Below are 43,386 nucleotides of genomic sequence, written 5' to 3' on the forward strand. Positions count from 1 at the left end.
CCTAATCCAGACTATTTCGGCTTAGCCAAAGGGAAAAATGTGATTTATCTCCACTTGGAGAGTTTCCAACAGTTCCTGCTGGACTATAAACTCAACATAGATGGAACTGAGCATGAAGTCACTCCCTTCCTCAACTCCCTCTACCATTCGCAATCAACCCTAGCCTTTTCGAATATCTTTAACCAAGTCAAGGCTGGTAAGACCTCAGATGCAGAAACCATGCTGGAGACTGGTTTGTTTGGACTTGACCAAGGTTCCTTTATGGTCAACTATGGAGGTACCAATACCCAGCAAGCTGCGCCTTTTATCCTATCAAAAAATGGCTACCAATCCAGTGCTGTCTTTCACGGCAATATTGGGACCTTCTGGAACCGAAATACGACCTACAAACAATGGGGCTATCAATACTTCTTTGATGCATCCTACTTCACCAAGCAAGACAGTAGCAATTCTTTCCAATATGGTTTAAATGATAAAATCATGATGAAAGATTCTATTCAGTATCTGGAGCATTTGCAGCAGCCTTTTTATGCCAAGTATATCACGGTGTCCAATCACTATCCCTATGCTAGCAATCTGACTGGCGATGAGCTTGGTTTCCCACTGGCTAAAACCAAAGATGAAACAATCAATGGCTACTTCCAAACAGCCAACTATCTGGACAGTGCCATTAAAGCCTTCTTTGACTATCTCAAAGAAAGTGGCCTCTATGAAAAATCCATCATCGTCATTTACGGAGACCATTATGGTATTTCCAACTCCCGCAATCCTGAGCTGGCACCCTTGATTGGAAAGACTTCTGATAACTGGTCGAATTACGACAATGCCATGTTGCAACGGGTGCCTTTTATGGTGGTCATGCCTGGCTATGAAAAAGGACAAATCATCAATACCTACGGTGGACAAATCGATATCTTACCGACTCTCGAACACCTCCTTGGTATTGAGTCCAATTCCTTCCTTCAAGTCGGCCAAGACCTTCTGTCTCCAGATCATCAAGAAATCGTTGCCTTTCGAACTGCCAATTCCTTCGTCACACCAAAATACACCAGCTACGACGGACGAACCTACTATACTGAGAGCGGTCTTGAAATCAGCAATCTTGATGAACAAGCTCAAACTGAACTAGAAAGCGTTCGGCAGGCAGCCAGCCAACAGCTAAAAATCAGCGACCAGATTCAAACTGGTGATTTGATACGTTTCTACCAAGCAGATCATCTTGGAAAAGTTGATACTGAAAGTATTTCTTACCTCAATTCCTTGCCAATTCTGCAAAAGATTGAACAGGAAAAAGGTAGTCAGTCAACCAGCCTCTTTAGCCAACGACAAGGCAAAACTAGTACTGACCTTTTCAAGGCACCAAGTTACCAAGAACTCCACCCAGAGTCGGCTGAAACCGAATCAAAATCACAATAAAAAATGCTCTTCCGTCTTGGAGGAGCATTTCTTTTTATCAACAAAAATCAAAGAGCAAACTAGGAAGCGATCTGCAGGCTGCTCAAAGCANNACGAAGTCAGTAACCATATCTACGGCAAGGCAAAGCTGACGTGGTTTGAAGAGATTTTCGAAGAGTATTAACTTTGAGATTGTAGCTGGAGAGGCTGTACCTGCAATATGTGTCTGTCAAGTTTAGTGACGTAGATAGTAGAATAAAGATGAGAAGGCATAGAGAGAAGATAAATCAGCCTCAGCAGGTATCTGGAAAATTTGATTCTATAGAGAAGACTTTTGTTACAAACTCAATATACTATCAATAAATAATATCATAGAAGCAACAATAATTAAAATTTCACCTATTTGCATCATTCTATTTCGAACTTTAAATATATGTTCTATCAAAAATACTTGGATCACACACATTATAGGAATGAAAGTTTTTGAAATTGAAAAATATCCCAATAAATAAACTATAAACAACAAAAATAGAACTATGTTATATTTCTTATTCAAAACATTCCTCCCTATATATTTTTGATTACCAATCTTAATCATTTACAACTACATTCTAACAAACTATAAAAGCGTTTGTCGAATTGAATTTATCAAGCAAGCGACCAACTAGCTCATCTTTTTTCTATTTCTGCCAATATGCGTGACAGGTAGTAATGATAGCCAAAAATAGCAAGAGCAAGCAAGAGGATAAGAACTCCTACTCCCAAGCTGATGGCAAGGACAGGGACGAGAGACCGAACCAAGAATAAGCTCCCTATTACAAGGGCCATTAAGATTGCACTATAAATAAAAATCAAAACTATTGCTACTATACGATTTGAACGGTTTACCAGGTCCGTAATGCTACTCCAATTGGTTGACAGATTTTTCACGTCCTTAAAGTAATTGTGGCAAGAAAGGATGACACTGGCAAGGATCCATGCCACAAGGAGGTAAATCATCGAAAGGATGGGCAAGCCTAGATATAGAGAAAGTCCAAATAAAGTCAGAACTGGTAAAAAGGACTGGACAGCAAATATAATCCAAAATTTCACTTTCACATAACAAGCAAAATCAAAGGGTAAACTCTTAAGAAAATCAACATTTTCTCTCTCCAAGGACAAGGCAATTGAATGTAGGCTGGTGATATTGTTATTGACAACTGCTATAAACACTCCTACAAAAAACAAGGGTAACCAGTATGGAGGATGAATGTCTGGAACTATCTGAGAATCTCGGATTTTGGAAATCAGACCGATCATCATGAGATAAGGAAGGAAAGCACTTGTAAAAAGCACTGTAATCACGCCAGTCCCCTGTCCCAAGAGGGTGAGGTGGTAGCGTAAAACCATACGGAAAAATCCCTTTTTAGTAGTTGAAATTCTCTCCTTACTGCGACGTTCTTTCTTGACCTTCTCCTCACTGTTAAGCAGAATCACGTCATAAAAACGAGGAAAAACCTTCTTTTTGCTCAAGTAAAGCACGAAGACAGTTAGTCCTATCCAAGCGAGCAGACCCAGGATGGCTTCTGTCGAAAAAGGCTCCACTGCTATTTTGTAAAAGAGATGAATAGGATAAAGGAGAAATGGAATGTCTCTAACTTTGTCAACAATACGTCCAGAAGTCGACTGTAGAAAGAAGACATATATTAAAGGTATGAGAACTCCTATCCCAATCATCACATTCGAAAAAATAGACTGATACTTTCTGAAGACCCTAGTCTGAGCCAAGAAATGTACTGCCACTACCATCACTAAAGTAACAGAGACAAATAATAGGGTCAAGGACAGTAGCATCAAAGGCAAACCCAGCCATAGAGAAGGAGCTAGCCTAATATAGAGGACTAGAAAATAAGCTAGGATTGGTACAATTCCAGTTAGAGCTGGCAAGAGAACAGACAGTCCTTTAGCAATTATAATCTCTGATTCTTTAAAGGCATAGGGCCTATACGATGCCAAGTCCTTACTCTCATAAAAGACATTGTAAAATGCAGTGAAAGAAGTTGAAAAGGCAAGCACCAGTAAAATAGCAACCATGCTACTAAAAAAACTTGGTATTTCCTCAAAAGGAAAATGAATGGCTATATTTATAAACATGATGAGCATCAAGAGACTGGAAAAAATGTAAGAACTTAGGACTCTAGCGGAAACATTTACTTTTTTTCCAGGATTTTTAGCTTGCTTCTTTCGTAGGTTAGCCAGATTAGCTTCTTGAGATGAATAGAGGATATTGATATCAACTAATTTTTTAATGACCTTGAGACGCATCTGAAACCTCCTCTTTTCTACCAGCAAGGCTAAGATAGATACTTTCTAAAGACTGGTCTGGATGGTCTTTTCTCAAGTCCTCTACGCTACCACAATAAATCAAATGTCCCTTTTTCAAAATGGCAATCCGATCACAGACTTGCTCAGCTACCTCTAGGACATGAGTTGAAAACAAGACCGTCTTGCCTTTTTGTACATGTTCCTTCATCATTTGCTTCAAATCAAAGGCAGCCTGGGGATCCAAACCAGTCAAGGGTTCGTCCAAAACCCAAATATCAGGATCAGACAAAAGTGCCCCGATGACAAAGACTTTCTGACGCATTCCGTGAGAAAGGGTTTCAATAACCTGATAGCGATTTTCAGCAAAATCAAAAACGTTCAATAGCCTAGCTAGATTAGCCTCCAAGTCAGAGCTAGTCAGACCATAGGATGAAGCAATCAATTCCCAAAATTCATTGGCCGTTAAACGTAAAAATAAGTCAGGCGAGTCTGCTACGTAGCCAATCTTTCGTTTAATAGCCAAGCGATTTTCCGATAACTCCTGACCATCTACCAAAATACGACCACTGCTGGGCGAAATGATACTGACTAGGGATTTTATGGTGGTCGATTTCCCAGCACCATTATGGCCAATCAAGCCCATAATCTCCCCATTTTCAATCTGCAAATTGAGATTGCTCAAAGCCTCTTTATCACCATACAACTTACTAACATTTTGAAATTCAATCATGGGATGACTCCTATCTTTATCTATATCACATACTATTATACTAGCACTTTGATACAAAAAAATCAACACTTTATTTTAAGTAGATACAATAGTTTCCTTCTATTCTTACGCAAACGTTTGCGCCAAGAGATACTTTATGATAGAATAAAGAACAAGATTGACAAGTAAGAGGAAACATCATGCAAAATCAAACACTCATGCAATACTTTGAATGGTATCTGCCCCACGACGGTCAGCACTGGACGCGTCTGGCTGAAGATGCTCCACACCTAGCTGATCTCGGTATCAGCCATGTCTGGATGCCACCAGCTTTCAAGGCTACCAATGAAAAAGATGTCGGCTATGGGGTCTATGACTTATTCGACTTAGGAGAGTTTAACCAAAAAGGAACTGTCCGCACCAAGTATGGTTTTAAAGAAGACTATCTTCAAGCTATTCAAGCTCTAAAAGCACAGGGAATTCAACCTATGGCTGATGTAGTTCTCAACCACAAGGCTGCTGCCAATCACAGGGAAGCCTTTCAGGTTATTGAGGTGGATCCTGTTGACCGTACAGTCGAACTCGGAGAACCCTTCATCATCAACGGCTGGACTAGCTTTACCTTCGATGGTCGCCAAGATACCTATAATGACTTCCACTGGCACTGGTACCACTTCACCGGTACAGACTATGATGCCAAACGCCGAAAGTCTGGGATTTATCTGATTCAAGGGGATAACAAGGGCTGGGCTAACGAGGAATTGGTCGATAACGAAAACGGTAACTACGACTACCTCATGTATGCTGATCTAGACTTTAAACATCCTGAAGTCATCCAAAATATCTATGACTGGGCTGACTGGTTCATGGAGACGACTGGTGTAGCTGGTTTCCGCTTGGATGCCGTTAAGCACATTGATTCTTTCTTTATGCGCAATTTTATCCGTGATATAAAGGAAAAATACGGTGACGATTTCTACGTTTTTGGTGAATTTTGGAACCCAGACAAGGAAGCCAACCTAGACTATCTTGAAAAAACGGAAGAACGATTCGATCTTGTCGATGTTCGTCTCCACCAGAATCTCTTTGATGCTAGTCGAGCAGGTTCCAACTACGATCTTCGTAGCATTTTCACAGATAGCTTGGTTGAACTCAAACCTGACAAGGCTGTGACTTTTGTCGACAACCACGATACACAACGAGGTCAGGCTCTTGAGTCTACCGTTGAAGAATGGTTCAAACCAGCAGCCTATGCCCTCATTCTGTTACGCCAAAATGGCCTTCCATGTGTCTTTTACGGCGACTACTATGGGATTTCAGGGCAATATGCTCAACAAGATTTCAAAGAAGTCCTTGACCGTCTCCTAGCCATCCGAAAAGATTTGGCCTATGGAGAGCAAACAGACTACTTTGATGACGCAAACTGTATCGGTTGGGTACGTTCAGGTGCTGAACATCAATCCCCAATCGCAGTCCTTATCTCAAATAACCAAGAAAACAGCAAGTCAATGTTTGTCGGCCAAGAATGGGCTAACCAAACTTTCATAGACTTACTTGGAAACCACCAAAGTCATGTTACAATCGATGAGGAAGGTTATGGACAATTCCCAGTCTCAGCTAGATCCGTAAGTGTCTGGGCAGTCAATACCATCTAATAGTTCATAATAACCAAGCCAGGTCCAATCGGATTTGGCTTTTTTGCATTCACAAAAAGACCTACCCAAATGGATAGATCTTTACTCAATTACAATTTACCTGCTACTGCATCCAACAATTCTTGGATTTTAGCTTGGTTGCTTCCTCCTGCCATGGCCATGTCTGGTTTACCACCACCACGTCCATCAACGATTGGTGCTAATTCTTTGACAAGGTTTCCTGCATGAAGGTCTTTTGTCTTGCTTGCTACAAGGACATTGACTTTATCACCAATAGCGGCAACTAGGACAAGAAGATCAGAGTAGTCTTTTTGTTTCCAGTTATCTGCAAAAGTACGAAGGGCACCAGCATCAGATACAGACACTTGACTAGCAATGTAACGGTGACCGTTGACTTCCTTAACATCCTTGAAGATGTCGCCTGCGGCTGCAGCTGCGGCCTTTTCTTTCAATTCAGCATTTTCTTTTTGCAATTGACGAAGTTGTTCTTGAAGTCCTTCTACCTTGTGAGGTACTTCTTTAAGTTGAGGTGCTTTAAGAGTTGCTGCGACTGCTTTAAGAGCATCTTCTTGTTCACGGTAGGCTTCAAAGGCTTCCTTACCAGTCACTGCCAAGATACGGCGAGTTCCTGATCCAATCCCTTCTTCTTTGACAATCTTGAAGAGGCCAATTTCAGAAGTGTTGCCAACGTGGGTACCACCACAAAGCTCGATAGAGTAGTCACCGATAGTAACAACACGGACTTCTTTACCGTATTTCTCACCAAAGAGGGCCATAGCTCCCATTTCTTTGGCAGTGTCAATATCCGTTTCAACTGTCTTCACTTCAAGAGCTTCCCAGATTTTCTCGTTGACTTGCTGTTCAATCGCGCGCAATTCTTCAGCAGTCACTGCTTGGAAGTGGGTAAAGTCAAAGCGAAGGAATTCAACTTCGTTAAGAGATCCTGCTTGTGTCGCGTGGTTTCCAAGGATATTGTGAAGGGCAGCGTGAAGCAAGTGAGTCGCAGTGTGGTTTTTCATGACACGGTGACGGCGATTGCTATCAATTGCCAAGGTATATTCTTGGTTCAAGGCAAGCGGTGCAAGGACTTCAACTGTATGAAGGGCTTGACCATTTGGGGCTTTCTGAACATTGGTCACAGTAGCCACAACCTTACCTGACTCATCCAAGATTTGTCCGTGGTCAGCTACCTGTCCACCCATTTCAGCATAAAATGACGTTTCCGCAAAGATAAGAGAGGCAGTTCCTTCTGAAACAGCTTCTACTTCTGCATTGTCCGCCACGATAGCTACCAATTTAGAAGACAATTGGCTAGCATTGTAGTTGAAGACACTTTCTACAGTGATGTTTTGAAGAGTTTCATTTTGCATACCCATTGAGCCACCCTTGACAGCTGACGCACGCGCGCGTTCTTGCTGTTCTTTCATGGCTGCTTCAAAACCTTCACGGTCCACAGTCATACCAGCTTCTTCAGCAATTTCTTCAGTCAATTCAACTGGGAATCCATAAGTATCATAGAGTTTGAATACATCTGAACCAGCGATGACCGATTGACCTTTTTCTTTCAAGTCAGCTACAATGCTTTGGGCAAAGTGTTGACCTGAGTGTAGGGTACGAGCAAATGACTCTTCCTCGCTCTTAACGATTTTTTCAATAAAGTCACGTTTTTCAAGCACTTCTGGGTAGTAGCTTTCCATGATTTTTCCAACAGTTGGAACGAGTTTATAAAGGAAAGGCTCGTTGATGCCCAATTTTTGACCATGCATAGAGGCACGACGAAGGAGACGACGAAGGACATAACCACGACCTTCATTTCCTGGAAGGGCACCATCACCGATGGCAAATGACAAAGAACGGATGTGGTCAGCGATAACCTTAAAGCTCATGTTATCGCCATCTTGGTCATAGACCTTACCAGACAATTTCTCCACTTCACGAATGATCGGCATGAATAGGTCCGTTTCAAAGTTGGTCTTAGCCCCTTGGATAACCGCCACCAAACGCTCCAAACCAGCGCCCGTATCAATGTTCTTGTGTGGCAATTCCTTGTATTCGCTACGAGGAACAGCAGGGTCTGCGTTAAATTGTGACAATACGATGTTCCAGATTTCGATATAACGGTCATTTTCGATATCTTCTGCAAGCAGGCGAAGACCGATATTTTCTGGGTCAAAAGCCTCTCCACGGTCAAAGAAAATCTCTGTATCTGGTCCAGAGGGTCCCGCACCAATTTCCCAGAAGTTATCTTCGATTGGAATCAAGTGACTTGGATCCACTCCCACTTCAATCCAGCGGTTGTAAGAATCCTTATCGTCTGGATAGTAGGTCATGTAAAGTTTTTCAGCTGGGAAGTCAAACCACTCAGGGCTTGTCAAAAGCTCATAAGCCCAAGTGATAGCTTCATCACGGAAGTAATCCCCGATTGAGAAGTTACCCAACATTTCAAACATGGTATGGTGACGCGCAGTCTTTCCTACGTTTTCAATGTCGTTGGTACGGATAGCCTTTTGAGCATTGGTAATACGTGGATTTTCAGGAATGATGGTCCCGTCAAAGTATTTCTTAAGGGTTGCTACCCCAGAGTTAATCCACAAAAGAGTTGGGTCATTTACAGGAACCAAGCTCACTGATGGTTCTACTGAGTGACCTTTGGTCGCCCAGAAATCAAGCCACATTTGGCGTACTTGTGCACTAGATAGTTGTTTCATATTGTCTCCTTATTTACTTGTTTAATGTGATTGGCTTTCCAGCATTTCCACATAGTCAATCGCGACACAGAGGGAAATGACTAGGTCTGCATAAGCGTCCTCAAGGACTGTTACGTTATAGGTAGAGGTCAGATGGAAGAGTTCCTTCTTAATTTCTGCAATCAGCTGATCGCGATCATCCAACAATTTGAAATCCAAATCCCAGATATTGCCCTCGACACGAAGCCCCAGATTATCAAACTCATACTTATCTCGCCAGAAGGTCAACTTCTTGCGAATGACAAAACTCGAGCCATCCCGAAGCTGAATCTCAAAACGAGGAAGTAGAGTCCAAATCTCTTTACTAATCTCACTGACTTGGTTACCAAATGCATCATAGATGGTAAAGGTTTTGGGAATCTTAAAAAATGATCCCTCCACCTGATAGGCGATTTCTCCCCTGTCATCCTTGATAGCGAAGCGTTCGCCTCCAAGACGAAACTTTTGTTTGACAAGAAATGTTTTCATCAACACCTCCAAAAAATCAAAAGACAAGCTCATATCACGAAGGGCGAAAAACCGCGGTACCACCTTCATTCAATGAACTTGTCATTCTCTTGTTCTTATGCAATTGTTAAATTGAGTAGCATGACTTTCTAGCTTAGATGGCTCGCAGCACCGCCATTTCTCTGGACTAAGACAAGAGAAAATCAATTCTCAACTTTCTTATTATAACGTTTTTTTAAGTCTACGTCAACTGGAAATCATTCCCATTTAAGAAACCCCATTCCCTACATCTTCGATTACTTTTTCAGAATATATTTTTTCTTACTGCTATCACTCTTTTTATCCCAACTTTTATTCCAAGTTTTCGAATGTTTCATAATAAAAGACACCAAATTATTTAGTTTTGGTGTCTTTTATCTGCTCTCTAAATATTTTAAAGTTATTTATTTCTTAATATTTTTTACTATTAAAAAAATGATGATTAGAAAGAGAGTTATAGTAAGAGCGACTGTCATCAAACCAAACATTCCCATTTTACTTCACCAGTGTAACTAGATAGTCTGCGTCGAGCTCTGCTCGAAGAGCTCCGTCCCAACTTGGGCCGTTAATCCAAGGAACACTGAGTTGAAATGTGAAATATGCTGTTGCTCTCCTATTACTTTCATGCACTAAATTTGCGGAGTTTGTGCCTACTAGATGGAAATACCATAAATCATATGCGCTGGTAATGTTACGAGTATCTATTGTGATATAGAAGCCACAGTTAAATATCCCGCGTCTGTAACTTATATGATAAGTTCCGTTACTAGCTTTTTCACTACCAACTTGTGCCCATCTAAAACTGGTTCGAGGTCTGTCAGCAACCTTTGTAACGGTAATTACATTTTCTTCCCCAGAATTATCTGTAAATACTTGTGTAGCAGAATCCCCAACTTTCATTACTAAAGATGTTCTTGTTTCATAACTACCGTTATTGTCAATATTTTCATCTGCCTTTGTAGTTGAAAATGTTGTTAAAAACAATAAACTAGCAACTGCTGTTAAGAAAATCATAAAATTCTTTTTCATGATTTATTCCTCCTATCTTTTTTAAAAGCATAGAATATTTAGAGAGTTTCTTGTGTTTGTGTTTACGCTTACATTATACCATAAAATATTGTTATTGCAAAGAAAAAGAGTTAAAAAAACGAACCAGCGTGACTGATCCGTTTTCATACATCCTACTTCCGATACATTTTAAATTGTAGGAAGAGGTCGCTATATTTTCCTGTCCATTTATGGTCAAATTTCTCATAAACTTCTAGGTGTTTCATAGTTTCAGCATCTGGATAGAAGGCTTTATCTTCTTTTTTCTCCTCTGGGAGTAATTCCTTAGCTGGTAGGTTTGGTGTTGAATAGCCGACATACTCCGCATTTTTGAGAGCATTTTCGGGTTTCAACATAAAATTGATAAAGGCATAGGCTGCATCTTGGTTTTTGACGGTTTTGGGAATGACCATATTATCAAACCAAAGGTTGCTGGCCTCAGTCGGTACTACATAGCGTAGATTTTCATTTTTTTCTAGCATTTGGCTGGCTTCACCAGAGAAGGTCACGCCGATTGCAGCGTTGTTCTGAATCATGTAGCCCTTCATCTCGTCGGCCACAATAGCCTTGATATTTGGAGTCAGTTTATAGAGCTTATCCACCGTCTCTTCCAACTGCTGGGGATCCTTGGAGTTGAGGCTGTAGCCGAGGGAATTGAGCCCTAGACCCAGCACTTCACGCGCCCCATCAAAGAGCATGATAGAGTTCTTATACTCTGGCATCCAGAGGTCGTCCCAATGCTCAGGCGCTTCATCTACCATAGTTTCATTGTAGACAATTCCCAGTGTTCCCCAGAAGTAAGGGATGGAGAATTTATTGCCTGGGTCAAAGGACTGGTTGAGGAACTCCGGTCCGATATTTTCAAGACCTTCAAGTTTTGAATAATCAAGCGGTACCAGGAGGTCTTCGTCCTTCATCTTGTTAATCATGTATTCACTAGGAATGGCAATATCGTAGGTCGTTCCACCCTGCTTGATCTTGGTATACATGGCTTCGTTGGAGTCAAAAGTCTCGTACTGAACTTGGATTCCTGTTTCTTCTGTGAATTGCTCCAAGAGTTCTGGATCGATATAGTCTCCCCAGTTATAGATAACCAGTTTTTGACTATCTCGGCTATTGATTTTACTGTCTAGATGCGTCGCAATTCCCCACAAGACCAGGATAATCGCTACAATTCCTGCTAAAAATGAATAGAGTTTTTTCATGCTTGCTCCTCCTTCTCACGTGAGATAAAGTAATATCCAACAACTAGGATAATACTAAAGAGAAAGACAAGGGCAGACAGGGCATTGATTTCTAGTGAAATCCCCTTTCGAGCACGAGAGTAAATCTCGACTGACAGGGTTGAAAAGCCATTTCCCGTCACAAAGAAGGTCACGGCAAAGTCATCTAGCGAATAGGTGAAGGCCATGAAGTAACCTGCAATGATAGACGGAGTCAGGTAAGGAAGCATGATTTCCTTGAACATCTGAAATTGACTAGCTCCCAAGTCATAGGCCGCATGAATCATGTCGCCATTCATTTCCTTGAGTCGAGGCAAGACCATCAAGACCACGATAGGAATGGAGAAGGCCACGTGACTAGATAGAACGGTCAAAAAGCCAAGTGAAAACTTGAGTTGGGTAAAGAGAATCAAGAAGCTAGCACCAATCATAACGTCAGGCGCAACCATGAGGATATTATTGAGTGATAGAAAGGCTTCTTGGTATTTCTTACGAGACTGGTAGATGTAAATGGCACCAAAAGTCCCGATAATGGTCGCTATCAAGGCTGATAGGAAGGCCAAGAAAAATGTCTGAGCCAAAATCAGCATGAGTCTCCCATCTCCAAACATGGTTTCAAAGTGAGTCCAGCTAAAACCTGTAAAGCTATTCATATCATCACCAGCATTAAAGGCATAGCCAATCAAGTAAAAGATAGGCAGGTAGAGGACCAGAAAGACCAGTCCCAGATAAAGGTTGGCAAATTTTTTCATCGTTCTCTCCTTTCCTTGGTCACCCACATGGTGATGAACATGGTCAAGATGAGAATTACACCGATGGTTGAACCCATACCGTAGTTGTCATTGGTTAGAAAATTCTGCTCAATGGCTGTACCTAGTGTGATAACGCGGTTCCCACCAATCAAACGGGTCAGCATGAAGAGACTCAAGCTGGGGATAAAGACCGATTGGACCCCACTTCTCACCCCATTCATCGATAGAGGGAAGATGACATGACGGAAGGTCTCCCACTTGGTCGCACCTAGGTCATAGCTGGCATTGATGAGATTGTTGTCCATATCATCCAAGACATTGAAAATCGGCAATATCATAAAGGGAAGCTCGATGTAGCTTGCGACAAAGATAAAGGAGAAATCGGTAAAGAGCAACTGTTGTGAGCCGATTCCGATAAATTCCAAGAATTGGTTAATAGAGCCATTCTGACCAAAAATTCCGATAAAGGCATAGGCTTTAAGGAGCAAATTGATCCAGGTTGGCAGGATAATCAGCATGAGCCAGAGTTGACGGTGCTTGAGACGGGTCAAAAAGAGGGCTGTTGGATAGCTGATAAGCAGTGTCACTAGGGTTACAATTCCTGCATAAAGCACTGAGTTGAAACTCATTTTGAGATAAGTCAAGTTTTGTGACGCAAAGTAAGATCTATAGTTTTCTAAACTAAACTGGCCTTCAATGTTGAAAAAAGATTGTCCGAAAATCAAGACCAAGGGTGCCAACACAAAGAGGGCGATCCAGAGCATATAGGGCACTACAAAGAGTTTAGAGCTTGTTTTCTTCATCTCTTTCCTCCTCGATTGCATTGATCAGACCTGCTTCTTGCTCTTCGATTTCTACGTACTCCTCGATACGAGCATCGAACTCTTCCTCGGTTTCATTGAGACGCATGATGTGGATGTCTTCTGGTTCAAAGTCCAGACCGATTTCCTCACCCACAATGGCCTTGCGAGTCGAGTGGATCATCCATTCATTTCCAAGCTCATCATAGGCGATAATTTCATAGTGCACCCCACGGAAGAGCTGGGTATCGACCTTAACTTGGAGCTTGCCTTCTTCAGGAAGGGTAATCCGCAAGTCCTCTGGACGAATAACAACCTCAACAGGCTCATTTGGTTTCATCCCACCATCGACCGCTTCGAAGCGTTTGCCGTTAAACTCAACCAAGTAGTCCTCAATCATGGTTCCTGGCAAGATATTTGACTCCCCGATAAAGGTAGCAACAAAGTGGTTGATCGGCTCATCGTAGATGTCCACAGGTGTTCCAGACTGGACAATCTCGCCATCATTCATAACAAAAATCCAGTCACTCATGGCCAGGGCTTCTTCCTGATCGTGAGTGACAAAGACAAAGGTAATGCCCAATCGTTGTTGCAATTCACGGAGCTCGTACTGCATGTCTGTCCGCAATTTCAAGTCCAGAGCTGACAGAGGCTCGTCCAACAAAACCACACGGGGTTGGTTGATGATAGCACGGGCAATAGCCACACGCTGGCGTTGTCCTCCAGAGAGTTTTCGGATGGAACGCTTCTCATAACCTTCCAACTGAACCATCTTGAGAACTTCTGCTACACGCTGCTCAATTTCTTTCTTGTCAATTTTACGCAAGCGAAGTGGAAAGGCAACATTTTCAAACACATTCATATGTGGAAACAAGGCATAGGATTGGAAGACAGTATGGACGTCTCGCTTGTTGGTTGGAATGTCGTTGATACGAACACCGTCCAGCAAAATATCTCCTGTCGTCGCATCCAGTAAACCTGCAATAATGTTTAGGATAGTTGATTTTCCTGAACCAGATGCGCCTAGAAGGGTGTAGAATTTCCCTTCTTCCAACTCAAAGTTGATATCTTTGAGAACCTTGGTGTTGCTGTCTTCAAAAACTTTTGAGACGTTTTTGAATTCAATAATTGGTTTTTTCAATTGTCATTTATTCCTTCTTTTTCATAGATTAACAGATCAGGGCTCTGTCAGGCCGCTACTACCTCGTGTAGGAGATTGAACTGCCTACATTCTTCTGCACTAACGATAGGCTTTCACTCCCTTTCCATGACATAGCAGCAGCTTTTCAAATACAGCTTCCTACTTGCTTTCACCTAAAATACGGACCTCTCTCTCAAGAGTAACGCCAGAGTGTTCCTTGACTTTTTCGATAACAGACTCAATCAAGTCTTCGTAGTCTTTGGCCGTTCCGTCAGCAACATTGATCATAAATCCCGCGTGCTTTTCAGACACTTCTACGCCACCGATACGATAGCCTTTCAAGCCAGCTTCTGAAATTAATTGACCTGCAAAATGCCCGACTGGACGCTTAAAGACCGAGCCACAAGATGGGTATTCCAAAGGTTGCTTGAGTTCACGTAGGTGCGTCAAGCGGTCCATTTCCTGCTTGATAACCTGATGGGTTCCTGGGGCTAGGGCAAATTTAACTGACAAGACAACTGCACCAGACTCCTGAATAGCTGAATGGCGGTAACCAAAAGCCAAGTCTTTAGCAGACAGGGTTTCGATTTCTCCATCCTTGGTCAAGACCTTACAAGACTGCAAGATGTGAGCAATCTCGCCACCATAGGCACCCGCATTCATAAAGACAGCACCGCCAACGCTTCCAGGAATGCCACAAGCAAACTCAAAGCCAGTCAAACTATGACGGAGGGCAATGCGAGTTGTTTCAATCAAGTTAGCTCCTGCTTCAGCTTCGATGGTATAGCCATCAACGGAAACATTATTGAGCTTGTCACACAAGATGACAAATCCACGAATCCCACCGTCACGAACAATGATGTTACTAGCATTTCCAAGAACCATCCAAGGAATATTTTCTTGGTTGGCAAATTTAACAAGGCGCGCCAACTCAAAACGATTTCGTGGAAAGACCAAATAATCGGCCTCTCCACCTACTTTTGTATAACTATAGCTATGCAAGGGTTCCTTGAAACGGATATCAATCCCTTCTAAGATTTCAAGCATGTTTTCTCTTACAGACATGTTACTCTTCCTTTTACAAAATTCATTCCATTATACCATTTTTAAGACCATTTGACGACCCTAAAAAATCTTGGGCTTATTTTAAACAAAAAAGAGGTTTCCCCTCTTTTTATGATTTTTTACAAAAGATTGCCTTGGTTCCATAGGCAACTAGGATCAGTTCAACTAGTAGAATCACTTCAACCAAGACTGGATTTGTCAACCAGCCTACTTGGGAAAGAGATGGTGCCAGATCAAAGAAGGCATGCAATCCATAGGCTGCTAGGAGATAAATCCATTTCTTCTGGCGAACAGCTTGGTAAACCCAAACAGTCAAGAGTAATTGGAAACCTAGCGCCAAGATTCGCTCAAAACCAAGCAAATAAATCTGCCAGACTGATAGCGACTGAATAGTTTTCAACATATTTTCAGACAGTAATTGCATGACCTGTGGATCCTGCGTTTGAACTGCTGAGAGAACGAAGTAGAGATTAAGCAAACTAGTAAGACCTAGGAAAATCAACTCCAAGCCACCATGCCCTAACCCATAGGCCAAGGCGTCTGCCTTTTCCAAACTTCTCTTTTTCTCCAACCATTTGAAGAAAATAAGACGAGCAGTTTCCTCAAAAAATGCTGCCATGGCTAGGCCATAGATGATATAGACAAGCGGATGGTCTTGCAAGAGAGCAATACTACCGTCTTTTTGAGGATGTAAAACTAAGATATGCACCAGTTTTTCCAAAATCTGCGAAGAAACAAAGAAAGCGACTGCACCCAATCCCAAGGCAGCTAGATTAGTCTGGTATTTCTTTTTGGCAAACCAAATGCTTCCTATCAAGAAAGCCAGCAACAGCACCATGGTAATGATAATATGAATGATCATTTTCTTCTCCTATTCTGCCTTTTCAATATCTTTTTTCATCTCGTCAACATTGAACTTAGCAAACAAGTATTGACGGTCTTGGACTGGGAAACGTTGGTCCAACTGGTCAATAGCTCCCACCTCGATAATGCCTTCCTTGATAACAAAGTCCATGACATGTCCACCAAAAGTCAAATCATCTGAGATAAAATGTAGATGATATCCTGCCAAACTGACCCCATTGAAAATCTCTGGCGTCCAGAAACCAACGATGGTTCCTGCCACATTGTCACGACTATATTCAGGTTGATGGGTTGCGACATCAGCAAACTTGGTATCTGGTGCCGACTTGGGAATCATGCGCACATGCATATGTGAAAATTCCCCACGAATCTTGATAGAGCGGAAAAGATTTTCCCCGTCATAATAAGACTCAATCCGTTCTTCCAATTCCTTGTCTGTCATCTCAAAGCGCTGGCGGAAAATGACCTCTGCCTGATGTGGTACTACTGCTGCGTAAGGAATAAGGGCATCTGGTAATACTTCTACAATTTCCGGTTGCTCTCCTGAGCCTTTGGCTTGATAAGCCTTGCCATCCAAGACAATCAATTCCCCATCAATGGAATCCAAGGTTCCCAAACCAAGGTCTCCATGCTCTAGCAATTCTCCTACTGTCATGGTCCCACCATAAAGGCCAGCCATCAAGGCTCCAAGGGTATTGTATTGAAATAATTTCACTGGTTCCTGCACGTTCTTATCCATTCTCTTTCTTGTTTGTTATTCTATAAATGTTACTCCTAAGTATACCACATTTAGCTTTATATGTGAACGAGAGAAACACCTTAGACATTGCCAAGAAAGAAAAAAAGGGTACAATGTAACAAAATCAAGGGAGGTCTGGAATGAAGAAACAAAGCAAGTACCAAGAGGTCGTAGCTTATCTGAAAAATTCATCGAGTCTGGACGCTTTCCGACGGGTAGCCTGAGATTTTGACAGAAACAAAACTTGAACTGGCACAACAACCCCTAAGGAACACACTTCCCTAGGGGCCTTTTTTTATTTAACTAAATCATTATTTATTTTTTGTTCCTAGCAAACATAAATATTGTATTAATAATTGCAAAAATAAATGCAAACAAAAGGATTTTCCAAAGGATAAATTTTTGTAACACTAAATATGCATATACAAATCCAATCAAAAAGCTAATAATCCCATCTTTTATTAAAAAGTTTTTATCACGCATTATTCCAGACCACACTGAACTGCCCAAATAGCCAACTGACCAGCAATGATATAAATATTTGTTTTAAGTCCATTAGCTTTAACAAATCTTAGTACCACTTTAGCTAATTCTGACCAAGCCTTTTTCTGCGCATACTTAACAATTAGCGAAACATTGGTCATAGCAAAAAATTCTTCTCGTATTTTTCTCGCTATACATCCTCCCATCTCATCCCAAGGGACTCTGTTATAGAGATTATTAATATTAGTTTCTAATTTATTTTCCGCAAGAGCAATATCTTTTTGAGAAAAGTTTTTATAAACATATTCAGTAAAATTTTTTTCATTAACTCCATTTCTAAACATTTGATCAAGAACATTAGCTACATCATCCATTTATTTTTGTTCTTGGGTACTAATTTCAGAAACTTCCGTAGTAGTTACATCATCAGCAAATACTCTAACAGAAACTATAGAAGGAGACATAATAGAAAATAGTGATAATATAACAAGAGCTGAAGTTACAGTTTTTTTAAATTTCATAAAAAACACTCCTTCAAGTCGCAAATATATATTACTAATAAAATAACTTGATTTTCTGATTTAAAACTCCTTTCTAACAAGTCATTCGTATACTTTTATTTTTCAATTCTGTTATACCACAACTAGAAGACGGTTTCAAGCTTTTTCCTAAAAATATGTGCAAGTAATACGGGGAAATTAGCATGAAAACTTTTTAAAACAAACCAACCCCAGATAAAAATACATATTTTGTTTTAAAGAGAAAAAAGTTCCGAAAAACTGTCACATCTGCATTTGGTTGCTCTTTGATTTCAAAAAAGTATTAAAGATGGGAATATACCACATTTGCTCTTAGATGTGAACGAGAGAAACACCCTAGACATTGCCAAGAAGGAAAAAAAAGGGTACAATGTAACAAAATCAAGGGAGGTCTGGAATGAAGAAACAAAGCAAGTACCAAGAGGTCGTATCTTATCTAAAAAATAGTATCGAGTCTGGACGCTTTCCGACGGGAAGTCGCCTGCCTTCTATCCGTCAACTGAGCCTTGACTTTCACTGTAGCAAGGACACCGTTCAGCGCGCCCTGCTGGAATTACGGCACGAACAATACCTCTATGCCAAGCCCCAGAGTGGCTACTATGTCCTAGAACAAGGGCAACACCAGGACCTAGAAATCGAGGTTACGGACGAACACGCCAGCGCCTATGACGATTTCCGACTCTGTGTCAATGAAACCTTGATTGGACGAGAAAACTACCTCTTCAACTACTATGACAACCAAGAAGGACTAGAAGACCTAAGACAGTCCATTCACCAACTCCTCTTTGACCAAGCCCTCTACTGCAAGGCTGATCAACTGGTACTGACTTCTGGAACCCAACAAGCCCTTTTTATCCTCTCTCAAATTTCCTTCCCTAGCCAAGCCAAGGAAATCTTGGTGGAACAACCGACCTACCATCGAATGAATCGCCTCTTGATTGCTCAGGGTCTGGACTATCAAACGATTGAACGAGGCATTGATGGGATTGACTTGGAGGAACTGGAAGGCCACTTCAAAACAGGAAAAATTAAGTTTTTCTATACCATTCCTCGTTTTCACTATCCTCTGGGACATTCCTATTCTGAGCAGGACAAACGAGCTATTCTTGACTTAGCTGCCAAGTATGGTGTCTATATCGTAGAGGACGACTATCTGGGGGATTTGGACTCCAAGAAGGGCCAGACCTTCCACTATCTGGATACAGAGGAGCGCGTCATTTACATCAAATCCTTCTCAACCAACCTCTTTCCAGCCCTGCGGATAACGGCACTCATCCTTCCAAATGCTATCAAAGAAGCCTTTGTGGCCTACAAAAATATCCTAGACTACGACAGCAACCTCATTATGCAAAAGGCCCTGTCACTCTATATTGATAGTCAATTGTTTGAGAAAAATCGTCTGACTCGCTTGAATAATCAAGAAACTTACCAAAAACAAATCAAGGAAAGACTAGCTTACAGCCCCTGTCCTCTTCCTCATTTTCCTCTTCACGATGGTTTATTGCTAGACCTGAGACAGTATCCTAAAATCGCCAATCTCAAACACAGTCAACTAGGCTTGGACTTCTTTGAAGAGGCCTATTTAAGCACCTGTCCTTATCAATTTGCCAAGGTGTCCCTAGACAATCTGGAAAAGGTTTTAAACTATTTAAAAGCAGAATTGGAATGACATCCAACTCTGCGTTTTTTCTTATTCTTCAACTTCTGTTAGGCTTGCTGCCTTTTCAAGATAGCTTTGGTAAGTTCCTTCATCCTTGAGTTTTTGGATGACCTTGTCCACCACTTCTTTCAAATCAGCACTATTTTTTCTAAGGGCAACGGCATTGGCTTCACCGTCCTTCATCTTCAAGCTAACAGTTGCGACAGCTAAGTCAGCGTTTTTAGCAGCATAACTAAGTGCAACAGGCTCATCCATATGAACAGCATCTACTTTTCCAGTCTGCAATTCATTAACTGCTTCACCCATATTAGTTAGGGAAGTTAATTGAGCTTTTGGCAATTGTTCCTTGACCATTGATTCTGGAACAGTCCCTTTTTGGGCTGCAATATTATCACTTTCTAGGCTAGTTAAATCCTTGTATTTTTCTACATCAGCCTTACGAACCAAGAAACTAATCTTGTTTTCATAGTAAGGGATTGAAAAATCAAAGACTTCTTTTCTCTCGTCAGTAGCGCTAATTCCCGCAACTGCTAGGTCAGCCTTACCTGTTTGTAGACTGGTTAAAACATTGTCAAAACTCATGCTTGAGATTTCTAACTTAACCCCAAGTTCATCAGCGATAGCCTGAGCCATGTCGATGTCTGCACCGACTACCTGGTTCTTTCCATCAACCAATGATTGAAATTCAAAGGGTGCATAGTCAGGACTGGTTGCCACAACTAATTTCCCCTTTTGCTTAATGGCCTCAACAGCTGACTGAGAACCATTAGAACCTGACTGGCAAGCTACTAAGAAGAAACTTGCAAGAAAATTACATAAAACAAATATCCATTTTTTTGATTTCATAAATAAACAACCCCTCTGTTAATTTTGTATAATTATAACGATATCTAAGTTGCTTGTCAAGTGTTTTCTTGCATTTTCATAAAATATATTTACTAAAAAATAGAAATACAGTGGTTAGTTTATCTATCTATTGGGAACTTATTTTCAAAAAAATCATTTATCATATCTTGATGCTGCTGGTTTACAATTGCAATATTTTGTATGTCACTATGATCAAAAAATCCTAATTCTAAAGTTTCATCACTTGTAAAAAAATTTGTAGAGATAGAAGTTTCAGATGAAACTAAATACAAGATTGTAAGAACTTGAGCCTCATCACCATTCGGATAACTGTCTGAATATTTTGTATAAACATTTAAGAGTTTTTCCACCCTCACTTCGACTCCTGTTTCTTCATAAAACTCTCGCACTAAAGCTTCTAAAGCCGATTCTCCTAATTCAAGAGCACCACCTGGTAATCCCCACGTTCCTTTATCTGCTCGTTTTTGTAATAAAATTTTTCCTGATTGACTTAATATTCCACAGGTAAAATTTAAAATAATCTTATCTTTTCCAACTTTTTTCTGATATTCTGTATGTAGTTCATTATTCACCTCTGACAAAGTAAACTATCTATACAATGAAAGCTTACTGTATTAAAAAGTAAGCTTTCACAATAATTTTATCCTTTGAATACTTTATAATTCGACAATCTTACCTGTTTCAAAGTAAACAACCCATTCACAGATATTTTTAGCATAGTCACCGATACGCTCCAAGTAGGAAATAACTTGGAAATAATCACGACCCGTAACAATGGCTTCTGGATTTTTCTTAATCTCTTCAGTCGCAAGGTCACGGATAGTTTCAAAATAGTGGTTAATTTGCTCATCCATGGAGGCTACCCGGTATGCGTCGTCAACAGAACCATTAAGATAAAGATCAAGTGCTGCTTCAACAACGCTTTTAACTTCACGTCCCATTTTTTGAATTTCTTCCTCTACAGCTGGGATGCGTTCTTCCCCCTTCATACGGATGGTTGCCTGGGCAATGGCTACAGCGTGATCCCCCATACGCTCCACATCTGATACAGCCTTAAGGACAGTCAAGACTGTACGCAAATCTTGAGAGACTGGTTGTTGGAGTGCAATCATTTCAAATGATTTCTTTTCCAGTTTCACTTCGTATTCATTTACTTCTGCGTCATCTTCGATGACCTCTTTTGCCAGGTCACGGTCATGCGTGACAAAGGCACGCACCGTACGATTGATTTGTGAGAGCACTTCTTGTCCCATAGCGTAGAACTGGTTATGTAATTTCTCTAAATCTTCTTCAAATTGAGATCGTAACATCTTTCATCTCCTTATCCAAATTTTCCTGTAATATAGTCTTCCGTTTCCTTGTGTTGGGGATCAAGGAACATCTGCTTGGTATCATTAAATTCAATCAAATCTCCATCTAGGAAAAATCCTGTCTTATCAGAGATACGTGAAGCTTGTTGCATGGAACGGGTTACCAGAAGCATGGTGTACTTGTCTTTTAGACCATACAAGGTTTCCTCAATTTTACCAGCTGAAATCGGATCCAAAGCCGAAGTTGGCTCATCCAAGAGGATGATTTTAGGACTGGTTGCCAAGACACGGGCCACACAGACACGCTGCTGTTGACCACCTGACAATCCAATAGCTGAATCATGTAGACGATCCTTGACCTCATCCCAGATAGAGGCACCTTGCAAGGCTTTTTCTACGGCTTCATCCAGAACCAGCTTATCCTTAATTCCATTGATACGAAGCCCGTAGACAACATTCTCATAGATAGTCATAGGGAAAGGATTAGGTTGTTGGAAAACCATTCCGATTTCCTTACGTAATTCAACCGTATCTGTACGCGGACTGTAGATGTTGTGACCATTGTACACCACGGATCCAGTTGTGGTCACCTCTGGATTGAGATCTCCCATGCGGTTGAGAGACTTGAGGAGGGTTGACTTCCCTGATCCAGATGGACCAATCAAGGCTGTAATTTCCTTAGGTTGGAAAGATAGGGAAACACTATTCAAAGCCTTCTTTTTATTATAATAAACGGACAGGTCTGATACCTGTAAAATCGCATCTGTCATACGGTTTCCTTTCTAACCAAAGTGACCAGATACATAGTCATTGGTGGACTGTAGCTTGGCATTTTGGAAAATAGTTGCAGTTTTGTCATACTCAATCAAATCACCCAAGTAAAAGAAGCCTGTATAGTCACTTGCACGAGCAGCCTGCTGCATATTATGCGTTACAATGATGATGGTAAAGTCTTTCTTGAGCTCAAACATGGTCTCTTCTAGTTGCATGGTCGCAATCGGATCCAAGGCTGAGGCTGGCTCATCCATTAAGAGGATATCTGGCTTAACAGAGATGGCACGAGCAATACAGAGACGTTGTTGCTGACCACCTGATAAGGTCAAGGCTGACTTGTGGAGATCGTCTTTAACCTGATCCCAGAGGGCAGCCTGACGAAGGGAGGTTTCTACGATTTCATCTAGGACTTGCTTATCCTTAACTCCAGCACGTTCATGCGCAAAGGTAATATTACGGTAAATTGACTTAGCAAATGGATTAGGGCGTTGAAAAACCATTCCAATGTGTTTACGCATTTCATAAACGTTGATTTCTGGACGGTTGACATCAATTCCACGATAGAGAATCTGCCCAGTTACTTTAGCAATATCAATAGTATCATTCATGCGATTGAGACTGCGTAAGTAGGTAGATTTCCCCGATCCCGACGGACCAATCAAAGCTGTAATTTTATTTCTTTCAAATTGCATATCAATCCCCTTAATGGATTCATTTTTACCATAGTAAACATGGACATCCTTAGTAGAAAGGGCTACTTTTTCTTCAGGAAAGGTAAGGATATGCTTCTCATCCCAGTTATATGTTGACATGGCTTCTCCTTTAGACAGCGGTTAATTTCTTGTGTAGATAGTTTCCGAACTTACGAGCTCCAAAGTTAAAAATCAGGATAAAGATTAGGAGCACAGCGGCAGAACCTGCTGATACAATAGTTCCATCTGGAATAGTGCCTTCACTATTGACCTTCCAGATATGGACAGCCAAGGTTTCTGCTTGACGGAAGATAGAGATGGGGCTAGTCACACTGAGGATATTCCAGTTAGACCAGTCAAGAGCTGGCGCCGATTGCCCTGCTGTATAAATCAGAGCTGCAGCTTCGCCAAAGATACGACCAGATGCCAAGACGACACCCGTTACAATACCTGGAAGCGCTTCTGGAATAACAACATGAACCACTGTCTCCCAACGAGAAATCCCAAGAGCCAGACCAGCCTCACGTTGGGTATGGTGAACATGTTTCAAACTATCCTCTACATTACGCGTCATCTGAGGCAAGTTAAAGACTGTCAAGGCCAAGGCACCTGAAATGATTGAAAATCCATACTCAAACTGGACTACAAAGATCAAGTAACCAAAGAGCCCCACCACCACTGATGGTAAAGAGGACAAAATTTCAATACAAGTCCGCACAAAGTTGGTAACAGGACCTTTTTTAGCATATTCAGCCAAGTAAATCCCAGCTCCCATAGAAAGAGGTACAGAAATAATCAAGGTAATGACCAATAGGAAAAAGGAATTGTAAAGCTGAATGCCAATCCCACCACCTGCTTGAAAAGCAGAAGACCTTCCAGTCAAGAAAGACCAAGAGATATGGGGCAAGCCCCGAACCAAGATATAGAGAATCAAGGAAGCCAAGATTGTCACAATGATGCTAGCAATCGTATAGAGGACAGCTGTTGCAAGTTTATCTAATTTCTTAGCGCGCATAATTTTTCTTTCCTCTTTCTTTCGTAATCAATTTAATCACACTGTTAAAAACTAAACTCATCAAGAGCAGTACCAAGGCCAGTGACCAGAGAACATTATTATTTACAGTTCCCATGACAGTGTTCCCAATTCCCATAGTTAATATAGAAGTTAAAGTTGCAGCTGGTGTGGTCAAGGAAGTTGGGATAACAGCTGAGTTTCCGACAACCATCTGGATAGCTAAAGCCTCACCAAAGGCACGCGCCATCCCAAAGACCACTGCAGTGAAAATACCAGAACGGGCCGCCTTCAAGATCACACGCCAGATAGTCTGCCAGCGAGTGGCTCCCATAGCGAAACTAGCCTCACGATAATAACGAGGAACCGCACGCAAGCTATCCGTTGTCATAAAGGTTACGGTCGGCAAAATCATGACAAAGAGGACGGAAATCCCTGACAAAATCCCAAAACCAGTCCCACCAAAGACACTGCGAACAAAGGGAACGACGACTTGCAAGCCAATAAATCCATACACTACTGAAGGAATCCCAACCAGGAGTTCAATAGCTGGTTGCAAAATCTTCGCCCCTTTTGGTGATACTTCGGTCATAAAAACTGCTGCACCAATAGCAAAGGGGGTTGCGATAAGGGCTGAGAGAATGGTAACGATAAAGGAACCCAAAATCATAGGAAGGGCACCAAATTCTTTACTAGAAGGATTCCAAGTTCCTCCCAAAAGAAAGTCAAAGATATTCACACCATTGACAAAGAAGGTCGACAAGCCTTTTTGCGCTACGAAAACCAAAATCATGGCCACAAGGATGACTATCAAAGAAAGACAGGCAAAGGTCAAACCTTTTCCTAATTTCTCCAGACGAGAATTCTTTGATGGAAGCAACATTTTCTTAGCTAATTCTTCTTGATTCATTATTGTCTCCCTTCCAACACTGTCACAGTTCCGGCAGCATCTTTTTCAACCTTCATTTCCTTAATCGGAATATACTTCAATCCTTTGACAATCCCTTCTTGGGTCTCATCCGAGAGAACAAAATTGAGAAATTCTGCAGCTAACTCATTGGGCTGCCCCAATGTATACATATGCTCATAAGACCACAAGGGCCAATTATTGCTACTTATATTTTCTGGACTTAAGTCATAACCATTCAACTTCATGCTTTTGACCGAATCATCTATATAGGTAAGAGATAAATAAGAGATAGCTCCTGGACTTTTTGATACGATTGATTTTACCGCTCCATTTGAATCCTGCTCCTGACTTTGCATGGCAGACTGACCTTCCATAATGACAGTATCAAAGGTAGCACGAGAGCCAGAGCCGGCTGCCCGATTGATAACAGAGATGGGTAAGTCCTTACCACCAACCTCTTTCCAATTGGTTACCTCACCTATGAAGATTTGACGAAGTTGCTCTGTCGTTAGGTTATCAACATCAACCTCCTTATTGGCAATCAGAGCCAAACCAGCTACCGCGACCTTGTGGTCAACAAGAGCAGAAGCATCAATTCCGTCTTTTTCCTCAGCAAATACATCTGAGTTTCCTATATCAACTGCCCCAGACTGAACCTGGGACAAGCCTGTACCAGAACCTCCCCCTTGGACATTGACCGTTTTTCCAACATGGATCGTGCCAAATTCATCTGCCGCTACTTCAACCAAGGGTTGCAAGGCAGTTGAGCCAACAGCCGTTATGGATTCTCCACGATCAATCCAGCTAGCACAGCCTACTAAACAAGCCGTCAGCCAAAAAGCGATAAGAGACAGAGCAAGCTTTTTTCTTTTTTTCACTGTTTTTCTCCTCGAAAATAATTATGAATACTGTGAATTTTTTAAGTAGTTCTTTATGAGTTGACGCATGAATTCTTACCAAATTTCTGCGCAATTGATTATTTATATAATATAGGCTATATTACTCTTTTCTAACCTCCTTTTTTCATATGTGGATAAAATCTCTTGTCTATCCCTTCCCCCATTGTCACCCATTATAGTCATTTCGTGTCTCTTTTTCCCCTTTTTAATGCAAGGAAAAGGTTACTCTCCTTAGATGATAATCCAAAAGCTAGAAAGGTATCTCAAACCTCTCTACTCTCCCAGACTAGTTTACAACTAAAAGGAAAAGATTCTATTTTATGGGAAATCTAGTTTACAAGCGGTAAGAACGCTAATAACTAAACTTCTTGTACTCTTTGAAAATCTCTTCAAACCAGGTCAGCCTTGCCTTGTTATAGGTATGTACCTATTTGGTCAGTCCTATCTACAACTTTAAAGCAATGCTTTGTAACTGACTCCGTCAGTCCTATTTGCAACCTCAAAACAGTATTTTGAGCTATCTATGGCTAGCTTCCTAGTTTGCTCTTTGATTTTCATTGAGTAGTAAAACTACATGTGATGGCAATCAAGATATCAAGAATCATCCTACTAAAAAAATCCATACTTTCACTATAACATAGAATAAGATATTTGACTAGCATTTTCACTTGAATCTGAGGCCTTTTGGAAAATAATTTTTCAAAACATTTCCAGTAACCTTTGCAAAGCCCAAGCCATTGCCTTTAACCAAAACTTGGTACCAACCATTTGGCAGACTTTCTGCCAGCTGAACAGTTTCTCCAGCCACATACTTGACAAACGCTTCTTGGCCAATTTCAACCGATTGTTCGACCTGACTCGGTTTCAAGGCTAGACCAAGAGCAAAACTGGGCTCAAAGCGTTTCTTCTTAAAAGTGCCCAGATGTAGTCCATTGCGAGCAATCTTGAGCTTACCTAAATCTGGCAAGAGTTCTGGTAAGAGATAGAGTTGGTCCCCAAAAGTCTGCAAGATTCCCGGTAGATTGACCTTCAAATGGTTTTGGGCAAATTCTTGCCACAAGGCAACTTGTTCTCGACCAAGATTGCTCTTACTTGCCTTACATTTAGGAGTTGGATTGTTACCCTTAAACTGTAGATGGGCTACAAACTGACCCTCTCCCTTAAACTGATGAGGGTACATCCGAGCCGTTTCTGGCAGGTCAATACCAGCTACCATTCCATTGATATGCTCTACTGGCAACAAATCAAAATCATACTCTTCCAGCAACCACTTAACAATCTCTTCGTTTTCCTCGGGTGCCCAGGTACAGGTTGAATAAACCAGACGACCACCTTCAGCTAGCATGGTTACTGCATCTGCTAAAATTTCTCTTTGCAAGCTAGCACATTGACTCGGATACTCTAAGCTCCAATAGTTCATAGCATCTGGTTGCTTACGAAACATTCCTTCACCAGAGCAAGGGGCATCAAGGACAATGAGGTCAAAATAGCCTTTAAAGACCTTGGCCAAGCGGTCAGCAGATTCATTGGTCACCACAACATTTGTCGCTCCAAAGCGCTCCATGTTTTCTACTAAAATCTTAGCCCGTTTGCTTGAAATTTCATTGGAGACGAGAAGGCCCTCTCCAGCTAGATAGGCTGCTAGTTGAGTTGATTTACCTCCCGGTGCAGCTGCCAAGTCCAAGACCTTCATACCAGGACTGGGCTGGGCTACCTGAGCAACCATCTGAGCAGCAGGTTCTTGCGAATAAACTAAACCAGTAGCATGCTCAGGCGATTTCCCTGAAACCTTCCCATAATGTCCCCAAGGAGTTTGAGGAATGGTATCAGAAAAGGAAAGTTGCGCTTCTTTTAAAGGATTGACCCGAAAGGCCGAAACCGCTTCCTCCTCAAAAGAGGCAAGAAAATCTCTTGCCTCATCTCCTAGTATCTCTTCATATTTTTCAACAAATCCTTCTGGAAATTGCATTTAAGTTCTTTTCCTTTCGTAAATATAGGACTGAATTTCCTCCTGCATCTCAAGAGGTAGCATCATGACCGGTTGTCTGGTTTGAAAATCAAGCGGTTGACCAGATAGGGTCACCACCCGATAACCCAGACTTTCCCCTAAAATACTAGCCGCAGCATAATCCCATGGTTGCAGATAAGTGACATAGGTCAACAAACGCCCTGACAAAATCTTGGCAAAACTAATGGCCGCACTCCCATAGACACGAACACCGAGGACGGCTCGACTCAAATCAGCTAGTCCCCATTCATTGGTTTCTAGCATACCACTATTTCCTGCAATGAGAAAATCTCCAAGTGGTTTTGGTTTAAAGGGAGCTAGGGGCTTATTATTTCGACAAACTGGAAAGACCCCACCACCGTGGTAACAATCCCCTTTGACCACATCATAAATTAGGCCAAACTGTCCCTGACCATTTTCAAAATAAGCCATCATAACAGCAAAATCTTCCTGCTGGGCTACAAAGTTATTGGTACCATCAATGGGATCAATGACCCAAACCTTGCCCTCTTGAACCGAAGCTCGCAGACACCCTTCTTCAGCACAAATCTTATCCTCAGGATAACGGGACAAAATCTCACCAACCAAGAGTTCCTGAACTTCCTTGTCCAGTCTGGTCACCAAATCTGTTGGAGAGGACTTGGTCTCAACACGCAAGTCTTCCTGCATGTGGTCAAGGATGTACTGACCCGCTTTCTTAATTAGCTCTTTAGCAAATTCAAATTTACTTTCCAAGAGAAATCTTTCCTTCCCCTTTTTCCTTAGCCGCCTGAACTGCTCGGTAAAGCGAATAGCCACTGACTGTTTCAAATTCTCGTCCCAAACGTTTTTCTTCACTCTTTCTTGGCACAACCGCCTTGAATCGCTTATAGGAGTCCAGTAACTTTTTAGCCTCTACCTTGCCTTCATAGGCAGCTTCAACATCATTAAAAAAAGAAAGCACTGAAGCAAGTTCTTCAGTGCTCCACGACAAATCTAGTGGGTAACTATACTGTTTGTTCATTAACTAATACCAGCTCTCATTCTTGCTTCTTTTAGTTCTTGCTTACGGTAACTACGAGGGAGAAAAGCACGAATCTCATCTTCATTAAAACCGATTTGCATGCGCTTGGCATCAATAATAATTGGACGACGCAAAAGACTAGGATACTGCTCAATCAAATGAAGCAATTCCGATACCGAAATACTCTCTACATCAATATTCAATTTTTGAAAAATTTTTGAACGAGTTGAAATGATGTCATCAGTACCATTTTCGGTCAAGGAAAGGATGTGTTGCAATTCTTTTCTTGTTAAAGGACTGGTCATAATATTGTGTTCCACAAAGGGAACCTTATGTTTTTCTAACCAGGCCTTAGCCTTACGACATGATGTACAGCTCGGTGATAGAAATAGTGTAATCATGCTTTTCTCTTCTTATCTATACTTTGCTACTTCTATTATACAAAAAAATAAAGCGCTTGACTAGAGATTTTTAGAAAAAAAGCCTATTTTTTCAAGAAAAATAGACTGTTCGCGAACGATTGACACAATTGGATTTGGTTAATTCACTCTTAACGATGGTTTTAAACGATATGTATTTTTATATATACAAATTAAAAACAGCTTTCGGTTCACTTCCTACGACTTTTCAGATACAGATAGCCAAAGAAGCTCTCATAGAGGGCAAAAAAGAGGAGGAAGGCATGAAGGAAGAAGGTCTCTGGCAAAATCAGAATCACTGGATCCTTGGCTGGGTCAAAAAGCCAGGTATCATCTCCCACAAAGAGAATTTGATGGAAAAGGGTAAAGAATTGGTCAAAACCAATCAAAACTCCCCCAAGCCCAATCAGCAAAGGCAAAACCACTAGAGCCAGGAGACTTTTACGATAAAGAGACAAAAAGCCCTTTTTCACAATCCCGTTGACAAAGAAATAGAAACTTGGCAGTGTCACTAGAGCTACTATCTGAACCAAGTGGAAGAGATTCTTGACCACTGCAAAATGGTGTAGCCCAGCAGATGACGAACGAAAATCTGGCATCTCTAGGACCTGACTAAATGGATTGGTCAGATAATTCATCAAAATATGAAAATTGTATTGAATAGTTTCTGGTTTTAGATAGACTCGATTCGTTAAGTTTAGCCACTGAATTTCCAGCGGATAAAAAATCCAAGCCAGATAAATGGTCATAAGGATTGAGAGGGAGAGGAGAAAGAGCATAGAGGCCCAAAAGGTCAGTTTAGTTTTCATCAAAATCCCACTCCGCAAGGCTAGAAACCACATGAGTCGGTGCGATTGGCAGGTCTGCTACTTCTTCTGCCTTGGTAAAACCTGTCGTCACCAAGAGCGTTGGAATGCCATTGTCAATCCCAGCCCGAATATCAGTCAGATAATTGTCCCCAACCATGATCAACTCTTCACGTTCCAAACCTAAGTGCTCAACCGCCTTGTCCATAATGATGGCATTTGGTTTTCCAATATAAACAGGCTTCACTCGTGTTGCTACTTCAAGCAGGGTAATCAGTGAACCAGCACCAGGCAAAAGACCACGCTCTGTCGGGATATTGAGGTCAGGATTGGTTCCAATAAAATGAGCTCCCTTTTGGATAGCTAGAGTTGCTGTGGCAAATTTTTCATAGTCGACTTGCCAGTCCAGACCTACTACCACATAGGCAGGATTTTCCTTGTCTTCCACATAGCCAGCCGCCTTGATGGCTTCCTTGAGCCCTGATTCTCCGATAACATAGACAGTCTTTTCCAGTCCCAAGTCATTCATATAGTCGATAGTTGCCAAAGTCGCTGTGTAGACAGTCGATAGAGGCGTATCGATATTAAAATTCTGAGCCAACATTTCTTGAACACTCTCAGGAGTACGGGTTGTATTGTTGGTCACAAAGAGATAGGGGATGTCTCGCTTTTGCAATTCATGGACAAAAGCCTCTCCTGCTGGGATTCTGTCTTTGCCCTTATAAATGGTTCCGTCTAAATCAATTAAATAGCCTTTATATTTCATCTATTTCTCCCTAAGCCTTTTTTATTTCTTGCCAAGTAATAATAGCCTGTGCATTGGTAGCCCCGTCGCTTGTAATTTCATGCTTGCTTTCCAGTCCAGTCCGTTCAACAGACGATATGATTACCCCACCTGGTCGAACTTCCTTGACATACTTGAGGTTGATTTTCTTGGGAATATAGTGGGTCAAAAAATCCGCTCCCATGACCTCAAAAATCCAGTCCAAGTATTTACTGTTATTGACATGACCATTCATATCCAAGTCGTAAAAACGAACATGGTAATCCTTGCTGATCGGCTTTTCCAAGGACTCATACTTCGGTCCACGGATAAGTTTTTTATCAAAATCAGACTGGTAAGGAGCCACAATCTCAGGTTCAACAGCATGGACTTTTCGACTGTCGCGGTCCATGAGAACAAAAGTCGCCATCATGTGGATGAGTTCCTGACCTGCTTCATCATAAATGGTAAAGCGACGGTAGCAAAAGAGCCGATTGTAGCTCAAAGCTTCCGTTTCGATGGTGATTTCTTCCCCAAAACGAGGCAAACGAACCACCTCAATATCGTATTCTGTGATAATCCAGACCAGATTATGATCTTCTAAAATGGCCTTATCACTAACTCCCAGTTCAATCGACTGCATCCCTGAAACTTGTAGGGACAGCAAAATCACATCTGGAAGTTTGATATGACCGTTCATGTCAGCCATATCAAAAGGAATTTTCATGTTCATTTGATAAGTTAAGCCCATCATCCTACTCCAAAATAAATCGTTCTGCTACGGTGTCTCCTAAGAAGAGACCTCTTTTTGTCATGCGAACTCGGTCACCGTCTATTTGCATGAGACCCTGTTGAACCAAGTCTCTGACAATTTCTCCATAAAGTCCATCAAAAGACCGTCCAAATTTTTCCTCAAATCGCGCCATGGAGACTCCTGATTTCTTGCGGAGTCCCAGGAACATTTCTTCTTCCATTTGCTCTTTTTGACTCAGGTACTCCTCTGTGATACGAGCATTGCCTTCCTCAACCGCATTAAGATAATGGCGAATGGGACCATGATTTTTATATCGAATACCATTGACATAACCAGATGCTCCAGCACCGATGCCATAGTATTCAGCATTGTCCCAGTACATAAGATTGTGGCGACTTTCAAAACCAGGTTTGGAGAAATTAGAAATCTCATAATGCTCAAAGCCTGCTCGCTCAAGCTCAGTGATGATGTACTCAAACATCTCCGCTTCCAGTTCCTCCTTAGGCAGAGGCAATTTCCCTCGTCGCATACGGTTCATAAAGACCGTATGATTTTCCAAAATCAAGCTATACAAACTCATGTGGGGAATATCCAGTCCAATGGCCTTAGCCACATTTTCCTGAACCTGCTCCATGGTCTGACCAGGCAGCGCATAAATCAAATCAATGGAGATGTTGTCAAAACCAGCCAATTTCAGGCGGTCGATATTTTCATAAATATCCTTCTCCAAATGACTGCGCCCAATCTTTTTCAGCATCTTGTCGTCAAAGGTCTGCACGCCTAGCGAAACACGATTGACAGCCGAGTTTTTCAAAACAGCAATCTTATCCGCGTCCAAGTCGCCTGGATTGGCTTCAATGGTCAACTCTTCCAAGGCAGACAAGTCCAAGTTTTTAGTCAAGCCCTTCAATAACACCTCCAGTTGCGGAGCTGACAAGGCTGTTGGTGTCCCACCACCAATGTAGAGGGTCCGCAACTTTTGAATATCATAAGAACGAAACTCTTCTAACAGATGCTCTAAATAACTGTCGACTGGCTGATTCTTAATAAAAACTTTTGAAAAATCACAATAATAACAAATCTGGGTACAAAATGGGATGTGCACATAGGCTGACGTTGGTTTTTTCTGCATAGTACTTATTATACCACAAAAGCGAACAATACTTAGAATTCCCTTTAACAAAATCCTAGCATTGTTCGCTTTCTTTATCTAAACATTCTTTTTATTTTATGACGAACACGATTCCCAGAACCAATCTAGTTTGTCTTTACAATACAAAAGAATGAATGTTCATTTGACTAAATTTTTAGTCTTCTTTTTTCTTTCCAAGAGCAAGTCCGAGACCGCCTAGCAGACCAAGAAGTTCTAGAGATGCAAGAGTCGCATTTGATTCTGTTCCTGTATTTGGCAATACATTTTGAGAATCATTTGATTTAGCTCCGTTATCACTATCACTAGCATCTGTAGTATCTTCATGATTTTCATTCGGAGTAACTGCATCTGGAATTGGAGTTGTTGGTGCAGGTGTATCTTGATCAGAACCTCCATTAGTAGCAGGTGTGACTGGAGTTGCTGGAGTGACTTTACCTGGTGTTACCTTAGCTGGTGTTGTTATATTATTAGCAATGTGTTCTGTGATATGACCGTCCTTTGAGTCTACATCATAAGTGGTTGTAGTAACTGTTTTACCTTTAGCTCCTTCAATACGTTCATTAGGTGTGTCAACTTCTCGTTCACCATCTCTAACATATTCAACTTCAGGTTCAATCGGGGTTTCTACTACTTTGTCCTTGGCTGCGACTTTGACGACTGTATTCGTTGGTTCTTTCGTTTTCCCATAAGTTAGCACGGTTGTTGGAGTTATCTTACCTGTTTTTGGATTAACTTCATAGGTAGTGGTCTCAATCACATCACGACCTTCAGAATCTTTAGATTGTTCAACCTTAGTTTTAGCTCCTACTTTAACGATTGTCTTACCTGCTGGGGTGACGACTGGGGTGCCAACGTGTTCTGTGATATGACCGTCCTTTGAATCTACATCGTAAGTGGTTGTAGTAACTGTTTTACCTTTAGCTCCTTCAATACGTTCATTAGGTGTGTCAACTTCTCGTTCACCATCTCTAACATATTCAACTTCAGGTTCAATTGGTGTTTCTACTATTTTGTCCTTGGCTGCGACTTTGACTATTGTTGCTGTTGGATTTACTACTACTGCTTTTCCTACTGTTTCTGTAATAGCGCCTGTAGTAGAATCAACACTATATGTTGTTGTGATAGTACTTGAACCTGCTTGGCCTGCTTCTTCCACATTTGGTTGATTTTTGTCGCGTGTATCATCTTTCACATATTTCTTAGGTGATGAGATTTCTGTTTTTTCTACTTTGTCCTTCGCTGCGACTTTGACGACTGTATTCGTTGGTTCTTTCGTACGAACTGGTTTACCTTCACTTGCTGTAATCTTTCCAGTATTAGTGTCCACAGTGTAAGTTGTTGTGATAGTGTCTTCACCATCTTCACCTTTAACAGTAGTTGGGACTGTACCTTTTTCTTTCGTATCATCTTTTTCGTAAACTACTGGAGATGGTACTACCATCTTCTCAATCGTTAGTTCTTTCCTTGTCCCGTAAGTAGTTACTGTTGTAGAAGTTACCTTACCTGTTTTTGGATCAACTTCATAAGTTGTAGTGTTGATAACTTCACGACCTTGGTCATCCTTGCTACTCTCAACCTTAGTTTTAGCTCCAACCTTAACTATTGTTTTACCAGCTGGGGTGACCACTGGCTTACCAACCTGTTCTGTGACTGTTCCATTATTTGGATTAACGTCATACCTTGTAGTCGTTACAGATTTTCCTTTTGCTCCTTTTCTAGGCTTGTCTGGTGTACCAAAGTCACGAGTGTCATCTCTTTCATAAACCACTGTGGGCTCAATTGGCGTTTCTACTACTTGATCCTTAGCCGCGACTTTAACGATTGTTTCTGTTGGATTTACTATTACTGGATTTCCTTCATTTGGAGTAACTTCCCCATTGTCTGGATTTACTGTGTAAGTCGTGGTGGTTGTCTTACTTCCGTCTTTTCCTGGGACAGTAATATTGGCTTGGCCTTTTTCTCGACTAGCATCTTTTTCGTATTTTACTGGAGATGGGATTGTTTCTACGTCTACTCTATCCTTAGCTCCTACTTTTACAACTCTAGCTATTGGTAGAGTTACGACTTCTGATCCCCCTTTTGTTGGAGTTAGGGCTCCATTTACTGGATTTACGCTATAGGTTGTGATGACTTTAGATTTTCCTGATCTCCCTAGAAATTGAACGGTATCAGTACCTTTTGGACTGTTTTCATCTTTTAAATAAACTGTTTTGGGTTCAACTGAATTATACTCAACTATATCCTTCGCGCCACCTTTATTGACTACTTCTTCCTTCTTAGTCGAAGTAAGGCTGCCAGTTTTTGAGTTTACTGTGTAGCTTGTTGTCTTCTTAACAACGTCGTCTCCTTTTTTAATGTATTCTACTTCATCCTTGGCTGCGACTTTGACAACTGTTTCTATTGCCGGTTGCTTAACTACTGGTTGTCCTACATGTTCAATCAGATCTCCAGTGTTAGGATCTACACTATAAGTTGTTGTTACTGTACTAGTACCTGAAGTACCAGTTGTTGTTACATTAGCTTCACCTTTAGCTCTTGTGGCATCTTTTTCATAACGTACACTTGGCTCAAGTTGGGTAACGACAACTGTAGATTTGGCTCCATCTTTCTTAAACACTTCATCAATTGTATTGTTAGTAATCTGTCCTGTATCGAGATCTTTCATACTCACAGTTATTGACTTAATGATGTCATCTCCGCGTTTACTATATACAACAGTTTCTCCAACTTTTTCTACAGATTTAACTGTTGCAATGTTTTTATCTTGATAACCTGTCCCATCTAAGGAAATTCGTTTCCCAGATATAAACTCTGATCGTCTATTAATCATATCAGCTTCAAAATAAGAACGTGAACTGTGACCTCCACTGGTTCGTCCAACATTTATAACAACATCACTATCATTGCTGACGCCTTTTCTTATCGCCAAATCATTATCAACAATATAATGAGTCATTTTACCAGACTTGGCTATTTTTTTGCTATCTAAACCTTTTTGCCAAAATTCACGACTGGAAAGCAAATTGGTCACAACTTTTGGAGCATTAAAGGTTGTGCCTTTTTTTAATACATTATTATAAACGTTTCTATAAGCCAACTGTTCTTTAGGAGACATGACTCTGCTGTCAGAATATGCCAACTGATAAGCTTCAACCATTGCCCGTTGTACTAAATATCCTCCTAAAGAATGACCTGTCAAATAAAGATTAGTAATACTCTTATCTTTAGCTAGTTCATGCATAATATTTTCTGCATCTATCCCTTGTTGAGGATTGCTTCCTAATCCAAGTGTTATATCAGCTCCTATATCTTTCGCATCACTTGTTCCACGAAAGGCTAATACTTGTGCAGTTCCATTTGGTAAATATAAGAAATCACTCTTCGTTTCATACAAGACAGCATCTAGTCCACTGGAGGTATGGTAACTTTTCTTCCTTTCCCAATAAGGCCCCAATTCCTTATTCATCATCATATACTCATAACGTGGTTTACTGTCACCATTCTTTTTATATAACTCTGACTCTGTTAAGGGTCTCTTATGATCCAGCACTCTATCAATATAATTATCATCACGGTAGGATAATTCCATGAACATAATCATATCGCGCTCACTTACATTCCATTTTAATTTTTCATCTGGCTTTTCTTTACTGTCAATAATACCATCACCATCAGTATCTTCTAATAAGGGATGACTATTATAACCTACATATTTTTTCCCACCTTTTTCATAAATATAAAGTTCTTCTTTATCCTTCAAGTAATCATCATCTGTATAGGCTTCTGGACTTAACTTAGAGCCGTTTAACAATAAACTATCAAGCTTATTACCTTCTGAACCGATTACTCCTGCTTTTATTTGCTTAGCATACTCATCAGTTAATTCATACTTTTTAACCTCGGAAGGATTTGATGCTGCTCTCACCGCTGGAGTGCTTGATCTGTCTTCACCCGCCACGAAATCCCTTGTGATCAAGCTATTATTTTCCTTATTCCCAGATCTGACGGGTTCTGTAGTCCTTGTAAATCCTATTGGAACATCTCTGGTATCTAACTCAGAAGAAGGATTATTTTGATTATCTAGCATAGGTTGAACTTCTTCTCTTTTATCCACAGAAGATGGAGAATTTTCCGTAGAAGCAAGTACTCCCTGGGATGGTGTAAACAAAGCAATGCCTATTAATACAGAAGCCACTCCAACAGAAAACTTTCGAATCGAAAAACATTGACGTTTATTAAAAATATCTTTCATTTTACCAACTTTCTTTCTAGCTATTTTTTACAAAATAGAGAGTTCTACTATTTTCCCTTGACAAAATACTAAACCCTTTCTTGACTAAAATTTTAGAACTTTTCCTCTGCTTGATTATAAACTACCACATTGATTTCTAATCATAAAAAAATGAATTGCTTAATATTAATAAAATATCAGTAAAATATAAAAAATGTAAATATTTCACTTTCAACACTGCCATTATACCATAATACTCAATGAAAATCAAAAAACGCATAATATCAGGCCTTGAAAAACCTTGATACTATGCGTTTGATTATGGGAAGATCTACTTCATTTTCTCCTAGAATTGAGTTTTTGCCCAGTCTCATCAAATCTAGATTTTTTCTTCTTTGATATCAATCACAATCTCTTCTGATTCATCAAGAATTTCGGCCTTTTCTTGCCATTGCTCTTTGAGATTATTGAATCGATATTTTGATACTTCTGTCGCTTGACGAGCACATGATTTGGCTTGAGCAAGGACGCTGTCCACAGTGATTTCACCCGACTCAACCCGTTCTTTGGTTTTAAGAACAAAATCTGTAGCCTGCTCCTTGACTTCTGTCAGTTTTTCACAGACCTGCTCCTTGGCATACTCTGGATTTTCTCTCAAATCATCCAGAAAATCTTGAGCCTGACTGCAAACTTGTTTGCCCTTGTCGCTTGTTAAAAACAAGGCAAGAGCTGCACCTGAAACGGTTCCTAAAAGGATTGAGGATAATTTACCCATAAGGATTCTCCTTTTTTATTTTTTTAAAAATTTACTTGCAAGACGAAGAGCTGATAAACTTGCCCCAGTCTTGAGTGTTTTTGAACCAGCTGATGAAGCTTTCTTGCTCAAGACACGCGCATGGTCATTGAGGTCTGAAACAGATAGAGATAAATCTGCAACAGCACTAAAGAGTGGATCAATCGTTGCCACCTTGACATTAATATCATCTGCCAAGACATTGATCTTAGACAGCAATTCATTGGTATGATGCAAGGTCACATCCACATCTGAAGTCAAGGTTTTAATCGTCTTCTCTGTTTCATCGATAACACGGCCAAGCTTTTGTACAGTAATGATTAGATACACTAAAAATACAATCAAAGCAAGGGCAACAAAAATATATGCAACTTCTAACATTTAGTTTTCCTCCTCTGTAACATAGTAAGGGGCCTTCTTTCGATTTTGATATAGAATGATAAAAATACCCAGTCCGATAAGGACAACTGATAGCCATTGAGACACTCGAAGGCCAAAGAACATGAGACTATCTGTTCGCATGCCTTCGATGACCATACGACCGAAACCATACCAAATCAAGTAAAAAGCCGTGATATGACCTCGTCTGAGACTTTTCCATTTTCGTCTAAAAATCAGAATCAAGGCAAATCCAAGTAGATTCCATAGGGACTCATAAAGAAAGGTCGGCTGACGGTAGCTCCCCTCAATATACATCTGGTCACGAATAAAGACAGGTAGATAATCCAAATTATCCACTGCTGCACCATAAGCTTCTTGGTTAAAGAAATTGCCCCAGCGACCCAAACTTTGGGCAATCATGACGCTAGGCGCCGCAATATCTAGAAAATCCCAAGTGTTAATGAGTTTACGATCAGCAAAGATATAGAGTACAAGTGCCCCAGTTATCAAACCACCGTAAATGGCCAAACCACCATTCCAAATGGCAAAAATCTCTCCCAAATTCTGACTATAATAATCAAAACGGAAAATGACATAGTAGAGACGAGCTCCTAAAATAGACAAGGGAAAGGCTATCAAGATAAAATCTAAAATATCGTCTGGTATGATCTTCTTTCTAGGCGCTTCTTTCATGGTCAAATAAACCGCAAGAATCAAACCTGTAACAATACACAAGGCATACCAACGAATGGCTAGAGGGCCTAGTTGAATAGCAATTGGATCAAGCATTAGGCACCTCATTTCGAGCGATGAGACTTGTCAGTCGTTCTTCGAACAAACGGGTCGCATCAAAGCCCATTTCCTTGGCACGATAATTCATGGCAGCTGCCTCAATCACGACAGAAATATTACGACCTGTTTTAACTGGAATGCGGATACGAGGAATGGCTACGCCAGAAATTTCTATTTCCTCTGCATTGTTTCCAAGACGATCAAAAGTCTTATGTGTATCATAGTTTTCCAAATAGACAGCAAGTTGAACCTGTGAAGAATCCTTGACGGCACTGGCACCGTAGAGGCTCATGACATCGATAATCCCAACCCCACGAATTTCAATCAGGTGTCTCAAGATTTCAGCCGGTTCACCCCAAAGAGTAATCTCATCCTTGGCAAAGATATCGACCCGGTCATCAGCTACCAAGCGGTGACCACGTTTGACAAGTTCCAGACCTGTCTCACTCTTACCAATTCCACTATCTCCCTGAATCAAGACGCCCATCCCATAGATATCCATCAAAACCCCATGAACACTGGTACGTTCTGCCAAACGAGAATCCAGATAGCTAGATAACTCTCCAGATAAACGACTTGTCGCTGTACGGCTGGTTAAAATAGCAATCTTACATTCTCTGGCTGCTTTTAACATCTCCTCTGGAACCACCAAACCACGGGCAACAATGACCGCTGGTGTCTCAGGTAGAAACATTTTTTTCAAAACTTCATAACGGCTGTTGGAAGGCATGCTGATCAGATAAGACCACTCCTTCATCCCCAAAAGTTGAATCCGCTCTGGCGTGTAGTAGTCAAAATAACCTGTCATTTCAAGACCAGGTCGCGTAATATCTGCTGTATTGATTTCCTTTTCAAGCAATTCTGGTTCGCCATAGACAATGTCTAGTCTAAGCTTTTCAATCACTTCTTTTACTAAAACCGACATCATTTCCTCCTTCAATCGAGTTCTTCTCTCTATTATATCAAATTGTAGGAGGAAGTTTCAGATTTTTGCAGGCTTTGGAGTATTTATTTATACTCAATGAAAATCAAAGAGCAAACTAGGAANNCATACATACGGCAAGGCGACGTTGACGTGGTTTGAAGAGATTTTCGAAGAGTATTAAAAGAAAAAGGACTAGATTTCTCTAGCCTTTCATTTCAATTAGAATTTTTTACGTTTACGAGCTGCTTCTGATTTACGTTTACGTTTTACAGAAGGTTTTTCATAGAATTCACGTTTGCGTGTTTCTTGAAGAGTACCAGCTTTAGTAACCGCACGTTTGAAACGACGAAGTGCGTCGTCAAGAGATTCATTCTTACGTACTACTGTTTTAGACATTTTTTTCACTCCCTTCAAGTTCAATATCTATTTTATTCTACACGTAAAAGGAATAATTGTCAAGCAAAAATGCGGTTTAATTTTGATTTTTTCTTCCATTTATACAAGAGTTGAAAGCGTTCAACAGAACATTGCTTTTTATTTTTCAAGTAAGCTAAGCGCTTCAGCATCCGCAATAATGGTCACATCAGGGTGATTTTGGAGACTACTTGCAGGTAGATTCTCAGTCACTGGGCCAGACACTGTTCCGGCAATGGCTTCTGCTTTCGACTCACCGTAGGCAAAGAGAAGGATTGACTTGGCATCCAAGATGTTCTTAATCCCCATTGAAATAGCTTGGGTTGGGACGTCTTCAATCTTGTCAAAAAAGCGCGCATTGGCTTCAATAGTAGACTGGTCAAGTTCTACTAGATGCGTTTGACTGTCAAATGGAGTACCAGGCTCATTAAAGCCGATATGCCCATTGCGACCGATTCCCAAGATTTGCAGGTCAACTGGATGGTCAGCCAAAATTTGGTTGTAGCGTTCAACTTCAGCTTCAGCATGATCCTTAACACCACGAGGCAAGAAACTTTCTTTAAATGGTTTTTGGTTGAACAAGTTTTCTTGCATGAAGTGACGGTAAGACTGTGGATTGTCGCCATCAAGGCCTACATACTCATCAAGGTTGACACTGGTTAGATTTGAAAAATCGAGGTCACTTTCAACAATTTCCTTATAAAATTCAAGTGGACTACTTCCTGTCGCAAGCCCTAAGGTTTGAGCGCCATTGGCTAATTTTTCCTTCAAAATCTCAAAAGCAACTTTTCCACCTTCGATTTGGTTTTCAACTTTAATAACTTTCATCTTTTCATCCTCCATTTCTATCTATTTTTATTATATGGTATAGACCAATTTTTGTCAAGTGAAAACGATTTAATTTCTAAAAAAAGAGCGTCTATACTTGAAACATGTTATAATGGATAGGATTAGAACTTAGAAAGAATGAACAGATATATGAATACAGCTGATTTTGACTTCCACTTACCTGAGGAATTGATTGCCCAAACACCCCTTGAAAAACGAGATGCCTCTAAACTCCTCATCGTCAACCGTGAGACAGGAAAAATGCAGGACAAACACTTCCACTCCATTATTGATATGCTGGAACCTGGTGATGCCCTCGTTATGAACGACACCCGCGTTCTCCCTGCCCGCCTCTATGGTCAAAAGGAAGAAACTGGAGGCCATGTGGAACTTCTCCTGCTCAAAAATACTGCTGGAGATGAGTGGGAAGTTCTGGCTAAACCTGCCAAACGCCTCAAGGTCGGTACTCGTATCAGCTTTGGTGATGGTCGCCTCAGCGCTGTCATTACAGAAGAATTGACCCACGGAGGCCGCATTGTCCGCTTCGAATACCACGGAATTTTCCTAGAAGTTTTGGAAAGTCTGGGAGAAATGCCATTACCACCTTATATCCATGAAAAACTAGATGACCGTGAACGCTATCAAACCGTTTACGCCAAGGAAAGTGGCTCTGCTGCTGCACCGACTGCTGGTCTTCACTTCACCAAAGAACTGTTGGCAGAAATCCAAGCTAAGGGTGTTCATCTAGTCTATCTGACTCTCCATGTCGGACTCGGTACCTTTAGGCCCGTTTCTGTTGATAATCTGGACGAACACGAAATGCACTCAGAATTCTACCAACTTTCTGAGGAAGCTGCTGCCACCCTTCGCTCTGTTAAGGAAAATGGTGGTCGCGTCATCGCTGTCGGAACCACTTCTATCCGCACCTTGGAGACCATTGGTTCCAAGTTTGATGGGCAAATCCAAGCAGATTCTGGCTGGACCAATATCTTTATCAAACCTGGATATGAATGGAAGGTTGTTGATGCCTTCTCAACTAACTTCCACCTGCCAAAATCAACTCTGGTCATGTTAGTTTCTGCCTTTGCTGGCCGCGAATTAGTCTTAGATGCCTACCACCATGCCATCCAAGAACACTACCGCTTCTTTAGTTTTGGCGATGCCATGTTTATTTATTGAGAAAGAATTTCTCTAAATCTTCTAATACCAATAAATCGCTAAGATATTATTTCAAAGAACATCTACAATTGAAACTCTAGCTAGCTGTAGAGGACGCCTAGTACATTGAAATTAAAATGCTTCCCCCTAGCTTCGAAAATATTGCCATATATTGCGTTGACTCTCCAAATTGATTCATCTATATTTTATTTCAGCTTCCTATATTTTCTTCGCTGTTTGTAAATCAAAATGCAAGACACATGAGTAGCACCATATTTGTTACTCTTATCTGTCCTCTCAAGAGACTATTATGAGTTGTTTCAGAATCATTCACTACTTTGACCCTGACTCTCCTTAGTCTCAAAATCAAAGACTTATACTCTTCGAAAATCTCTTCAAACCGCGTCAGCTTCATCCACAACCTCAAAACAGGGCTTTGAGCAACCTGCGGCTAGTTTGCTCTTTGATTTTCATTGAGTATTAAACAAAAAGTGAACAAACCTGAATTCTAATGTACAGAAGACTAGGTTTGTTCACTTTTTTATAGTCGCTATAAGATGAGCTTATCTATAGCTTTTTATACATAATTATATATCCAGACATACTATTATCAATTGTGTCGCAGGGAGGAATCTGTTAACGCACCCATTCACCATTATCATTGACTCTATAGCCATCTATACTTGTATTGATCGCTAGCTCACCCGATGCATTTACATAATACCATTTACTGCCAACTTGGAACCATTGATTGGCTTTCATAGAACCGTTGCTGTTGAGGTAGTACCATGAACCATTATTTTGTAGCCAACCTATCTCCATAGAACCATTATCGTTGAGATAGTACCATGAACCATCAACTTGCTCCCAACCTGTTGCCATGGA

General features: G+C 40.9%; 41 protein-coding genes and 2 pseudogenes (1 of these 43 cut by a window edge). 4 read left to right on the plus strand and 39 right to left on the minus strand.

Annotation, left to right across the window (positions count from 1 at the left end):
* A protein-coding gene (locus HT691_RS02655) for an LTA synthase family protein (protein ID WP_031243305.1) crosses the window boundary here: on the plus strand, nucleotides 1-1,416 show its 3' portion. 702 nt of this gene lie to the left of the window's left edge; the window shows 1,416 of its 2,118 coding nt (coding positions 703-2,118); the start codon falls outside the window, past its left edge; the stop codon is at nucleotides 1,414-1,416.
* 316 nt (nucleotides 1,417-1,732) lie between these two features.
* On the opposite strand, the gene HT691_RS11615 is transcribed toward HT691_RS02655, so the two are convergent.
* The 3 genes from HT691_RS11615 to HT691_RS02665 form a co-directional block, all read right to left on the minus strand.
* Nucleotides 1,733-1,993: a hypothetical protein gene (locus HT691_RS11615; RefSeq protein WP_000590367.1), complete on the minus strand. Its 261-nt coding sequence runs from the start codon at nucleotides 1,991-1,993 to the stop codon at nucleotides 1,733-1,735.
* Between the two features lie 71 nt (nucleotides 1,994-2,064).
* Nucleotides 2,065-3,699, minus strand: coding sequence for a hypothetical protein (locus tag HT691_RS02660; protein ID WP_001237593.1), 1,635 nt, complete (start codon nucleotides 3,697-3,699; stop codon nucleotides 2,065-2,067).
* Complete coding sequence (locus HT691_RS02665) at nucleotides 3,680-4,429, minus strand: ABC transporter ATP-binding protein (protein ID WP_000569210.1); 750 nt, start codon at nucleotides 4,427-4,429, stop codon at nucleotides 3,680-3,682. The genes HT691_RS02660 and HT691_RS02665 overlap by 20 nt, the downstream gene beginning before the upstream one ends.
* Before the next feature lie 179 nt (nucleotides 4,430-4,608).
* On the opposite strand from HT691_RS02665, the gene HT691_RS02670 reads away from it, so the two are divergent.
* Complete coding sequence (locus HT691_RS02670; RefSeq protein WP_138706225.1) at nucleotides 4,609-6,063, plus strand: alpha-amylase; 1,455 nt, start codon at nucleotides 4,609-4,611, stop codon at nucleotides 6,061-6,063.
* A gap of 89 nt (nucleotides 6,064-6,152) precedes the next feature.
* Here the strand turns inward: HT691_RS02670 and alaS are convergent, their stop codons facing one another.
* The 12 genes from alaS to HT691_RS02730 all read right to left on the minus strand — a co-directional run bounded on the left by alaS (nucleotide 6,153) and on the right by HT691_RS02730 (nucleotide 17,931).
* Nucleotides 6,153-8,771 (minus strand): alanine--tRNA ligase, encoded by a 2,619-nt coding sequence (gene alaS, locus HT691_RS02675; protein WP_000811774.1) that lies wholly within the window; start codon nucleotides 8,769-8,771, stop codon nucleotides 6,153-6,155.
* 21 nt (nucleotides 8,772-8,792) lie between these two features.
* Nucleotides 8,793-9,278, minus strand: coding sequence for an LURP-one-related/scramblase family protein (locus HT691_RS02680; RefSeq protein WP_138706224.1), 486 nt, complete (start codon nucleotides 9,276-9,278; stop codon nucleotides 8,793-8,795).
* Between the two features lie 513 nt (nucleotides 9,279-9,791).
* On the minus strand, nucleotides 9,792-10,325 hold the full coding sequence (locus tag HT691_RS02685; protein ID WP_023939050.1) for a DUF5626 family protein: 534 nt from the start codon (nucleotides 10,323-10,325) through the stop codon (nucleotides 9,792-9,794).
* Nucleotides 10,326-10,477: 152 nt separating this feature from the next.
* The gene (locus tag HT691_RS02690) at nucleotides 10,478-11,548 is read right to left on the minus strand and encodes an ABC transporter substrate-binding protein (protein WP_023932772.1); all 1,071 of its coding nucleotides are present in this window, start codon (nucleotides 11,546-11,548) and stop codon (nucleotides 10,478-10,480) included.
* A complete protein-coding gene (locus HT691_RS02695) occupies nucleotides 11,545-12,318 on the minus strand; it encodes an ABC transporter permease (protein ID WP_000712727.1) in 774 nt (257 codons plus the stop codon). The genes HT691_RS02690 and HT691_RS02695 overlap by 4 nt, the downstream gene beginning before the upstream one ends.
* Nucleotides 12,315-13,121, minus strand: a complete 807-nt coding sequence (locus tag HT691_RS02700; RefSeq protein WP_061816571.1) for an ABC transporter permease — start codon at nucleotides 13,119-13,121, stop codon at nucleotides 12,315-12,317. The genes HT691_RS02695 and HT691_RS02700 overlap by 4 nt, the downstream gene beginning before the upstream one ends.
* A complete protein-coding gene (locus tag HT691_RS02705; RefSeq protein WP_000742900.1) occupies nucleotides 13,102-14,259 on the minus strand; it encodes an ABC transporter ATP-binding protein in 1,158 nt (385 codons plus the stop codon). Before HT691_RS02705 ends, HT691_RS02700 begins: the two co-directional genes overlap by 20 nt.
* Before the next feature lie 159 nt (nucleotides 14,260-14,418).
* Nucleotides 14,419-15,324 carry a UDP-N-acetylmuramate dehydrogenase gene (gene murB / locus HT691_RS02710; protein ID WP_166727441.1) on the minus strand — a complete coding sequence of 302 codons (906 nt, stop codon included), beginning with the start codon at nucleotides 15,322-15,324 and terminating at the stop codon, nucleotides 14,419-14,421.
* A gap of 109 nt (nucleotides 15,325-15,433) precedes the next feature.
* Nucleotides 15,434-16,186 (minus strand): YhfC family glutamic-type intramembrane protease, encoded by a 753-nt coding sequence (locus HT691_RS02715; RefSeq protein WP_023932774.1) that lies wholly within the window; start codon nucleotides 16,184-16,186, stop codon nucleotides 15,434-15,436.
* Nucleotides 16,187-16,195: 9 nt separating this feature from the next.
* Nucleotides 16,196-16,927 carry an acetolactate decarboxylase gene (gene budA / locus HT691_RS02720; RefSeq protein WP_023932776.1) on the minus strand — a complete coding sequence of 244 codons (732 nt, stop codon included), beginning with the start codon at nucleotides 16,925-16,927 and terminating at the stop codon, nucleotides 16,196-16,198.
* Between the two features lie 482 nt (nucleotides 16,928-17,409).
* Complete coding sequence (locus tag HT691_RS02725; protein ID WP_233053222.1) at nucleotides 17,410-17,784, minus strand: hypothetical protein; 375 nt, start codon at nucleotides 17,782-17,784, stop codon at nucleotides 17,410-17,412.
* Nucleotides 17,785-17,931: a hypothetical protein gene (locus tag HT691_RS02730; RefSeq protein WP_165852374.1), complete on the minus strand. Its 147-nt coding sequence runs from the start codon at nucleotides 17,929-17,931 to the stop codon at nucleotides 17,785-17,787.
* A gap of 415 nt (nucleotides 17,932-18,346) precedes the next feature.
* On the opposite strand from HT691_RS02730, the gene HT691_RS02735 reads away from it, so the two are divergent.
* On the plus strand, nucleotides 18,347-19,618 hold the full coding sequence (locus HT691_RS02735; protein ID WP_166727440.1) for a PLP-dependent aminotransferase family protein: 1,272 nt from the start codon (nucleotides 18,347-18,349) through the stop codon (nucleotides 19,616-19,618).
* A gap of 21 nt (nucleotides 19,619-19,639) precedes the next feature.
* Here HT691_RS02735 and HT691_RS02740 read toward each other — a convergent pair whose 3' ends face one another.
* From HT691_RS02740 to HT691_RS02850, 23 genes and pseudogenes are all read right to left on the minus strand, one after another.
* Nucleotides 19,640-20,455 carry an ABC transporter substrate-binding protein gene (locus HT691_RS02740; protein WP_172925240.1) on the minus strand — a complete coding sequence of 272 codons (816 nt, stop codon included), beginning with the start codon at nucleotides 20,453-20,455 and terminating at the stop codon, nucleotides 19,640-19,642.
* A gap of 119 nt (nucleotides 20,456-20,574) precedes the next feature.
* Nucleotides 20,575-21,048, minus strand: coding sequence for an NUDIX domain-containing protein (locus tag HT691_RS02745; RefSeq protein ID WP_033605139.1), 474 nt, complete (start codon nucleotides 21,046-21,048; stop codon nucleotides 20,575-20,577).
* A gap of 84 nt (nucleotides 21,049-21,132) precedes the next feature.
* On the minus strand, nucleotides 21,133-21,786 hold the full coding sequence (gene phoU, locus HT691_RS02750) for a phosphate signaling complex protein PhoU (protein WP_000946465.1): 654 nt from the start codon (nucleotides 21,784-21,786) through the stop codon (nucleotides 21,133-21,135).
* An 11-nt stretch (nucleotides 21,787-21,797) separates the two neighbouring features.
* Nucleotides 21,798-22,556 (minus strand): phosphate ABC transporter ATP-binding protein PstB, encoded by a 759-nt coding sequence (pstB, locus tag HT691_RS02755; RefSeq protein WP_000128635.1) that lies wholly within the window; start codon nucleotides 22,554-22,556, stop codon nucleotides 21,798-21,800.
* Between the two features lie 12 nt (nucleotides 22,557-22,568).
* The gene (gene pstB, locus HT691_RS02760) at nucleotides 22,569-23,372 is read right to left on the minus strand and encodes a phosphate ABC transporter ATP-binding protein PstB (protein WP_000109215.1); all 804 of its coding nucleotides are present in this window, start codon (nucleotides 23,370-23,372) and stop codon (nucleotides 22,569-22,571) included.
* Between the two features lie 10 nt (nucleotides 23,373-23,382).
* Nucleotides 23,383-24,267: a phosphate ABC transporter permease PstA gene (pstA, locus tag HT691_RS02765; protein WP_001201787.1), complete on the minus strand. Its 885-nt coding sequence runs from the start codon at nucleotides 24,265-24,267 to the stop codon at nucleotides 23,383-23,385.
* Nucleotides 24,257-25,174, minus strand: coding sequence for a phosphate ABC transporter permease subunit PstC (gene pstC, locus HT691_RS02770; protein ID WP_001070908.1), 918 nt, complete (start codon nucleotides 25,172-25,174; stop codon nucleotides 24,257-24,259). The genes pstA and pstC overlap by 11 nt, the downstream gene beginning before the upstream one ends.
* Nucleotides 25,174-26,052, minus strand: a complete 879-nt coding sequence (pstS, locus tag HT691_RS02775) for a phosphate ABC transporter substrate-binding protein PstS (protein ID WP_000746334.1) — start codon at nucleotides 26,050-26,052, stop codon at nucleotides 25,174-25,176. Before pstS ends, pstC begins: the two co-directional genes overlap by 1 nt.
* Nucleotides 26,053-26,737: 685 nt before the next feature.
* Complete coding sequence (locus HT691_RS02780; protein ID WP_001160256.1) at nucleotides 26,738-28,042, minus strand: RsmF rRNA methyltransferase first C-terminal domain-containing protein; 1,305 nt, start codon at nucleotides 28,040-28,042, stop codon at nucleotides 26,738-26,740.
* Nucleotides 28,043-28,816 carry an inositol monophosphatase family protein gene (locus HT691_RS02785; RefSeq protein WP_000444027.1) on the minus strand — a complete coding sequence of 258 codons (774 nt, stop codon included), beginning with the start codon at nucleotides 28,814-28,816 and terminating at the stop codon, nucleotides 28,043-28,045. It lies immediately after the preceding gene.
* Nucleotides 28,806-29,084, minus strand: coding sequence for a UPF0223 family protein (locus HT691_RS02790; RefSeq protein ID WP_001041980.1), 279 nt, complete (start codon nucleotides 29,082-29,084; stop codon nucleotides 28,806-28,808). The genes HT691_RS02785 and HT691_RS02790 overlap by 11 nt, the downstream gene beginning before the upstream one ends.
* The gene (locus HT691_RS02795) at nucleotides 29,084-29,485 is read right to left on the minus strand and encodes a Spx/MgsR family RNA polymerase-binding regulatory protein (protein WP_000631259.1); all 402 of its coding nucleotides are present in this window, start codon (nucleotides 29,483-29,485) and stop codon (nucleotides 29,084-29,086) included. The genes HT691_RS02790 and HT691_RS02795 overlap by 1 nt, the downstream gene beginning before the upstream one ends.
* 209 nt (nucleotides 29,486-29,694) lie before the next feature.
* A complete protein-coding gene (locus HT691_RS02800; RefSeq protein ID WP_172925241.1) occupies nucleotides 29,695-30,312 on the minus strand; it encodes a TIGR01906 family membrane protein in 618 nt (205 codons plus the stop codon).
* Nucleotides 30,302-31,075 (minus strand): TIGR01457 family HAD-type hydrolase, encoded by a 774-nt coding sequence (locus HT691_RS02805; RefSeq protein ID WP_119948167.1) that lies wholly within the window; start codon nucleotides 31,073-31,075, stop codon nucleotides 30,302-30,304. The genes HT691_RS02800 and HT691_RS02805 overlap by 11 nt, the downstream gene beginning before the upstream one ends.
* 10 nt (nucleotides 31,076-31,085) lie before the next feature.
* Entirely contained in the window at nucleotides 31,086-31,823 is a 738-nt protein-coding gene (locus HT691_RS02810) for an acyl-[acyl-carrier-protein] thioesterase (RefSeq protein ID WP_000524808.1), read from the minus strand.
* Nucleotides 31,824-31,827: 4 nt separating this feature from the next.
* Complete coding sequence (hemW, locus tag HT691_RS02815) at nucleotides 31,828-32,958, minus strand: radical SAM family heme chaperone HemW (protein WP_001170090.1); 1,131 nt, start codon at nucleotides 32,956-32,958, stop codon at nucleotides 31,828-31,830.
* Nucleotides 32,959-33,133: 175 nt separating this feature from the next.
* Nucleotides 33,134-37,231 carry a G5 domain-containing protein gene (locus tag HT691_RS02820; RefSeq protein ID WP_172925242.1) on the minus strand — a complete coding sequence of 1,366 codons (4,098 nt, stop codon included), beginning with the start codon at nucleotides 37,229-37,231 and terminating at the stop codon, nucleotides 33,134-33,136.
* Between the two features lie 358 nt (nucleotides 37,232-37,589).
* The gene (locus tag HT691_RS02825; RefSeq protein ID WP_172925243.1) at nucleotides 37,590-37,985 is read right to left on the minus strand and encodes a YtxH domain-containing protein; all 396 of its coding nucleotides are present in this window, start codon (nucleotides 37,983-37,985) and stop codon (nucleotides 37,590-37,592) included.
* Nucleotides 37,958-38,384, minus strand: a pseudogene (locus HT691_RS02830) (DUF948 domain-containing protein). The gene HT691_RS02825 and the pseudogene HT691_RS02830 overlap by 28 nt, the downstream one beginning before the upstream one ends.
* Complete coding sequence (gene lgt / locus HT691_RS02835) at nucleotides 38,385-39,173, minus strand: prolipoprotein diacylglyceryl transferase (protein WP_054392788.1); 789 nt, start codon at nucleotides 39,171-39,173, stop codon at nucleotides 38,385-38,387.
* The gene (gene hprK, locus HT691_RS02840; protein ID WP_000115147.1) at nucleotides 39,166-40,101 is read right to left on the minus strand and encodes an HPr(Ser) kinase/phosphatase; all 936 of its coding nucleotides are present in this window, start codon (nucleotides 40,099-40,101) and stop codon (nucleotides 39,166-39,168) included. The genes lgt and hprK overlap by 8 nt, the downstream gene beginning before the upstream one ends.
* A gap of 219 nt (nucleotides 40,102-40,320) precedes the next feature.
* Nucleotides 40,321-40,497, minus strand: coding sequence for a 30S ribosomal protein S21 (rpsU, locus tag HT691_RS02845; RefSeq protein ID WP_000048054.1), 177 nt, complete (start codon nucleotides 40,495-40,497; stop codon nucleotides 40,321-40,323).
* A gap of 138 nt (nucleotides 40,498-40,635) precedes the next feature.
* On the minus strand, nucleotides 40,636-41,343 hold the full coding sequence (locus HT691_RS02850) for a glucosamine-6-phosphate deaminase (RefSeq protein ID WP_000864588.1): 708 nt from the start codon (nucleotides 41,341-41,343) through the stop codon (nucleotides 40,636-40,638).
* A 150-nt stretch (nucleotides 41,344-41,493) separates the two neighbouring features.
* Between HT691_RS02850 and queA the strand changes: the two genes are divergently transcribed.
* Complete coding sequence (queA, locus tag HT691_RS02855; protein ID WP_023936046.1) at nucleotides 41,494-42,522, plus strand: tRNA preQ1(34) S-adenosylmethionine ribosyltransferase-isomerase QueA; 1,029 nt, start codon at nucleotides 41,494-41,496, stop codon at nucleotides 42,520-42,522.
* A gap of 615 nt (nucleotides 42,523-43,137) precedes the next feature.
* On the opposite strand, the pseudogene HT691_RS02860 reads toward queA, so the two are convergent.
* Nucleotides 43,138-43,386 (minus strand): annotated as a pseudogene (locus tag HT691_RS02860) (N-acetylmuramoyl-L-alanine amidase family protein); the annotation flags it as partial.

It is taken from the genome of Streptococcus sp. 477 (assembly GCF_013277295.1).
Taxonomy (GTDB): domain Bacteria; phylum Bacillota; class Bacilli; order Lactobacillales; family Streptococcaceae; genus Streptococcus; species Streptococcus pseudopneumoniae.

Bases quoted from the DNA above. Each gene is read 5' to 3' on its own strand.
- HT691_RS02740 (WP_172925240.1), bottom strand. From the start codon at position 20,455: ATGAAATCAAAAAAATGGATATTTGTTTTATGTAATTTTCTTGCAAGT.
- HT691_RS02690 (WP_023932772.1), bottom strand. From the start codon at position 11,548: ATGAAAAAACTCTATTCATTTTTAGCAGGAATTGTAGCGATTATCCTG.
- HT691_RS02670 (WP_138706225.1), top strand. From the start codon at position 4,609: ATGCAAAATCAAACACTCATGCAATACTTTGAATGGTATCTGCCCCAC.
- HT691_RS02680 (WP_138706224.1), bottom strand. From the start codon at position 9,278: ATGAAAACATTTCTTGTCAAACAAAAGTTTCGTCTTGGAGGCGAACGC.
- HT691_RS11615 (WP_000590367.1), bottom strand. From the start codon at position 1,993: ATGATTAAGATTGGTAATCAAAAATATATAGGGAGGAATGTTTTGAAT.
- HT691_RS02700 (WP_061816571.1), bottom strand. From the start codon at position 13,121: ATGAAGAAAACAAGCTCTAAACTCTTTGTAGTGCCCTATATGCTCTGG.
- HT691_RS02850 (WP_000864588.1), bottom strand. From the start codon at position 41,343: ATGAAAGTTATTAAAGTTGAAAACCAAATCGAAGGTGGAAAAGTTGCT.
- HT691_RS02730 (WP_165852374.1), bottom strand. From the start codon at position 17,931: ATGAAATTTAAAAAAACTGTAACTTCAGCTCTTGTTATATTATCACTA.
- HT691_RS02660 (WP_001237593.1), bottom strand. From the start codon at position 3,699: ATGCGTCTCAAGGTCATTAAAAAATTAGTTGATATCAATATCCTCTAT.
- budA (WP_023932776.1), bottom strand. From the start codon at position 16,927: ATGGATAAGAACGTGCAGGAACCAGTGAAATTATTTCAATACAATACC.
- HT691_RS02685 (WP_023939050.1), bottom strand. From the start codon at position 10,325: ATGAAAAAGAATTTTATGATTTTCTTAACAGCAGTTGCTAGTTTATTG.
- queA (WP_023936046.1), top strand. From the start codon at position 41,494: ATGAATACAGCTGATTTTGACTTCCACTTACCTGAGGAATTGATTGCC.
- HT691_RS02715 (WP_023932774.1), bottom strand. From the start codon at position 16,186: ATGATCATTCATATTATCATTACCATGGTGCTGTTGCTGGCTTTCTTG.
- rpsU (WP_000048054.1), bottom strand. From the start codon at position 40,497: ATGTCTAAAACAGTAGTACGTAAGAATGAATCTCTTGACGACGCACTT.
- pstB (WP_000109215.1), bottom strand. From the start codon at position 23,372: ATGTCAACATATAACTGGGATGAGAAGCATATCCTTACCTTTCCTGAA.
- pstC (WP_001070908.1), bottom strand. From the start codon at position 25,174: ATGAATCAAGAAGAATTAGCTAAGAAAATGTTGCTTCCATCAAAGAAT.
- pstA (WP_001201787.1), bottom strand. From the start codon at position 24,267: ATGCGCGCTAAGAAATTAGATAAACTTGCAACAGCTGTCCTCTATACG.
- HT691_RS02795 (WP_000631259.1), bottom strand. From the start codon at position 29,485: ATGATTACACTATTTCTATCACCGAGCTGTACATCATGTCGTAAGGCT.
- HT691_RS02725 (WP_233053222.1), bottom strand. From the start codon at position 17,784: ATGGATGATGTAGCTAATGTTCTTGATCAAATGTTTAGAAATGGAGTT.
- HT691_RS02810 (WP_000524808.1), bottom strand. From the start codon at position 31,823: ATGGGCTTAACTTATCAAATGAACATGAAAATTCCTTTTGATATGGCT.
- HT691_RS02665 (WP_000569210.1), bottom strand. From the start codon at position 4,429: ATGATTGAATTTCAAAATGTTAGTAAGTTGTATGGTGATAAAGAGGCT.
- HT691_RS02790 (WP_001041980.1), bottom strand. From the start codon at position 29,084: ATGAACAAACAGTATAGTTACCCACTAGATTTGTCGTGGAGCACTGAA.
- HT691_RS02805 (WP_119948167.1), bottom strand. From the start codon at position 31,075: ATGAAATATAAAGGCTATTTAATTGATTTAGACGGAACCATTTATAAG.
- HT691_RS02825 (WP_172925243.1), bottom strand. From the start codon at position 37,985: ATGGGTAAATTATCCTCAATCCTTTTAGGAACCGTTTCAGGTGCAGCT.
- HT691_RS02695 (WP_000712727.1), bottom strand. From the start codon at position 12,318: ATGAAAAAATTTGCCAACCTTTATCTGGGACTGGTCTTTCTGGTCCTC.
- lgt (WP_054392788.1), bottom strand. From the start codon at position 39,173: ATGCTTGATCCAATTGCTATTCAACTAGGCCCTCTAGCCATTCGTTGG.
- HT691_RS02780 (WP_001160256.1), bottom strand. From the start codon at position 28,042: ATGCAATTTCCAGAAGGATTTGTTGAAAAATATGAAGAGATACTAGGA.
- HT691_RS02735 (WP_166727440.1), top strand. From the start codon at position 18,347: ATGAAGAAACAAAGCAAGTACCAAGAGGTCGTATCTTATCTAAAAAAT.
- phoU (WP_000946465.1), bottom strand. From the start codon at position 21,786: ATGTTACGATCTCAATTTGAAGAAGATTTAGAGAAATTACATAACCAG.
- murB (WP_166727441.1), bottom strand. From the start codon at position 15,324: ATGTCTGTAAGAGAAAACATGCTTGAAATCTTAGAAGGGATTGATATC.
- hprK (WP_000115147.1), bottom strand. From the start codon at position 40,101: ATGTCGGTTTTAGTAAAAGAAGTGATTGAAAAGCTTAGACTAGACATT.
- HT691_RS02820 (WP_172925242.1), bottom strand. From the start codon at position 37,231: ATGAAAGATATTTTTAATAAACGTCAATGTTTTTCGATTCGAAAGTTT.
- HT691_RS02800 (WP_172925241.1), bottom strand. From the start codon at position 30,312: ATGAAAACTAAACTGACCTTTTGGGCCTCTATGCTCTTTCTCCTCTCC.
- pstB (WP_000128635.1), bottom strand. From the start codon at position 22,556: ATGACAGATGCGATTTTACAGGTATCAGACCTGTCCGTTTATTATAAT.
- hemW (WP_001170090.1), bottom strand. From the start codon at position 32,958: ATGCAGAAAAAACCAACGTCAGCCTATGTGCACATCCCATTTTGTACC.
- alaS (WP_000811774.1), bottom strand. From the start codon at position 8,771: ATGAAACAACTATCTAGTGCACAAGTACGCCAAATGTGGCTTGATTTC.